At 76.0% G+C, this 57,671-nt stretch carries 19 protein-coding genes and 2 pseudogenes; 4 read left to right on the forward strand and 17 right to left on the reverse strand.

Annotated features, from left to right (window positions below):
• The 15 genes and pseudogenes from LPA42_RS18340 to eccD form a co-directional block, all read right to left on the reverse strand.
• Nucleotides 1-533: pseudogene (locus LPA42_RS18340) on the reverse strand (AAA family ATPase); the annotation flags it as partial.
• A gap of 111 nt (nt 534-644) precedes the next feature.
• Nucleotides 645-3,086: pseudogene (locus LPA42_RS18345) on the reverse strand (right-handed parallel beta-helix repeat-containing protein); the annotation flags it as partial.
• A 15-nt stretch (nt 3,087-3,101) separates the two neighbouring features.
• Complete coding sequence (locus LPA42_RS18350) at nt 3,102-5,600, reverse strand: hypothetical protein (protein WP_096761631.1); 2,499 nt, start codon at nt 5,598-5,600, stop codon at nt 3,102-3,104.
• 6 nt (nt 5,601-5,606) lie between these two features.
• Nucleotides 5,607-6,653: a hypothetical protein gene (locus tag LPA42_RS18355; RefSeq protein ID WP_077937316.1), complete on the reverse strand. Its 1,047-nt coding sequence runs from the start codon at nt 6,651-6,653 to the stop codon at nt 5,607-5,609.
• Nucleotides 6,650-7,741: a hypothetical protein gene (locus LPA42_RS18360; protein WP_077937315.1), complete on the reverse strand. Its 1,092-nt coding sequence runs from the start codon at nt 7,739-7,741 to the stop codon at nt 6,650-6,652. The genes LPA42_RS18355 and LPA42_RS18360 overlap by 4 nt, the downstream gene beginning before the upstream one ends.
• Before the next feature lie 31 nt (nt 7,742-7,772).
• On the reverse strand, nt 7,773-36,710 hold the full coding sequence (locus LPA42_RS18365; RefSeq protein ID WP_228986712.1) for a hypothetical protein: 28,938 nt from the start codon (nt 36,708-36,710) through the stop codon (nt 7,773-7,775).
• 81 nt (nt 36,711-36,791) lie between these two features.
• Nucleotides 36,792-37,124, reverse strand: coding sequence for a hypothetical protein (locus tag LPA42_RS18370; protein ID WP_077937314.1), 333 nt, complete (start codon nt 37,122-37,124; stop codon nt 36,792-36,794).
• Complete coding sequence (locus LPA42_RS18375; RefSeq protein WP_077937313.1) at nt 37,124-37,570, reverse strand: YbaB/EbfC family nucleoid-associated protein; 447 nt, start codon at nt 37,568-37,570, stop codon at nt 37,124-37,126. The genes LPA42_RS18370 and LPA42_RS18375 overlap by 1 nt, the downstream gene beginning before the upstream one ends.
• A 54-nt stretch (nt 37,571-37,624) precedes the next feature.
• The gene (locus tag LPA42_RS18380) at nt 37,625-39,652 is read right to left on the reverse strand and encodes a hypothetical protein (RefSeq protein ID WP_228986713.1); all 2,028 of its coding nucleotides are present in this window, start codon (nt 39,650-39,652) and stop codon (nt 37,625-37,627) included.
• A gap of 24 nt (nt 39,653-39,676) precedes the next feature.
• Nucleotides 39,677-41,758 (reverse strand): hypothetical protein, encoded by a 2,082-nt coding sequence (locus LPA42_RS18385; RefSeq protein ID WP_096761629.1) that lies wholly within the window; start codon nt 41,756-41,758, stop codon nt 39,677-39,679.
• A gap of 4 nt (nt 41,759-41,762) precedes the next feature.
• A complete protein-coding gene (locus LPA42_RS18390) occupies nt 41,763-42,158 on the reverse strand; it encodes a hypothetical protein (protein WP_077937311.1) in 396 nt (131 codons plus the stop codon).
• Nucleotides 42,159-42,219: 61 nt separating this feature from the next.
• Nucleotides 42,220-42,516, reverse strand: a complete 297-nt coding sequence (locus tag LPA42_RS18395) for a WXG100 family type VII secretion target (RefSeq protein ID WP_077937310.1) — start codon at nt 42,514-42,516, stop codon at nt 42,220-42,222.
• A gap of 30 nt (nt 42,517-42,546) precedes the next feature.
• Nucleotides 42,547-42,843, reverse strand: a complete 297-nt coding sequence (locus tag LPA42_RS18400; RefSeq protein WP_043962984.1) for a WXG100 family type VII secretion target — start codon at nt 42,841-42,843, stop codon at nt 42,547-42,549.
• A gap of 67 nt (nt 42,844-42,910) precedes the next feature.
• A complete protein-coding gene (eccB, locus tag LPA42_RS18405; protein ID WP_077937309.1) occupies nt 42,911-44,305 on the reverse strand; it encodes a type VII secretion protein EccB in 1,395 nt (464 codons plus the stop codon).
• 4 nt (nt 44,306-44,309) lie between these two features.
• Nucleotides 44,310-45,698 carry a type VII secretion integral membrane protein EccD gene (gene eccD, locus LPA42_RS18410; RefSeq protein ID WP_158229404.1) on the reverse strand — a complete coding sequence of 463 codons (1,389 nt, stop codon included), beginning with the start codon at nt 45,696-45,698 and terminating at the stop codon, nt 44,310-44,312.
• A 202-nt stretch (nt 45,699-45,900) separates the two neighbouring features.
• Here eccD and eccCa point away from each other — a divergent pair, with 202 nt between their 5' ends.
• Nucleotides 45,901-49,881 (forward strand): type VII secretion protein EccCa, encoded by a 3,981-nt coding sequence (eccCa, locus tag LPA42_RS18415; RefSeq protein ID WP_077937307.1) that lies wholly within the window; start codon nt 45,901-45,903, stop codon nt 49,879-49,881.
• An 87-nt stretch (nt 49,882-49,968) separates the two neighbouring features.
• Here the strand turns inward: eccCa and LPA42_RS34505 are convergent, their stop codons facing one another.
• Nucleotides 49,969-51,450, reverse strand: a complete 1,482-nt coding sequence (locus tag LPA42_RS34505) for a S8 family serine peptidase (RefSeq protein ID WP_096761628.1) — start codon at nt 51,448-51,450, stop codon at nt 49,969-49,971.
• A gap of 216 nt (nt 51,451-51,666) precedes the next feature.
• Here LPA42_RS34505 and LPA42_RS18425 point away from each other — a divergent pair, with 216 nt between their 5' ends.
• The 3 genes from LPA42_RS18425 (at nt 51,667) to LPA42_RS18435 (ending at nt 55,779) form a co-directional block, all read left to right on the forward strand.
• Nucleotides 51,667-53,046, forward strand: a complete 1,380-nt coding sequence (locus tag LPA42_RS18425) for a hypothetical protein (RefSeq protein ID WP_228986714.1) — start codon at nt 51,667-51,669, stop codon at nt 53,044-53,046.
• A 70-nt stretch (nt 53,047-53,116) separates the two neighbouring features.
• Entirely contained in the window at nt 53,117-54,577 is a 1,461-nt protein-coding gene (locus LPA42_RS18430) for a S8 family serine peptidase (protein WP_077937304.1), read from the forward strand.
• The gene (locus LPA42_RS18435; protein ID WP_198956521.1) at nt 54,574-55,779 is read left to right on the forward strand and encodes a S8 family serine peptidase; all 1,206 of its coding nucleotides are present in this window, start codon (nt 54,574-54,576) and stop codon (nt 55,777-55,779) included. Before LPA42_RS18430 ends, LPA42_RS18435 begins: the two co-directional genes overlap by 4 nt.
• An 82-nt stretch (nt 55,780-55,861) precedes the next feature.
• Here the strand turns inward: LPA42_RS18435 and LPA42_RS18440 are convergent, their stop codons facing one another.
• Nucleotides 55,862-57,352 (reverse strand): endo-1,4-beta-xylanase, encoded by a 1,491-nt coding sequence (locus LPA42_RS18440; RefSeq protein WP_228986715.1) that lies wholly within the window; start codon nt 57,350-57,352, stop codon nt 55,862-55,864.
• Nucleotides 57,353-57,671 lie beyond the last annotated feature (319 nt).

Below are 57,671 nucleotides of genomic sequence, written 5' to 3' on the forward strand. Positions count from 1 at the left end.
AAGTGGATCCGCCGCGAGAAGCGGGACGCCAGTCCGGCGTTCGCGGCGAGGAACTGCTCGATCTCCGCCTCGTACCCGGCGACGATCACCACCACCTCGTCGCGGTGGTCCTCCATCAGCTTGACCAGCGTGTCGATCGCCTCCCGGCCGAAGTCGTTGCGGGCGTCCGGCGGGGCCAGCGTGTACGCCTCGTCGATGAACAGCACCCCGCCCCGGGCCCGCTCGAACGCCTCCCGGGTGCGCTGCGCGGTGTGTCCGACGTACTCGCCGACCAGGTCGGCGCGGGCCACCTCGACCAGCTGCCCGCCGCGCAGCACGCCCAGCGCGGTCAGCAGCTGCCCGTAGAGGCGGGCCACCGTGGTCTTGCCCGTGCCCGGCGGCCCGGAGAAGACCAGGTGCCGGGAGACCGACGGGGCCGGCAGGCCGGCCCGGACCCGGGTCCGGACGGCGGCCAGCAGGTCGATCAGCTCGGCCACCTCCTGCTTCACCGCGTCCAGGCCGACCATGGCGTGCAGCCTGGCCAGCAGGGCGTCCACGGCGGCGGCGGGCGGCTCGTCGTCCACCGGGCCGGTGCCCACCTCGCCGAGATCCTGCGGCAGCAGCTGCGCCAGCTCCACCCCGGACGCGGCGCCGCTGCCCGACAGCCGGAACGCCTGCCGGCTGACCATCTCCTCGAAGGTCTGCCGGGCCACCCGGGCGTTGCCGAACGAACCGGTGCGCGGCATCGCCTCGAACAACGTCTCCAGGGCGAGGCGGGTGTCGTACTCCAGGGCGTAGTGGTGGCTGCTGCACAGGCGCTCGACGATCTGCACCAGCTCCGGGGTGCTGTAGCTCTCGAACTCGACGGTCTTGGAGAACCGGGAGGCCAGCCCCGGGTTCGCCGCCAGGAACGTGCGCATCTGCGCCGAGTACCCGGCGACGATCACCACCACCTCGTCGCGGTGGTCCTCCATCAGCTTGACCAACGTGTCGATCGCCTCCCGGCCGAAGTCGTGCCCCGAGCCGCCGCCGTCGACCGGGGCCAGGGTGTACGCCTCGTCGACGAAGAGCACGCCGCCGATGGCCTCCCGGAACCGCTCGGTGGTCTTCACGGCCGTGCCGCCGATGTGTTCGGCGACCAGGTCGGCGCGGGCCACCTCGACGAGTTGCCCGCCGGGCAGCACGCCGAGGGCGGCCAGGATCTGGCCGTAGAGCCGGGCGACGGTCGTCTTCCCGGTGCCCGGCGCGCCCGCGAAGATCATGTGCCGGGACATGGGCGGCGCGGGCAGCCCGGCCGCCGCCCGGCGCTGGCTGATCCGGTGCAGCCCGACCAGGGTCGCCACCTCCCGTTTCACCCCGGCGAGGCCGACCAGCGCGTCCAGCTGGGTCAGCAGCGGCGCGACCGGGTCGTCCGCGGCGGGCGGCCCCGCGGGCCCCGACGGCGGGGGCGGTGCCGCCACCGCGCCGGAGGACGCCGGTGCCGGCGGGTCGTCGCGTACGGGCGGCTGCGGCGACCGTTCCCGACCCGGACCGGCCCCGTCGGCGGGTCCGGCCGGGTCGACCGGCGGCGTGCCGCCGTCGCCGCCGACGACCTCGACGGCGGCGTCGGCGACCGTGGTACACACCGGCCCTCCCTCGTTGCCGCGCAGCTCCGTACGGACCAGCCGCACCGGCTGGCGCGTCTGGACCAGCACCCCGGCCCCGGCGTTGCCGAACACCTCGCACCCGGTCAGCTCGCCCTGCGAGTCCCCGGCGAACCGCACCCCCGGCCCGCCGCTGCCCCGCACCCGGCTGCGCCGCAGGTGCACGGCCGCCCCGCGCTGCGCGGTGAGCCCGGCCCCCCGGCTGCCGAGCACGTCCACGCCGGCCGCCCGCAGCCGCCCGGCCGCCACGACCAGCCCGCTCGCGCAGTCGCGCAGCGTCACGCCGTCCAGGACCAGTTCGCCGCCGGTGACCGCCGCGCCGGCCGCGCCGGCCCCCGCCACCTCGCCCTGCCGGACGCTGACCCGGGCCTCCTCGGCGACCCGCAGCCCGTCCTCGGCCGGCCCGGTGACGGTGAGGTCCTCGACCTCGGGCCGGGAGTTGCCCCGGGCCAGGAGCCCGGAGCGGGCCCCGGCGACCGTCACCCCGTGGACGCTGCCGGTCGCCGCCCCGGCGAAGAGGAGACCCGCCCCGTCGGTGGCGGTCAGCGTGCCACCCTCGATCCGGGGGGCCGCCGTGCCGGTGGCCACCAGGGCCGCGCCGGTCGTCACCTCGACGCGGAGCCCGCGATAGGTGCCGGTGGCGGTGGCCTGGACGCTGATGCCGTGCCCGCTGCCGACGGCCACGACACAGTCGCGCAGCGTCGGGTCGGCGTGCCCGTCGACCAGCACCGCCGGGCCGGTCGCCGCGTGGATCTCGCAGCCGGTCAGCTCCGGGCTGCCCCCGGTCACCAGCACCGGGTAGCCGGCGGTGTCCGCGATCCGGGTGCCGACCAGGCGTACCGCGCCGTCCTCGACGACCAGCCCCGGGCCGTCGACGGCGCTGATCACGCACTGTTCCAGCAGCCCCCGTCCCCCGGCGGTGCACAGCACCCCGCTGCCGCGGACGTCGGTGAGGGTGCACTCGCGCAGGACCGGGTCGCCGCCGGTGATGGCGACGGCCACCGTGCCGATCCCGGCGATCGCGGTCCGGGTGACCTGTCCCGTGCCGGCGCGTTCGAAGAGGAGACCGGCGCCGCCGGGGTTGCCGACCCGACCGTCCCGCATGGCCAGTTCGCCGCCGGGCACGTGCACCGCGACGATGCCGCCGGCCCGTACGGCGCACCGGGTGAGCTCCAGCCGCCCGCCGCGGACCTGGACCGTCGGGAGCTGCCCCGCGCCGCCGACCAGTTCGATCCCGTGCAGCGTCACCGACCCCCCGCCGACGAAGAGCGCGACGCCCTCGCCGCCGTCGATGGTCACCGTGCCCGGCCCCTCCTCGGCGATCAGCGTGACGTCGCCGCCGAGCTGGATCTGCTCGCGGTAGCGGCCCGGCTGCACGACGACGGTGGCGCCGGCCGGTGCGACGGCCAACGCGCCCGCGATCGTCGGTTGGCAGCCCGGCTCCGTCTGGGAGACCGCCAGCATGGTGCTGTTCACTCCTCACCGTCCTCTCGTCTGGTCGGTAGCGCCCGCCCCGGCCGGTCGCCGCCCCGCGGCGGTGGCCCCGGCTCGGTGCGGCCGGTCCGCCCCGACCGGCGGGGTGCCCCGGTCCGTCCCGACGGGCAGGGCGAACAGCCGCCCGGCCGCGTCGACACCGGGTGCCACGGCCAGCGGTGGCGTGGGGCCGTTCGTGGCGATCCCGGCCGGGGCCGCTGCCCGGAGCCGGTCCAGGGTCTGTTCGCCGCCCGGGGTCGGCCGGCCGGCCGGCAACTCCCGGAGGAAGATCCGCTGCGGGGCACCGGGGCCGGCGGGCTCCACGGCGAGCACCTCGAAGCAGGTGCCGGCGGGGAAGACCGCCGGGCCGGACGCGCCGTCGGCGCGGGATGCGGTCCGTGTGCCGGCCGGGCCACCGCGCGGGGCGGCGGCGTGCACGGCGAGGCCGCCCAGCCGGCGGGCCCCCGTGGACCAGATCACGAACTCGGCCCCGGCGTCCGGGACCGTGGGTGCCCCCGCCGCCGGGGCCGTGGCGGGCACCGGGTCGACGTCGAGGAAGGCCGGCTCGACCAGGACCGTGCCCGGTCGGTAGCCGGGCCCGGGCGGTGCGGTCGCGGCACGGAAGACCGGGCCGAAGACCGCCGGCAGGCGGCGCAGTCCGTAGGCGACCCAGCGGGCCAGCACCGCCGGGTCGGCATCCGGCTCCGGGTCGGGGGCGTCGCGCAGGATCGCGTTCACCGTGTCCCGCTCGCCCACGCAGTAGGCGCGGACCGCGACCAGGCCGGCCGGCAGGTCGAGGGCGCTCACCGCCGCCACCCGCAGCCCCGGTTCCTCCGCCAGGGTCCGGGTCACCACCTGGACGTACGAGTCGTAACGCCCGGCGAGGATCCGGCGCAGCGCCACCCGGTCCTCGGCGGCGAGCGCACGCCCATCGGGCCGTAGCAGGACCGGTACCCGGGCAGGGCCGGCCGGCGGGGCGACCGGCTGCCCCGAGGTGGGCGCGCTGTTGCCGGCCGGCGGCGCGGTAGCGGCTGCCGCTCCGGACGGGGCCGGCGGTCCCGCCACGGGCGGCTCCGCCAGGGGGGTCGACGCAGGCCCGGGCGGACCCTCCGGCGTCGGGTCGATCCGCAGCAGATCGAGGCCCGGGGCCCGAAGCCCCTGCCACCGTCGCGCGACGTCCGACGGCACGAGCGCCGCGTCGACGGCCGACGCGGACCGGTCGGCCGCGAGCAGCGACACGACCGTGGGCGTGGGGTCCGCCGCGACGGCGGCCGGTGCGGGTGGCCCGGGGTCGGCCGGGCTCAGGGGGGACGGCGTGGGCTCCGGCGCAGGCCGGGCGGACGGCGTGGGGTCGGCCGGGGACGGCGTGGCGGACTGCGCGGTGCGGGCGCGAGGGGGCAGGACGGGGCCGAGGTCGGTCACCAACCGGGCGGCACCGGCAGGGTCCCGGGGGTGCCACCGGCGAAAGGCGCCCGGGGTGGTGAGCAGCCCCGTCGCGGTGGCCTCGGCCCGGGCGTCGCTGGCGACCACCGGACGACCGAGCACATCGGCGAGGGCCCCGAACAGCATTCCGGCCACGGCCGGGTACGGCGCGCTGCCGCGAAGCACCAGGGGCCGCCCGTCGAGCCACACGGCGGCCAGGTGGCCGGCGAGCACCCCGGGCGGCACCGGACGCCCGTCGACGCGGAAACCGCCGGCCCCGATCTCCACCTCGACGAGGAACGCGTCGAGGGGTGCCGGGTCGGGCTGACCAGGCGTCTCCGCGTCCAGGAAGGACCAGCCGCCCGGGATCGCCCGGCCCGGCGGCGGCCCGGCGGCGGCCGGCGGGAGTGGTGGCCTGTGGGTCGCGGCCCCCGCAGCGGGCAGGGGCGGCCCGGGGCGGTTGGGCTCCGGGCCGGACGCCGATGGGACCGGTAGCCAGGTGTAACCGTCGCCGATCCGGGTCACCTGCCAGCCCTCGGGCGTCCCCGGCCGGGCCTGATCCGAGTCGTCGGCCGGCCGGGCCTGCCCCGGGTCGTCGCCTCGCTCGGGTGGACCGGAGCCGTCGACCGGCTGGGACTGGTCCGGCAGCGGCGCGCACCACGCCGCGGGCGGGCTCTCCGGCCGGATCGGCCCGCCGTCGACGACGATCCAGCGCAACGCCGCCGGGACCGCCCGGGTGGACACCGCCGGGGCGTCCAGCGGCACCGACCCGTCGATCCCGAGGTCCGTGGCGAGCCCCGCCGCCAGGTCGGGTACCGCGTCGGGGTCGGCGTAACGGCCGAGCGGGACCAGCCGGAACCCGACCGCCGAACCGCCGAGATGCACGGGCAGCAGGTCGACGAGGAGACCGAACAGGTCCGGTCGTTCCGAGACCGCCGACGAGCAGAGCACCGGGGTGCGGTCCGGGTCGACCGGCAGGCGGGCGGCCACCCCGGCGAGGGCGGCGAACGGCTCGGCCTCGCCGTGCAGGAGGAGCACGTCGCCGACGAGAGCCGCGCGGACGGTCGCGGACGGGTCGCCCATCGCCGGCTACCCCGCCGCCCGCTCGCCGGGGCGCTCCGGGCCGCCCGGTCCACCGATGGCCTCGACGAGCGCCGCCCGGGCGCGGTGCACCGCCACCGCGTCCACGTCGGGCACGGTGTAGTCGGCCGCCCGGATCGCGGCCAGCAACCCCGGGTCAGGGGCGATGCGGTACCGGGTCAGGTAGTGCCCCGCGGCGGCCGACCACACCCAGCGGCCGTCGCCGCGCAGGTCCGTCGGCACCTCCCGGGCCGGCTCCATGACGTCGGGCACCCGGACCGGGCTGGTGACCAGGCAGAACCCGGCGGCCAGATACCCGGCGACCCGGTCCGCCTCGGCCGCCGACAGCCGGGGCCGGTCGGCGCCGAACGCCGGGATCCCGGCGGCGTCGAGGGCGTCGAAGGTCGCCGCGATCCGGACCGGCTCGGCCGGCCGGGCGGCCCAGAGCAGGACGGCCCGGTCGAGCGCGTGGCGCTGGTAGGACGGCAGGTCGACGGCGTCCGCGAAGACCTCGACCAGCGGGTCGTGTTCGCCGGCCGCCACCAGCGCGGCCTGGATCCGCGCGGCGAGCGCGACCGCGCCGGCGCGGGCCTGCGCCAGGTAGACGCGCCTGGCCGGCGGGTGCGGCGTCGCCGTGGCCGGGTGCCGCCAGACCCGCCACAGCCCGACGGGTTCGGCGCTGCCGTCGGCACCCGCGACGGCGGCGACGGCGGCCCGGTCGGCCGGGTCCGGCCCGGCTTCGCCGACCGGGTCCGCGCGCCCGCCGGCGGGACGCGCCGGGGTCAGGGCGTAGGGCGGCGGGTCGTCCCGCTCGCACCGGGGCACGTCGGCGAGCAGGTCGGCCGGGAAACCGGTGGCGGCGAGCGCGCCGGTGAGCAGCCGCGCGTCGGCGTCGGTCAGGCGGACCTGCCGGGCCAGGGCGGCGAAGGCCACCGCCCGGGCCACCTCGGTCACCTCGCCCGCGGCCAGCCACCGGCGGGCGGCGGCGAGCAGCGGCCCGGGGGCGTGCCCGGCGACCCGCAGCAGCAGCCGGTGCAACGCCGACGGCACGATCATGCCCCCACAACGTGGGGCTCGCCGGAGTGGTTCACCCCGATCTGCTCGGCGTCGCACATCGCGGCGAACAGAAACGACAGCGAACGGTGCACCGCCACGGCGTCGACCACCGGCGCGGCGTGGTCGGCGGCCCGGATCGCCGCGAGCAGGTCCGGCTCGGGGGCGAGACCGTAGTGGTCGGTGTAGTAGGCGACCGCCTCCGACCACAGCCACCGCCCGTCGCCCCGGATGCCCGTCGGCACCGCGTCGGCGTGGTGTTCCGGGTCGAAGACGTCCGCCGCCCGCTCCGGGCTGGCCAGCAGCGGCACGCCCGCGCCCAGGTACGCGGCGACCCGCTCCGCCTCGTCGTCGGTGAGCGTCGCGGGCGGGGCGGCGGGGTCCGGCGCGGCGGCCATCCGCAGCGGCTCCGCGGGGCGGGCCGCCCAGAGCAGCGCCGAGTAGGCCAACGCCCGCCGCTGGTACTGCGGCAACTCCCCCGGGTCGGCGAAGACCTCGACCAGCGGATGCCGCTCACCGGCCGCCTCCAGGGCGGACCCGACCCGGGCGGCGAGGGCGACCGGTTCCCCGCCCTGCACGAGGTAGAGCCGCTTCGGGGGCGGGTGCCGCGCGTCGAGGGCCGGGTAGCGCCAGGCCCGCCAGAGTCCCACCGGCCCGGGTTCGGCGGCCACCGCGGCCACGGCGACCCGGTCGAGGTCGTCGGGCCCGCCCGGGCCGTCTCCGCCGACGGTCAGGTCCAGGCTGTACGGCACCCGGATGCCGGGTTCGGCCAGCACCTGCGGGCCGACCGGGGCCATCCCGTACGCCACCGGCGGGCCCCCCGCGCCTTGATGCAGCCCGGTCAGGACACCGACGTCCTCCCCGGCGTCGCTGAGGATCCCGGCGAGCAGGTTCGCCTCCGCCCCGGTGACCGGGAGGTGCCCGGTCAGGCAGGTGAACGCCAGCGCCTGGGCCACCTCCGTCAGTTGCCCCGCCGCCAGCCACTGCCGGGCCTCGCCGACCAGCTCGTCCGGCACCTGCCCGGCGAGGCGCTGCAGGAGGCGGTGCAGAGCGGTCCCCCGGTCGGTGGCCGGCTCGGTCGTCGCGGTCATGCCCCCACAACGGGCACCGGTGCGGTTCGGTTCATCCCCGGTCCGCCGCCGGTCGTGGCGTTCGGTTCCGCCGTCGGGGCGGCACGCCGGGGCGGTCCGGCACCGGGGCCGGCGGGGCCGGCTGCGCGTCGGCCGGGTACACCGGCAATGCCGGATCGCCGATCACCAGGACGTCGCCGAGGGACGCCACGACGACGGTGTGCGGCAGGAGGACGCGGGGTCGGTGCCGGGCGTTCGGCTCGTCCGTCGGCAGCATCCGGCTGGCCTCGTCGACCGGGACGACCGGGGTGTCGGCGGCGGCGAGCGCGTCCAGGCCACGCACCCCACCGTCGCCCGCCACCGCGTCCGGGTCGGTCGCGTAGCTGGCCAGCGAGCCGGGTTCGGCCCGGTCGACCAGGGCGGCGAAGTCGCGGGCCGGGAAGACGTACACCTGCGCGTCGTCCGGGGCGGTGAACGCGTCGGCGTCGACCACGAACTGACGTACCACCGGGCCGTCGCCGGAGGGCAGGCCCACCTGCGCGACGTGGTCGGCCATCCCCCGGGCCACGCCGTGCGCGGTCTCCGGCCGCGCGAACACGGCAACCGGGGCGTACGGGTCACCGACCCGCACCCGGAGCTGGCCGGTGTCCGGATCCTGATGCAGGTCGGTCGACACGGCCCCCGCCGTTCCGTCGGGCGCCTCGACGACGAGGTGCAGCCGGACCTGGCCGGGGCCGGGCGGCACCGGCCCTGGTCCGGCCTCCCCCGCACCCGGGCGGGCCGGGGCGAGCGGGCGGGCCGGGGCGAGCGGTGCGTCGAGGACCCGGTTCGACACGTCGCGCGGGTCGCCGCCGGGGGCGTCCCGGTTGACCAACCGGGTGAAGTCGGCCCGCCCGGCCACGATGCCGTCGCGGACCTGTTGGGCGAGGCCGTGCATCGCGCGCAGGCGGGGCAGGTCCGGCACCCCGCTGCCCCAGAGGACGGTCATCCGCTGGAGGGTGCGCAGCAGCGTCATCCAGTCGGCAAGCGGACCCGGCGCGCCGGGGATCCCGGCGAGGCCGCCGCGGCCGGGGTCACGGCTGATCCGGAACGCGTCCAGGGCGAGGCTTGCCGCGCCGAGCAGCCCGTCGAGCATCGCCTCCCGGGTGTCCAGGGTGAGCCGGTCGAGCTGCACGTCGGTGCGCAGACCCACCACCGCCAGCGCGTCGTCGAGCTTGGCGAGGTTGCGGTCGATCGCCGCCTGGTCGAGGCTGGGGCGCAGCCGGTCGGCCAGCACCCCGACGGCCGCGGCGGCCCGGTCGAACGCCGCGAGATCGGGGCTGCCGTCGCCGAGCCCGCCGACCACCTCGTGGTACGCGTCGAGCGCCGCGCCGACGGCCCCGAGGACGCGCCCGTCGGCGATCGGGCCGGGGCCCTCGGTCACGCCGAACCACAGCGCCCCGAGCGCCTGGGTGAGCAGTTGCCAGCCGTACACCTGCATGATCGGCTCGTCCAGCGCGATCTCGCTGGCGCCCCGCAGCCGGGTCAGCTCGGCGCGGAACCGGGCCAGCGCCGCGACGTGGTCGGCGTCGTCCGGCTGGTGGCCGTCGACCAGCGGCGTCAGGTCGAGGTCCCGATGGGCGGCCGGGGCCAGGTCGATCAGCGGCACCAGCTCGACGATCGCGTCGAGCGCACCGGTGGCGCGCGCCACGAGGGCGGCGACGGCGACGTCCCCGGTGCGCCACTGCCGCGCCCACTGGCCCACCAGCCAGTGGAAGTCGTCGAGCACGCCGCCCACCTGCGCCGCACGGGCCGTGAACGGGGCGGCCAGGGTCGGCGTGGCAAGCACCGGCAGCAGCCGGACCAGGACGCCGCCGAGCTGGTGGACGACGACCGCCGCGGCGGTCTCCGGCTCCCCGGCGGACAACCCGGCGACGACCTGCCGCGCCTCGGTGATCCGCAGCGACATGTCGCCCCGAAGGTCCCGACCGTCGTACACGCCTCCGATCACGCTGTCGGAGGTCGGATCGTCGCCGTGCGCCGGGCCGGGGAGCACCCGGCGCAGGGACAGCTCGACCTGCATCCGGGCCTGCGGAAGGGCCCGGTCGAAGGCGGTGACCCCGGCGAGGACCCGCACCGGAAGGACCCCGACGGGCAGCTGCGCGTCGAGCTGGAAGCGGAGGAAGTCGGCGGCGGTGTCGGCCAGGAGGCGGGCCACCGCGTCTTCCCGGGCCACGCTGAGCACGCCCGGGGTCACCCGCAGCACCAGGCTGAACTCCAGCGTCGTGCCGTACGCCACCGGCTGCGGTGAGCCGGCCAGCCAGGACGTGACCAGCGCAGCCCGCTGGGCGAGCTCCTGGCGGGCCGGTCCGGTCAACATGGCCCAGTCGACGACCGGTTCGGGCGGGGTGAGCCGCTGGTGGTCCTCGGCGGCCGCCGGCGGCACGGAGTCGCCGAGAAGTTCCAGGTCCCACGGTCGCCGGACCAGGCCTACCAGATCGGGCACCGTCTGGAGGCCGTGCTCCGCAGGGATCCGGATCGGGAACTCGAAAGCGACGCGCTCGGTCCCGGTCCGCCACGCCCCCTCCAGCTCCGCCGCCGTGATCGGCGGCACCGTCGGGTCGGCTGCCGGAGGCTGCTGCCCCGCCTGGCCCGTCGTGGTCTGCGGTGCGAAGGGCGCGACACCGATCGGTTGGACGACCTTGTCCGCACCCCAGTACGCCCCGTCTGCGTCCGGTTCCCCGATCAGCGCCGCCAGCAGGTGGAGGTGACGCGGTCGCAGCCCGGCCCACCGCATCCCCCGCAGCTGGGCCTCCTCCTCGTCGGACAACGCCGCCCGCTCCTCGTCGGTCAGGGCATCGCCGGGAAGTCCCGCGAGGTCACCGAGGAGGCTGCCGGGCACGTTCGGACGGTGCGGTGCGGTGTCGTCGCGGTACTCCTCGCGCAGGCCGAGCTGGTGGGCGAACTCGTGCACCAGCTCCTCCTCCAGGGCGTCGTGACGCCAGTGGAACTGGTCGGTCGGCCCTTCGTCGATCACCTGCACCCGGAGGTGGGCGTCCTGCGGGGAGGCGGCCCGGGCCACGGTCACGTGCAGCAGGTCGCCGAACCGGTTGGGCAGCCGGTACGCGTTCTCGTCGGCGTAACCGTCGCTGTTGAACACCCGGTGCACCCCGCGCCGGAGGGTGGCGAGCATCTCTCCGGCGGGGTCGTCGTCGAGCCACACCCGCACGGTCAGGTCGGTCACCGAATGGCCGCCGTACCGGAACCCGCGGACCTCGAACCGCGACACGACCTCGTACCGGTCGTCCGGGTCGGGTCCGGGTCGGCTCACCGGGTCGACCCAGTGGTGCTCGCGGACCGCGACCTGCGCCATCGCGCGCCGCACCGTCCACTCCACCGGCTCGTCCTCCTGGCGCAGCACCGCCCCGGTGTCGGTGTGGAGCCGAACCCACTCGGTGGCGCCGGCCCGCCGGCCCGTCGGGTCCGTCCGGTCGGCGTCACCCGCCGGGCCTGACTGCGCCGCCGGCATTGTCGGAGAGGTGATCATCGCGCGTAGGCCGGCGGGGACGACGCTCGTGCGGCCCGTCTGCTCCGGCCGGAACACCCGCCATCCACCGAGCTCGTCGTCGCCGCTGGTGGGCACCGCCCTGATCGCACCGGTGCGCGTCGAGACCTCGATGTCCGCCCCGTGGGTCAGGACCACCGGTGTGACGAGGAGCCTCGGCTGCTCGGTGACCGTCTGGCCGAGCAGGTCGACCAGGGCCTGCGCCGCCGCGTACGGCCGCGGGTGCCCGATCAGGAGGACGCCCTCGACCGGTGTCGACTGGGCGATGATCGCCCGGACGACGGCCGTCGCCCAGCCGGGCACGTACGTGGGCGCGTCGGGGCCGGCGAAGACCACCTGGTAGCCGCGGGGCGCCTGGATCAGCGGCACGAGGTCGAGGACGGCCGGGTCCCCGGTGCCGACGACGGAGGGCAGGGTGTGCTCCACGTCCGGCGGGAACAGGTTCAGTTGCACCGTCACCGGCGGCACCAGCTCGGTGCTGTCACTCAGCCGCATGAGCCGACCCCCGGGGCCGGCCCCCCACCAGCGGGTCAGATCGGCGCCGGCCTCGTACGCCGCCGGCAGGAACTCCAGCCACGGCCGGATACCGTCGGGCCAGTCGACCCGCACATCGCCCAGCTCCGGATCCCACCTCGCCGTCGCCTCCTCGGCCAACGCGTAGACGGGCCGACCGGTGAGGTCCGCGAGGCGTTGCAGGGGGATGACCTTTTCCGAGAGGCTCACCCGCTGGACGACGCGGATGGCGGCCACCTCGTCGGGAACCGGCAACAGGGGTCGCAGCGACCAGTCCGGCTCGTCCAGGGGCAGCTCCACGGTGAGCAGCCCCGGCGGGCCCGCGTGGCGCCACATCGGCCAGAGCCGCCGGTCGGACGGCAACGCCAACTGCACGCCACCCGGCCGGGTCACCGCCGTGCCGGTGACCCGCAGCGCCTCGTCGAAGGCCGCCCCGGCCGCCCGCCGCAGCGACTCCGCCTCCCCCTGTGCGGCGACGCCGTCGACGTGCTGCGCGCCGAAGTAGCGGACCTCCAGCACCATCAGCGGCAGCGCGCCGTTGGACTTGTCGAGGCCACTGAGCACGGTCATCCCGCCGTATCCGAGGTGCTGCCGCACTTCTGCGCGGAGGTAGTCGATGATCGACTGCTCCTTGCCGTCGTTCTCCTTGTCGACGAAGGCGGGGCTGGAAAAGAAGTCACTGGTCAGCTCGACGCCGGTCTCCCTCTGGAAACGCGCCTCGATGTCCGGGACCCGAGTCGTGAACATCCGGCGGAAGAGCTGCTCCATCCTGTTGAGGTTCGCCGTGAAATGGTCCTGTGCCGCCGGTGACAGCTGGTCGAGCAGCATCCGCATGTCCTGCCGGGACAGCGCCGCGACGTTCTCCTTGACCAGGCCCTCGTGGATCCACCACCCCGTGACGCCTGCGGTGTTGGAGTAGAGCACGGTCGCGAAGCCGCGCAGCTCCGCGACGTCCCGGGCGCTGCCCCCCTGGCTGGCGAAGTGATCGGCCACGATGTCGGCGAAGCGCAGCGCGTCCTGCAGGTGCGGGCGGGCATGGGAGGGGGACACGCTCGTCGGGCTGCGCCAGGTGCGCTGGGCGACGTAGCTCAGGAACGAGTGCGCTCCGGCGAGCGGGACGCCGATGCTGTGGTGCACCCGGGCACCCGGCTCGCTGTCCGGCGGGCGCGGCCCGATCTTGACCTTCGTCCCGAGCGGTGTCAGCACCACCTGGGAGAGGTGGCCGGCGGCCTTGACCTTGGCCAGGAGGTGGGCGAACGGGACGGGCCGGGTCAGCGCCGACAGGGCGTTGCCCAACGCGGTCATCGACGGGAACAACGACTCGTCGCCGCGATGCGCGTCCAGCTCGGCGTCGGTGTCGGGCACGACGCCGACGATGACCTCCAGGATGGCCACCGTCTCCGGGGTCCGCTCCGGCGTCGGCGAGCCCTGGCCGTCCGCGCCGTCGACCGTCTCCGGATCCTGTTCCGGCACCGGCTGACGGTAGAGCCTGCCGTCGCGGCTGTCGCGGAAGTAGGTCTTGGTCTCGACCTCGATGACGATCGTTCCTGTGGGATCTGCGGCGAGAGCGCTCGTCCGGGCCCGGGTGGGGACGGTCTCGACGGTGGCGTCCTTGAACATGTCGACGGCCGCGCTGAGGTCGAGCATCTCGAAGAACTCGAACTCCGCGCCGTGCCCCAGGAAGGTCCGGTTCACCGGCGCGTCCACGATCGCCCGCGCCACCGAATCCGAGGCGACAGGCGCGAACGCCCCGCCGTCGACCAGGGCCGCCGAGTCCACCGTACCGTCGGGATCGACCAGGACCGCACGGGCCGCGACCTCCGGGCCCAACGCGTTCAGCCGCGGCAGCTGGTTGTCGGCCGCGACCTGCGGCAACACCACCGCACCCCGCTCACCACCGAACTGCACCCACCGCACCGGATCCGTGGCGCGATCCAACCGGTAACCGGCGAAGGCATGCCCCGGCGCACGACCAGGCCGCTCCAACAGGACGAACGCCGCCGTGCCGGGCGCGGCGGCGACCAGCGCCGCCTCGACCCGCGCCCAGGAATCCACCACCGCCCAGTCGGACCGGTCACCGGCGAAGTCACCGGCCCAGCGGATGCCGATCGCGGCATCGTCCCGGGTCCGACCGACCCGCAACCCCGACCGGGTGAACCCGTCGACACCGGGGTGCAGGACGGCCGCGAACCTGCGGGCCAGAGCCAGACACGACAACGGATCCTCAGGCGGGTTCCAGGACGCCGCAGAGGCGGCCGGATCGGCCGGCCGGACGGCAGCCTGCGCGTCCAGGGTCGCCTGCACGGCGGTCTCCAACCCGGCCGGGGTCAACGGGTGCCGGATCCGGTCAACCCGCCGGGACACCTCGATCCGCTCGCTCCCGGCTTCACCGGCCGCCACGTCCCCGGACTCGGTGTCAACCGCCGGAAGCGGCTGACCCGCCTGGTCGATCGCGGTCTGCGGCGCGCGGGGCGCGACACCGATCCGCTCGGAGGTGGGGCCCGTCCCCCGGTACGCCCCGTCGGCGTCCGGCTCCCCGATCAGCGCCGCCAGCAGCTGCAGGTGGCGGGGCCGCAGCCCGGCCCACTGCATCCCCCGCAACTGGATCTCCTCCTCGTCGGACAGCTGCGCCAGCTCGTCGGAGGTCAGTGCGTCGCTGGCGACACCGGTGAGGTCACCGAGGAGGCTGCCGGGCACGTCCGGACGGTGCGACGAGGTGCTGTCCCGGTACTCGTCGCGCAGGCCGAGCTGGTGGGCGAACTCGTGCAGTCGTTGCTCCGGTGTGGCGTCGTGTCGCCAGTGGAACTGATCGGTCGGGCCTTCGTCGACCAGCTGCACCGCCAGGTGGGCGTCGTCCGCGGAGGTGGCCCGCGCCACGGTGACGTGCAGTCGGTCGCCGTGGCCGTTGGGCAGCACGTAGGCGTCCTCGCCGGCGTGGCTGTCGCCGTTCAGCATCAGGTGCACCATGTCCCGGAGGTCGGCGAGCACCTCGCCGGCAGGGTCGCCGTCGATCCAGACCCGCACGGTCAGGTCGGTCACCGGCTGGCCGTCGTACTCGAAGCGGCGGATCTCGAAGCGCGACTCGACCACATACCGGTCGTGCTGGCCGGGCCCCGGCAGGCTCACCGGGTCCACCCAGCGGTGCTGGCGGACCGCCACCGGCGCCGCCGCCCGCCGCGCTGCCCACCCCGGCGGCTCGTCCGGGTCGCGCAGCGCCGCCCCGGTGTCGGTGTGCAGCCGGACCCACCCGGCGTCGCCGGCCCCCGGGCCGGCCGGGCCCGCCGCCGTCGCCGGCGAGGTGATCGCGGCACGCACGGCGTCGGGGACGGCGGTCGTCCCGCCCCGGGCGAACGGCCGGAACACCCGCCAGCCGTCCAGCTCGTCGTGGCCGGTGACCGGCACCGTCCTGACCTCACCGGTCCGCGTCGAGACCTCGATGTCGGCCCCGTGGGTCACGACGACCGACGCGATGCCCGCTCCCTGCGCGTCGGCCACCCGGCCGAACTCGTCGGCCAGGGTCTGCGCCGCCAGGTGCGGCAGCGGATGCCCGACCAGGAGGATCGCCTCAGCCGACACGGAATGCGTGGTGGCCGCCTCGACGACGTCCGCCGCCCAGCGATGCACGTCGGTCGGCGCGTCGGGGCCGGCGACGACCGCCAGGTAGCCCGGGGGCACCTGGATCCGGGCCGCGGCAGCGCGCACCTCCGGATCGTGGGTGACGACGACGGGGGGCAGATGCTGGCCGGGCGTCGGGAGCAGCTCCCTCGGGTGGACGGTCAGGGCCGGCTCCGAGCCGTCGCCGCCGGTCAGCGGGGTGAGCTGGCCGCCGGCACCGATCCCCCACCGACGGGGCGGATCGGTGGTGACAGCCTCGTACGCCGCCGGCAGGAACTCCAGCCAGGGACGGACGTCGTCAGGCCCGTCGACCCGCACGTCCCGCAGGTCCGGGTCCCAGACCGCCGCCGTGTCGTCGGCCAGCGCGTAGACCGGTCGGCCGGTGAAGTCAGCCAGGCGTTGCAAAGCGACGAAGTGCTCGGGGAGGTCGACGTGTTGGACGACCCGGATCGCCGTCACGTCGGCGGGCATCGGCAGCAGGGGACGCAGCGACCAGCCCTGCTCGTTGAGAGGAAGCTCGACAGTGAGCAGCCCGGGTCGGCCGGTGCGACGCGACAGTGACCAGAGCCTCTGGTCGGGCGGCAGCGTGACGGCGCCTGACCGGAGCACCACCGTGCCGGTGACGCGCAACGCCTCGCTGAAGGCCGCCCTGGCCGCCTCCCGCAGCGCCTCGGCCTCGGCCTGGGCCGCAGCCCCGACAACGTGCTGCGCGCCGAAGTAGCGGACCTCCAGCACCACCAGCGGCAGCGCGGCGTTGACGTCGTCGAGCGCCGGGAGCACGGTCATCCCGCCGAACGCCGTCCGCTGGGACACCCGTCCGGCGAGGTAATCGACGACCGTCGGCGTCTGCCCACCGGGCAGTTGGAAGAAGTCACCGGGCAGTTCTTCGCCGTGCCTGTCCCTGAAGCGGTCCGCGAGATCCGGGAAGCGGGCCGTGAACTGGGCACGGAACAACCCTTCGACCTCGGTGAACCCCTCCGTGAAGAAGGTTCTGGCCGCCGCCGGGAGCTGCTCGATCAGCACCGCCATGTCGTGTCGGGACGCCGCCCCGAGGTTCTCCTTGGCGCCGCCGCGGTAGATGAAGCGGTTCGCGTACCCGGCCGCATTCACATACAGCATGGCGGCGAAGCCGCGCAGCTCCGCGACGTCCCGGGCCGATGCACCGGTGGCGGCGAACCGGGCCGCCAGCGCGTCGGCGAACCGCAGCGCGTCGTCCAGGTGGGGCCGGGCGTGGGACGGCGCCACGCTCGTCGGGCTGCGCCAGGTGTGCGCGGCGACGTAGGCCAGGAAGGAGTACGCCCCGGCGAGCGGGACGCCGATGCTGTGGTGCACCCGGGCACCGGGGTCACTGTCCGGCGGGCGCGGCCCGATCAGCGCCCGCTCTCCCACGGGCGTCAGCCGCAGCTCGGTGAGGTGGCCGGTGGCCTGGAAATCAGCCAGGAGATCCGCGAACCGGACGGGACCGGTCAGGGCGGACAGGGCGTTCTCGAACGCCGCGATCGACGGGAACAGTGACTCGTCGGCGAGATGCGTGCCCACCTCCGCGTCGGTGTCGGGCACGACTCCCGCGACGACCTCCACGATGGCGACCGTCTCCCGGGTCCGCGTCGGCGCCGGCCGGCGGTAAAGCCGGCCATCCTGGCTGTCGCGGTAGTAGTCCTTCTTCTCGACCTCGATGCTGATCGTTCCGGCGTCGTCGGCGGCGAGGGGGTACGTCTGGGCGGCGAGGGGCAGGGTCTCGACGGTGGCGCCCTCGATCAGGTCGATCGCCGCGCTGAGGTCGAGCATCTCGAAGAACTCGAACTCCGCGCCGTGGCCCAGGACGGTCCGGTTCACCGGCGCGTCCACGATCGACCGCGCCACCGAATCCGACGCGACAAGCGCGGGCGCCGCCACGTCGACCAGGGCCGCCGGATCCACCGTACCGTCGGGATCGACCAGGACCGCACGGGCCGCGACCTCCGGGCCCAACGCGTTCAGCCGCGGCAGCTGGTTGTCGGCCGCGACCTGCGGCAACACCACCGCACCCCGCTCACCACCGAACTGCACCCACCGCACCGGATCCGTGGCGCGATCCAACCGGTAACCGGCGAAGGCATGCCCCGGCGCACGACCAGGCCGCTCCAACAGGACGAACGCCGCCGTGCCGGGCGCGGCGGCGACCAGCGCCGCCTCGACCCGCGCCCAGGAATCCACCACCGCCCAGTCGGACCGGTCACCGGCGAAGTCACCGGCCCAGCGGATGCCGATCGCGGCATCGTCCCGGGTCCGACCGACCCGCAAACCCGGCCGGGTGAACCCGTCGACGCCGGGGTGCAGGACGGCCGCGAACCTGCGGGCCAGGGCGAGACACGACTGCGGGTCCTCGGGCGGGTTCCAGTCCGTCGCCGAGGCGGTCGGATCGGCCGCTCGGACGGCGGCCGCTGCGTCGACGGTCGCCCGTACGGCCGTCTCCAACCCGGCCGGGGTCAGCGGATGCCGGATCCGGCCGGGCGGCCGGGGCGCGCCGGCATCGCTGTCCGGATGGCCGAGGACGGCGCCGTCGGACCCGGCATCGCTCTCGGCATCACTGAACACGGCGTCGCTCTCCGCGTCGCCGTGCCCGGGATCGCTCTCGATCGTCGCGGGTCGGCGGGTGGCCGGGGCGGTGTCGTCGCGCCAGAGGCCGGCCGCCGGGCGGGGCAGCGTGATCGCCTCCTCCCGGGCCTGGGCCAGATCGAGCACGTCCGCCTCCGGCAGCCAGGCCCGATAGTGGCCGTTCGCCAGGTAGAGCAGCACCGGTCCCTCGCTGATCCGGGCCTCGGCGCCGTCGAAGCGCGGGTTGTAGACCGTCCGGACCGACCAGCCGCCGACGGTCGCCTGGGCGCCGTCGTCGGCCCGAACGTCATCACCCGCCCGAGCGTCGTCGTCGGCCCGAGCGTCGTCACCCGCCCGAGCGCCGTCGTTGGCCTGGGCCCCGCCGGTCGCGCGGCCAGCCGGACGGGCCGTCGGGACGGGGGTGGCCAGCACCACGGGCCGGCGCAGCGCCGCCCCGACCAACAGGACGAGGTAGTCGCCGGCGTCGGCCGCCCAGTCCGCCTGCCACCTGCTGACGGTCTGCACGAGTTGGGCGTGCAACCGCCGCTGCGCCCGGACGCCCTGGCCCAGCAGTCCATCGCCGGCGATCGCCCGTTCCACCTCGGCGAGCCGGCCGTCGACGAGCAGGGCATGGATCTGGGCACGCAGGCCGTCGGCGACCCGCAGGACCAGCGGGCGCAGGCGGGAGGGCAGGGTCACGTCGACGGGCTCCCGGGCGTCCCGCCATGCCTGGATCTCGTCGAGGTGCCCGCGGTACCCGTCGGGCAGCAGGCCGCGCACCTCGGGCAGCGCGCTGACGACCACGGATTCGAGCAGGCAGAGGCCGTTGCGGTTGACATCGACGATCTCCCCGGCGGTGGGGGGAGGGAGGGCGGTGAACTGGTTGTCGGCGACCGCGCGAACCGTCGCCGGTGGCGGTGGCGGTGGCGGTGTCGGCCCGGCCGGGGCCACCGCTGCGATCGACTCGGCCGGCTCACGGTCGGCGACGGCGGGCTCGGCCGGCTCACGGTCGGCGACGACCGGCTCGGCCGGGTCAGGCCGCCCGGCCGCCGTCGGGGCGGGCTGTCCACCGGGCGGCGTCGGATCGGTGCCGTCGGTCGGGGGCAGCAGGACCGGCTCGGCGACCGGGTCTGCTGCGGAGCCGCGGCCGAGGTGGCCGGCGGCCAGAGCCACCAGCCGTTCGACCTCGGCGCGCGCCTCCCACCACCGGCGGCGGGCGGACGCCTCCGCCTCGGCCCGTTCCGCCGCGTTCGCGGCGGCGGCCCTGGCGACCGTGTCGGCGGCGGTGCCGGCGTCGCCCGGGAACTCGGCGACCAGGGCGATCCGTTCCAGCTCCCGCCAGGACTTCAGCGCCTTCTGCGCCTGCTGCGCGGCGTGGACCGCCTGCTCCAGGAGTCCGGCCACGACCACCCGGTCGACGTCGGCGCTGCCGGGGACATCACCGGCCAGCAGGTGGTCCAGGGCTTCGGCCTGGTCGACCAGCACCGGCTGCGAGTCGGGCATGGTCACCTGCACGGCGGTGCGGCGGGTGCCGGTGAGGTCGGTGTGCTCGGCGACGACGACCGTCTCGGTGGTCCACCACACCTTCGCCCGCGCGCCCTCGTCATCCGGCCCCAGCCGCATCACGTCGGTCCGGTGCCCGGTGGCCTCCTGCTGGCTGGAGCTGCCCGGCACGGAGACGCCGAGCGCCGGCACGACCCCGACCGAGGTGCCGAGGGTGTCCGGCAGGGCGGCGTCGGCGCGGGCCACCAGCCGGGCGTCGCCGTGCCGGCCGGCCCCGCCGACACCGGAGGCTCCCTCGGCGGGCACGAGCACGCTGTCCAGCCGCACCGAGGTGACCCGGGTGTGCAGGACGAGGCGGTACCCGTCGGCGAGGGTGATCTCGTAGGGGCCGGCCATCCGGTGTGGGGTGGCGGCCCACAGGTGGGTCCGTCCCAGCAGGGTCATCAGCTGGTAGTTGAGGGTCGACCCGGGCATCCCCACCGTCGGTCCGGACCCGACGATCCGCAGCGCCCGCAGCGCGGCGGCCTGGAGGGCGGCGGCCCCGTTGAAGCCGAGCGCCGCGTACCGGCCGGGCACCGGCACGGCGGCGTCCCGCCAGGCCAGCCAGTTGTCGGCCGGGATCGGCACCAGCCGCAGCGGCCCGTCCGTCCCGCCGACGGTCAGCGGGGCGTCGGTCACCGCGGCCGGGTCGGGCAGCACGGTGGCCGGGCCGGACGGCCGGTAGGTCAGGTTGAGGTGTTCGGCGGCGGTCTCGGTGCGCAGCGGCACGGTGATCTCGTGCCGGCCGATCTCCTGCCGGCGACGGTAAGCGGTGAAGACCAGGCGCTGCGGGCCGTAGTCGACCGGCAGCCACGGGCCGGGGGTCTCGACGGCGGTGACCGCCCGGCTGACGGCGACGTCGCTGGACCGGCCGGCGGCGGCACGCCCGAGCACCCCGAGCGCGTTGAGCGCCGCCCGTTCCCCGACGTGCGCCACCGGGACCACCTCGTCGGTGACGGCCTCGCCGGACTGGCGTCCGCCGCCGACCTCGCTGACGGCGCTCAACTCCAGGTTGCTGGCGCCCGCCCGCAGCTCGCCCACCTGCGGAGGGTCGGCGGCGGGTACGGCCCGGACGATGATCTGCACGGCCGGGCGGCTGAGCAGTCCCGGGTAGCGCAGCACGAAGCTCAGGCCGCCGTCGAAGAGGTCGCCCAGGTGCGCGGCGACGGTCACCGGGTCGGTGTGGTGCAGGACGGTGCTGATGTTCATGCCCGCGTTGCGGTCCTGGCCGACCAGCTCCATCCCCTCGTCGCCGCCGAGGCGCAGCGAACGCAGCCAGCTCAGCATGGCCTGACCGATGGCCGGGGCGTCCACCAGCCGGCTGGTCTGGTGCATCACCTGCGCCGCCGGCGGGGTGACCTGGCGCGGCAGCCGCCAGCCGCCGGGGGTCAGGCCGAGGGCCTGCCGGTACTCCTCGGCCGACATCTGACCCAGCAGGGACACGTCGCCCACCTGCTGGTAGCGGGTGAAGGCCCGGTCGGGCAGCACCCACTTCGGTTCGGTGAGCACCACGGCGAGGTGCACCCGCAGCCGACCGTGCACGCCCAGCAGGACCGTCCGGGACTCGGAGTGCTTGATGTTCCGTTCGACCTCGGCGGCGGCGAGGACCGTCTCGCCGCTGGTCCACTCGATCTGCCGCCGGCCGAACAGCCGCAGCGCCAGGGTCGCGGGTGGCTGGGTGGGGGTGCGGGCGGCCGGCTGGGTGGGGTTCGGGGCGGGCGGCTGGCCGCCCGGCGTCGCCCCGCCCGCGTCACCGGGCTGGCCGGCGGGCGCGGCGGGCTCGGCCGCCCGCCACGCCGCGCCACCCCCACCGACCTCCAGCCGGAACTGCCCGCCCCGTTCGGCGGCCGAACGGCGCACCGCGAACCCGGCCACCGCGCTCTCGTACCCGTCGCCGGTGAGCGCGCCGGCCGGTGTCTGGTCGTGCCCGATCACCTCGGCGAAGACGAACACCGTGGCAGGCACGTCGTCGCCGAGGACCACGCTGGGGGCGTGCACCGGCTGGGGTTGCTGGGTCGCCGGTGCCAGCAGCGCCGCCAGGTGGCCCTGGTCGACGAAGGCGTTGAGCCACTGGTGCAGGGGGGTGCCGGGGATGTCGCCGCTGAACGCCGTGCCCCGCCGGCGACCGCCCGCGCCGGACGGCAGGTGCCCGGCGTCCATGTAGTCCGTGGTGGCGCCCCGCAACGCGTCCAGCAGTTGTTCGCGCAGCTCGGGCATGCCGTGGACGTGGTGGGTGACGGTGTGCTGGGCCAGGGCCGCCCCGAGATTCCGCAGCCGTTGCCGCTGCGGGTTCACCGTCGGGGGCAGCAGCTCGCCGAGCGCCTCGCGCAGCACGATGCCCGCGCTCGGCGCACCGGTCGGCGTCGGCAGCACGACCGGCTGCGGCTGCCCGGCCGCGATGGTCTGGGTGAACGGCACCGAGAAGCCGAGTTCGAGGTCGATGGTGGAGTCCCCGGCGAAGCGCAGTGGCTGCGCCTGCACGGGTTGGTCGGCCAGCCACCGCCAGGCGTCGGCGAGGAACCCGCGGTACTCGACGATGACCGACGCCGACAGCTCCAACTGGACGTCGTCGGCGAACACGGCGACCGCGCCGCCGCCGACGCCGACGACGCCGGCCTGGCTGCCCTGGGTCACCTCGATGACGTCCCGCCAGACGCCCTGGAGTCGCACCCCGATCCCGGCGGCTCCGCCGATCGCGTCGCTGCCCACCGACGCGCCGGCCTGCACGCCCGACGCGACGCTGCGTACCGCCCGGTTCGTCGCCGCCTGCGCCCGGCCCTGGCTGGTGCGCAGCTTCACCGTCGGCTCGTCGTCCTCCGACTCACTCGTCTCGCTGTCGCTGGGCTCGGGGATGTCGGCGGTGACCGGGTCCGGGTGGGTGCCCCGCCGGCCGAGGTACCGGGGTGCCGTGTCCGGGTGGCGACGCCGCACCCCGATCCGCACCTCCAGCGTCCGACCGGACAGGATGTCCCGCACCCGCAGCTCGATCAGCAGCTCCCCGTCGGCGGTGCCCAACAGGCGGGCCGAGTAGCGGCTCGGGCTGTTCTGCGCCGAAAGGCGTTCCTCGTTGCCCAGTCGGTCCAGGGCCCGCCGGATCCGGGCGGTCTGCACCTGTGGGTCGTCCCAGTCGGGCAGGTACTGCCGGTGCACCGCGTTGCGGTCGTCGTCGAGCAGTTGCCGCAGCCGGTCGGCGACCAGGCCGGCGACCAGTTCCCCGCCGTGCAGGAAACCGCGTCCGATCCGCAGCCGGTCGCCCTGCCACAGGTAGTCGGGCAGGGTACGCGGGTCGTCGGGGTCTTCCTCGACGGTGCGGGCCAGCAGGGCGACCAGGTCGCGGTCGGGCCGGGCCGTCGAGGGGACCCGGGGGAGCTCCGCCACGTGCCGCTGCGGCACGACCAGCAGCGTCCGCACCGTCACCGGCTGCGCCCCGCGCCGCAGCCCCCGGTGCGCCAGCGACCGGGTGACCGACCGGTGCATGCTCCACTGCAACGTGCCGGTGTATTCCGCCAGGTAGAGCCCCAGGGCATGGTCGCCCGTCTCCTGTCCGGCGGTGGTCTCGACCTGCGGTGCGATGGCCTGCGCACGCCGGTCGACGACCGAGACGCTCGGCCCGGCGGAGAGCCGGAACAGGCCGAACGCCCGGCCGATCAGCACCGCGAGGAAGCCGCCCCGGTCCGAGGCGGACTGCACCGACTGACCCGTGGTGGCCGAGGCCGCCGCGCGCAGCAGCGCCGACTCGGGCAGCTCTCCGATCGGGGTCAGCCGGGTCAGCCGCAGGGCGGGCCGGACCCCCTGGGCGTAGGCGGGCCGGCGCAGCCACGACGAGCTGGTCGCGGTCAGACCGGTCGCGCCGGGCTGCACCGCGTCGAGGGCCCGATGGCCGCCCCAGAGCCGCCAGACCCTGAGGTTGCTCCCCCGGCGGACCACGTCGGGAATGCCGGAGAGCACGGTGGTCGCCAGGGCGCCGTCGTCGACGACCTCCACCGAGTAGCTCGCGTCCCGCAGGAACGCCGCCCCGGCGCGACTCACCGTCAGCGCGGTGCCGTCGCTGATCGGCCGCATGGTGGCAAGCACCTCGGGGGTACGGAACCAGAAGCGGTCGCCGTCGCCGGGCACCCAGGCGGCCGGGACGTCGGCCCAGGCCGGCGGGGCGGGCCGCTCGGTGATCTCGACCTGGACGTACACCGCGCTGCGGGTGAGGAACGAGTCGGGCACCCCGATCATCATCCCGTTGTCCCCGGTGGTGAGGGACTGCCCGATCGTGCGGACCGCCCGGCTGCTCAGCACACCGCCCAGGACGGTCACCCCGACGCCTCCGGCGGGGATCGGCACCACGATCCGGGCGGTGGTGGTCTGTGGCTGGGCCCACGTCGACGCCGACACGGCCGTGCTGCGGCGGTCCTCGATGCCGCCCAGCCCGGGGGCGAGCCGCACCTCGTCGGCGTCGCTCGGACGGGGCACGAGCCGTACCCAGGCGAACCGCTTGCTCCGGCCCACCCGGACCGGGTGGCCGGAGCCGTGGTGCAGGAACTCGGTGGGGTCGGTGGCCAGCGCGTGCAGCAGGGGCCGGGCGGTGGGCATGGTCACGCCCAGCGCGGCCAACCGCCGGGTCACCCGGGCGCCGAGCCCGTCGCCCCACACCGGGTGGTCGGTGTGCGGCACCCCGATCAGCAGCGGCTGCGCGGTGATCGCGGTGCGGACCGCGGTGACCTGCTCCGCGGTGGGTTCCCGGCCCGGCACCTGGCGGGCCGCGCCGGTCGGGTCGAGCAGCAGCACCTGCGCCCGGCCGGTGGACAGCTCCCGGGTCAGGTCGGCGTCGCTGAGGTCGGCGGCGTCGACCCCGACGACCGTGAGCTGGGCGGGCACCGTCGCCACCCCGGGCTCGACGACGAACATGAGCAACCGGCCGGGTTCCTCGGCCCGGGGCAGGTACGCCAGCGCCAACGAGCCCGGCGCGGCGCGGAGGGCGGTGACGGTCGCCTCGACGTCGTGCAGGGGTTCGAACTGCCCGCCCAGCGCGGCGGCCAGGGTGCCGGGGATCGTCTCCGGGGTCACCGTCAGTTGCGCGCCGAGCGTGCGGGGGGTCCGCCCGAAGTAGCCGTCGACCAGCCGCACCATGGCCTGGACCAGGTCGGTGGCGTCGGCCACGACCAGCGCCGGGTCACCGGCGGCCCGGGTGAGCCCGGCCGTCGACGGGGTCAGGAAGTCGGCCAGGTCCATCGCGTCGCCCCGGGCGTCCACCGCCAGCGCGGTGGTGCCGGCGCGGGTCAGCGCCGCGGCGGTGACCGGGTCGTCGACGGCGGACCGGGCGAACACACCGGACCGGCCGGGATCGACCACCCGGGGCACCACGGCGCCGTCCCGGTCGTCGGCGACCAGCCAGAACACCCGGGCGGGCGCGTCCGGCGGCCGTTCGTGGACCAGGATCATCGCCCCCGGTCGGCGGGTCAGCGCCTGGACCAGCGAGCCGGGGTGGCCGGCGTCGAGCGGTGCCGGTCGCCCGCCCAGCGCCTGATGGAGCCCGTCCAGGGTCAGTGCGGTCACCGCCGTGTCGCTCACCGGGAGGTCGCCGATCCGCCCGTGCAGGGCGAGGTAGGCGCTGACCGCCCGGACCCGGAAGCTGTCCCCGGTGGCGTCGGCCTCGTCGACCTGCACCGCGTCGACCCACTCGGCGAGCCGGGGCAGGGACGGCCGGCCCCGGCGGACCTGCCGGCCGGCCGCGAGGCGGGCCGGCGGCAGCAGGCGCAGCGCCTCCCCGACGGCGTGCAGCGCCGCCGGGGATGGCCCGGCCGCGGCGGGTGCGGTCTCCTGCGCCGAGCCGGTCGACACGGACGCGGTGTCGACCGAGCCGGTCTCCGGCACCGCCTCGCCGGTCGACGCGGAGTCCGGGTCCCGGTCCGACGGCGGGTCCTGGTCGGGGTCCCGGTCCGAGGACGGGTCCTGGTCGGGGTCCCGGTCCGAGGACGGGTCCTGGTCCTGGTCCTGGTCCGGGTCCTGGTCCGAGGGCAGGTCCGGGTCCTGGTCCGCCGGCCGCTCCTGCACGGGGTACGGGGGTGGGTCGGATACGACCTGGCCGCCGAGCACCCGATGGCCGCTCGCGACGCGCACCGCCACCAGCCGTCCGCGCGCCAGCAGCATCCACGGCAGTTCGGTCAGCTCGTCCGGGTCGAGCGGGGTCAGCCGGTCGGCTGGCTCGGCATCCGGCCGCACCAGCGTCAGCGCGCCGCCGGGGGCCCGGTGGACGAGGACTATGGCGTCGCCCAGCCAGACCAGGGCGACCGAGTTGGCCGGCAGCAGCCCCAGGGCCGTGACCGGCACCGGGGCGAACTGCAGCGCGTGCAGCCGCCGGGCCAGCAACGCCGGGTGCTGCCCCGCCGCTCCGGGCAGACCGAGCCGGGTGAGCACGCGCCCCACCGACTGCTCGCCGGAGGGCCCGTCGACGGCGGCCCGCAGCCGGTCCATCCCGAACAGGGCCGAGGCGAGCCGAGCGGCCCGGTCCGCCGGGGTGCCGGCGGGCAGCCCGGACAGCCGGCCCCACAGGTTGACGCCGTCGCGCGAGATGTTCCCGCCCCACTCCTGGCCCAGGGCGTTGACCGCGCCGGCCAGGTCGGCCAGGTCGGCGGTGACCGCCGTGACGGCCTGGTTGACCAGCTGGAACGCCTGGGGTCCCGGCGTGACGTCGGCGGTGCCGGTGCTCGGCCGGGGATGGTGGGCCCGCCACTGCCCGTCATCGGTCCGGACCAGCACCACGGCCGCCAACACGGCGAGCGCCCCGGCGAACGCCTCCGCCGCCGGGCCGGTGTCGAGCAGCACGACGACGGGGAGGCCGGCGGCGGTGTCCGGCAGGATCGCCCGGTAATCGCGGGCGGGCAGCGCGCCGCGCCCGTCGGGCCGCCCGGTGGTCACCCCGTCACCGGTCACCACACCGGGCTCGACGAGGACGCCCCGTTCGCCCAGCAGCGGGCCCAGCCCCCACGCCCAGACCTGGTCGGGCAGGACGCGCAGCAGCGGCCCGTCCCGGTAGGGGACCGCCATCAGCTGCGGCGGCGGCACGTCGTCGGACGGCTGCCCGGTGTCGGTGGCCGGAGGCATCACCTCCCACGCCAGCACCCGTCGGGCGGTGAGCCGGCCGGAGGGGGTCGACGTGATCTCGGTGACCGACACGCCCGCGCCGACCCACCAGGCCGGTCCGACCGGTGCGCCGACCGGCACCGTCCAGTCGGGTACGAGCGTGCGGTCGACCGGGCGGATGCCGTGCTGGCGCAGCGGATTGTCGGTGACGGGATGTCCGACGCCGACGAGACGGGCCAGTTCGAGCAGCGCGAGCCGCCGCTCGTAGGGCAGGTCTTCGGCGAGTTGGGTCGGCAGGATCACGGCGAGCGGCCCGTCGTCCTCGGCCAGGAGGTCGTGCCCGGACTCCTCCAGGATCTCCCCGTCGATGAACCAGCCCTGCAGGACCGGTTCCCCGTCCGGCCCGGGTGCCATGACCCGCTGCACCGAACCCTCCGGTAGCGAGAACAGGTGGTCGTCGGCGCTGATCTCGTCGACAGCGACGAAGGCGACGTCGGTGACGGGGACGACGTCGTCCTCCTGGCCGGCCGCCGTATCGGCCAGGAACCGCACGGCCGACTGCGGCAGCGCCAGTACCGGCGGCGCCGGTTGGTTCTGTTGCCTCAGCACCGGGTCGGTGGCGACCATGGCGGCGACGACGTACGCGAGGTCCGCACCGCTCAGCACCCCGATCCGTTGTTCCTCGTCGGACCACGCGTACGCCGTCCACCTCCCGGGGTCACCGATCGTGGAGCGGGTGACCACCGCGTACACCGCGCCGAAGATCTCAGGGATCTCCCCGATCGCGTCGACCTCGCCGGGCACCACGATGACCCGGGTCCCCGGGGGCAGCCGGTCGGTCAGGGCCGCGACGGCGTCGGCCGCGTCGTAACCCGCCCGGGCACCGTCGATGATGTCGTCGATCTCGGACAGCGGGACCACGGCCAGCCGGGACACCGCACGCAGGGCGGCCGGCAGGCCGGAGCGACCGGGCGACCAGAGCACCACGCCGTCGGCGTACCGGTCGGCGGTGGGCACGGCCGACGCCGACATGCCCGCGACGAGCACGGACGTGCCGCCGCCGACCGGAAACTCCACAGCGACCATCCCGTCGCCCAGCCACACCAGCGACTGGGCGTCGTCGGCCGCACTGCGGTCCACCGCCCAACCCCGGCTGCGCCACGACGGGTGTTCGCGGGTCGTCCGGATCAGGTCGTCGATGTGGTCGGGCGAAATCGGTAGGCCGCCCAGACCGACGTGGTCCGCGTAGGGCCGGCCCACGTTCGCCCCCTGCGCCGCCCGGCCCAGGTCGGGTGTCCAGCGGACGACCGGCCCGGTCGCGATCCGGTCGCGGAGGAAGTCGGTGACCGGGGCGACCGTGACCAGGTCCACCGTGACCAGGTAAAGCTCCTCGCCGGACCAGCGCTGGAACACCCGGACCTGGTCGGCTGCGACCCGCAGCGTCAGGTCGTGCTGGTGCTGGCGCTGGTTGGAGTCGCCGAGGAGCAGCAGCCCGTCGTGGCCGGTGTCCTCCGCGAACGCCTCGGCCGAGGCCCACCGGTCCAGGTGGAAGTGGACCTGGCCGTCGACGACGTCCTGCCCGTACGGCCGGCCGAGCACGTCGAAGACCGCGCGGATCAGCGCGGTCTGCGTCGGGGTCCGGCGTCGGGCCGTGGCCGCGCCGAGGACCACGGCGTCGAACTCGTGCCGGAGCTCGCGCAGCAGGTCCGCGCTGTCCGGGCCGGTCAACTCCAACTGCCAGCCGGGGAGTTGATAGACGGCGGTCCAACCGGCCAGGTCGGCGTTGGGTGCGAGCACGCCGACGCCCCGCTCCAGCAACTGCTCGACGAACGGGCTCCCCTCCGGTGGCGACCGGTCGAACAGCACGACCCGGGGATGCGCCCGCAGCGCCTCGCTCTCGACCACCTCGTCGACGGTCACCTCCCAGCCGTCGCCGATCAGCCGGTCGCCGTCGAGTTGACCGACGGCGACGACCAGGCCCCGGCCCTGCACGTCCTCACGCTGGGGGATGGTGACCGCTGCCCGGGCCGGGGACGGCCTCGGGACGAAGTAGACCACCGGATATTCGACGATTCCCCGGGCGGTCTCCTCGACCAGCAGCATCGCCTGGGTCGGCGAGTCGAGGGAGCGGGTCCAGATCACCCCGTCCCGGGCGGACTGGCCGGCGGACATCTCCCGCACCTGCGCCAGTGCGGTGGCCGACACCGGGGCGAAGCGGTGCCCGGCCCCCGGCCAGGCGCCGGGGGTCTCGTCGACGAGCCGCGCCACCCGGTCCCGGTGCGCCAGGGCCAGCAGGTACGGGTCCCAGGGATAGACCCGCTCCGGCTCGACGACCGCCAGCCAGGACCGAAAGCGCGACCAGGGCTCGGCCACCACCCGCCAGGTGTCGGGGTGTTCGGCGGCGTACCTGCCGTCGAGGAGGTACTGCGGCATCAGCGTCCCGCCCCGCTCGGCGTGGAAGGACTGCACCAACTCCGGCCGGGGATCGGTGATCTCGATCATCACGTGGTGCCTCGGCAGCACGGCCGGGTCGATCAGCAGGACCTCGGCCTCCCGCAGCTCCGCGCGGAGGGCCTCGACGTTGGTCCCTCCCGGCCATTCGAGCAGGAGCCGCACGGGTGCGGCCGGCGCAGCCAGCAGCCCGGTGTCGAAGACCTCGGTGAGCCAGTCGTCGTCCTCATGGATCCGCAGGTCGGGATCGGCGAGCAGCACCTCGGCCAGCTGGCGACCCTCGACCGGGTCGGCGGCGTGCAGGGTGGCCCGGGCGAGCGCCTCGTCGAGCTGGGTGACGAGCAGATTCACCTCGATGCCGGTGACGGCGCTGGTGCCCAGGACGACCCACTGGACGTCGACGGGCAGCAGCGTCGGCAGGACGACGATGGCGGAGGCCCGTACCGCCCGGATGAAGCCGGACTCCGCCGCCGCGGCGTGGTCGAGGTTCGGGAAGAACAGCACCCGGGCGCCCTCGACAACAGGCAGCCGGGCCAGGTAGTCGGCTGCGGTGTAGCGGACACCGTCTGGGGTGACCAGCGTGTCGGACGACCCGGCGTCCAGTGCGCCGGGCTGGATGACGATGCGGTGCGCGCCCCGCCAGCGGTGCCGGTTGGCAAAGGACGCCAGCTCCCCGGCCAGCAGCCGCCACGGGTACCGCACGATCAGCTCGCGGATCTGTTCGTTGTTCCAGTAGTCGACCACGGGCACGTCGTTGGGCATCGCGGCGAGCGCGGCCAGTCCGACGGCGTACGCCGGGGTGTCCCCGAACGTCTCCCAGAGGAGTTCCCGGACCACGCTGAAGACGCGGTTGCGCAGCATCCGGCGCTCGACCACGGTGAGCGGGCTGTCGTCGTGCTGGTCGGGCCGCTCGGCCCGGACCGTGGCGGTCTCGGTCTGCTCCGTGTCCTCGATCAGATAACGCCAGGCCCGCAGGATCATCTCGGGCGGATCCACGATCGGCTGGGCCACCGGGCCGTCGACGAAGTCGTTGCGCCACAACGGCACCACGGTGACCAGGCGCGGATCGACGTCGAGCGTCACCCCCGGTGGCGGCTCCACCAGCGCGTCCACCTCCAGCGCCGGCTGGTCCTCGAACGCGGGCAACGACAACCGGACCAACCGGGCGGTGTCGGCCGGGGCCGCCACGGTCAGCTCCACCGGGGCCGCCCCGGTGGTGTCGGCCGTCGCCACCGGCCATCCGCCGTGCAGCAGCCAGCCCCGGTGCCCGCCAAGGCCGTCGGCCAGGCCGGTGTCCGCGACGGTCACCCGCCGCACCGGGCCGGGCGGGGTGACCTCCGGGCCGCGTGACGCCGCCGCCGGCCGCGACTCGTCCTGCCGTACCCGGTTCGTGGGACGCTGCTCCCGGGGCGACCGCTCGTACGTCGGGGCCTGGTCGCCGGCCGTGTAGTCGGGTGGCGCGACGTACGCCTGCCGGAACCGGTCGGGCAGACCGGCCAGCTGGGCCCGGGAGAGCTGCCCGGCGGGGGGTACGGGGAGCCGGAAGCGGAGCCGGGGCGTCCGGACCGGCTCGGCGGGCACCCAGAGCCGCTCCATGGGCACCACACTCAGGTGGGTCGGCACGGCGAGGCCCTCGTCCAGGCGGCGGCGCAGTTCACGCTCGACGGAACGGCCGAACGCCACGGCGTGCGCGTCGTCGTCGGTGACCACGGTGAGCACCATCGGCGCCCGCCGGTCGACGACCACGGTCGGCGTCCACGCGGTACCGGCCCGCCCCTCAACGAATGCGGCGTCCAGCATCGCTCCGGGCAGCATGCGCTCGCCGAGGACCAGGGCACGCTCGGAGTCGGCGAGCATGACGAGCAGATGCTGGCCGGGCAGGTCCACCGCGTCGGCCTGCCGCACGAGCGTGGTCGCCGTGGTCGCCAGTTCCTCGCCCTCCCAGGGCCACAGCACGGCCCGCTGTTTCGGGGTGCGCAGCACACCCGTCCAGTCGGGCCCCTTGTCGCTGTCACCGGTGTCGTCGACCCGGCGGTTGTCGCCGATGTCGCCGGTCACGGCGTCCGGGGTGCCCGGGTCGTCCAGGGTGACCAGGGCGTCAGGAACCCAGGCGTCGTAGTGGTCCCGCCCGTTGTAGATCAACCGCACCGGCGTCCCGTCGCCGTCCGGCCAGAGCACCGTCACCGACGGCGGGTCGAGCCGCCCCTGCCACACCGGCCGGCCGAGCGCCGCGCCGATCACCAGGGGCAGCACGTCACCGACCCGGCCGCCGTTCTCCGTGTCGTCCTGGCCGGGCAGCAGCCGCTGCCAGTCCCAGGTGTCGACCGCGTCGAGCAGGGTGGTCTGCACGTCCTCCCCCACCGGGAACAGCCAGGTCGTGGCCACCTGGTCGAACAGCCCGACCATCGCCGGGGAGGGGTCGGCCACCCGCCGCAGGATCTCGTCCCGCAGCGCCGCGTCGATGTCGGTCAGGTCGGTGTCGTGGACGCCCGCGCGGCGTACCCGCAGCAGCCGCTCCACCGAATCCGCCGGCATGCCCGCGATGCCGGCCATCGCCTCGGGCACCGCGACGGCGACCGCGCTGAGCAGGCAGAGCCCGTCGCCGATGATGCGGACCCGGTCCCACCCGGTCGGCGGCAGCGGGGCGTTGGTCAGCCGTACGCCGCCCGGGTCGGCGGCGCCGGCCCGGCTGGCGTACCCGGCGAAGGGCACCGCGACCGGCGGGTCCGGCTGGCCAGGGTCGACGATCTCGTCGTTGACCACGTCCCACGCCCCGGTGCCGTCGGGCACGAACAGCGCCCACGGCCGGCCGTCGACCGACAGCGGCAGGTGCCCCGCCGGCCCGGCCCCCACCACCAGGTCGCCCTCGGGCGCGAACACGTCGGTGTCGCGCAGGTCGGCCAATCGCTGCACGGACCGCGTGCCGATCCGGCCCGCCGCGCAGGAGAGCAACGCCAGTCGCCGGCCGTCCCGCTCGGGCGATTCCAGCAGGGTGTGCAGCTCGTCGACGGTCAGCGTCACCTCGCTGGTGCGGCCGTCGGCGTGGCGCAGCGGCACCCGGAACCGGTCGCCGGCCGCGTGCACCAGCACCGTCACGTTGTCGGTCGCGGCGGGCAGCCGCGGATTCCGGGCCAGCCGGCGCCACTCCCGGTCGGACAGCAGGGCGATGCTCCCCGGTCGGCCGGGGACGTCGTGGGTCACCACCTGGCCGCTGCCGACCCGCCAGGTCCCGTCCGGGTCCTGCCGCAGCCGGCCCGGGGCGGACCGGCCTGCCCGACCGGCCGCGGCGGGGTTACGCAACCGTCGCCGCTCCCGGCCGGCACGGTCCCGCCCGGCACGGTCCTGGCCGGCACGGTCCTGGCCGGCACGGTCCTGGCCGGCACGGTCGGCGGGCGCGGGCCCTCGGCGGCGGAGCCGGCCGGCGTAGGCGGGCCCCGGCTCGGTCCAGAGCACCGCCCGGCGGCGCTGCTGCGGCGTCGCCGGGCGCTGCGCGCCGGGGCTCTTCGACCGGCCGGCGCCCCGGCTGGTCTGGTCGACCCGGACCATCCGCGGCGGAATCCCCTCGGTCTTCAGTCGCGCCGCCACCATCGTGCCGACCAGCTCCGCCAGCGAGGCGGCCCGTCGCCGGCCGGTGCGGTCGGCCCGCAGCCGCAGCCGACCCGAGCCGTTGCCGCCGCCCTCGATCCGGACCCGCACCACCCGGGGGCGCTCGGTCCCCCACGCGCGGCGGGCCTGCGCGACGACCTGGTCGACGAACAGGTCCAGCTCGGGCCACTGCCCGGCCTCGGCCGCCCGCTGGCCGGGGGCGAAGTCGACGGTGACGGTGGCCGGCGGGTCGGCGTCGTCGGCACTGTGCCGGACGGGGGTGACGTCCTGGTCGAACCGGCCGCCGACCGCCGCCGCGACGGTGCCCAGCCAGCCCTGGATCTCGTCGGGGGTCGCGGCCGGACGTGTCGCGCCCATGTACTGCGCCGAGCGGTCGTCGACCTGCCACCGCCGGGCCGACTCGTTCCACGTCAGCTCGCCGCCGATCCGCGCGTGCCGCTCGATGGCCCGGCCCCGCGCGTCGAAGCCGACCGCGAGGCCCGCGTGGCCATGCCCGCCGAGCTGTTCCCGCAGCCGCTCGGCGGTCAGCTCCGGATCGTACTGCCGCATCCCCGCCAGCAGGGCGCGGAAGTCCCGTTGCCGCATCGCCGTGGCGGCGTCGGCTGCGCCGAGGTAGACCTCGCCGTCCTCGGCCACCACGTAGCGCCAGGTGCGGGCCCGCGCCGGGTCGAGCAGGTGGGCCGGGAAGTCGGCCAGCCGGTACCAGAGCGGATTGAGGCGTACGTCCCCGGCGTCGTCGCGTTCCCCCGGCGTGATGCGGGCCGCCCGCACCGCCGGCCCGTACGCGCCGTCGAGATCCGCGCCGGCCGACGACTCGTCGAGTGTGTCGGCGGCATCCGGGGCGGCTGGCGGCTCGGGGGTGTCCCGGGCGACCGGGATGTCGGGGGCGGCCGGGATGTCGGGGGCGGCCGGGGTGGTCGGGGTGTCTGGGGCGGCCGGGCTGCTCGGCTCGGCGGACGAGGCGTCGAAGTGGTCGCGATCGTTGTGGTACACCGTCACCGCGGCGGCGTCCGCCGGCCCGTACACCGCGCGCTCCCGGCCGTCGGCACGGCTGCGCACGCTCAACGACACGTCGAGCGCGTGCGCCAGCAGCGGCAGCAGGGCCAGGCCGACCGGTTCCGACCAGGATCGGGACCAGTCGTGCACGGCGGCCAGGAGCACGTCGAACTCCTGGTCGGTCAGCGGCCCGGCATGGAAGGCGTACCAGTCGAGGTAGGTGGTGAGCAGCTCGTCGTCGGTCAGCTCCGGCAGCCCCGTGTACCCGTGCCGCTCCAGCAGGGCGAGCCGGTCGGCGCGGGAGACCAGGCCGGGGTCGGTCCGTTCCCGGTCGGCCAGCGCCTGACGAATCTCGGGGAGCACCGCCGGCAGGGCGTCCCGGTGGGTGGTCAGATATCCGGCGACGAGGCCGATCAGGGCGTCGGCGGTGCGGTTCAGTGGCGCGTCGTCGGGCACGGACGTCGCGCCGATGGAGAGCTGCTCGGCGTGCCAGCTCACCGCCGCGCGGACATCGTCGGCCTCCGCCAGCCAGCGATCCACCTGCGGCGTCAGCAGCCCGGCGTCCGCCAACCGGCTCGACACCACGCCCGGCGCGGACGTCAGGACCGCGTAGGGCAGGCACCGCCCGTTCGCCGGCACCCGCACCAGGTCCGGCGGCAGCCCCTCCGCGGTCCGGGTGACCTGCTCGACCGTCGGCACGGGCACCGGGTCGACGGACGGGCTGGTCGTGGCGGGCTCCGGGTGCGTCGGGTCCGGCCGGGACATGCCGTACCGGCTGGTGGTGGCGGGGTCCACCAGGGCCCGCACGGTCGCCGTGTCGCCCGGCGTCACCGGCACCGGGAAGCCCTGCCCGTCCAGCACGATGACCCGCGCGCCCACCGGCGGCTCCGGCGGATTCCCGACCGGCCGGACCCGTCGGCCCGACGCCGCCTGGGTCTCCACCCAGAACAGCTCGCCCCCGTCGTTGACCAGGGCGAAGGCGTGGCGCGGGGCGTTCGGCGGCTCCACCAGCACCGCCGCCAACGCGTTCGGGCCGGCCTCGCTGACCCGGCCGACGATCTGCGCCCAGTCGGCGACCGGCTGCCACTCGACGCCGAGCTGCGCGGCGAGTTCCGACTCCGGGCGCACCGGGTCGATCGCGGCGTCGTCCCGGGTCACCCGGGGCGGCCGGGGTGCTGGCGAGAACTCGCCGACCACGGCCGCCAGCCGGATCACGCAGTCCAGCGCCGTGCCGTCGTACGGCGGCAGCACCCCGGTCAGGCGCTGCTCCAGGGTGGCCCCACGGCCCTCGACCGGGGTCCCGAGAGCGGCGGTCACCGCACCCACCGACACCGGCTGCGGACCCACCGGCGGCGTCCCAGGTCCCGACCCGCCCGCCGGCGGTGCGCCGACCGGCTGTGGCCCGCCCGTCCAGGAGCCGACGGTCGGCCGTCCCGGGGCGGCGGGGTCGGCTCCGGACGCGCGCCCGCCGCCCGCCGGCCCGCCGGCTCCGGCCTCCGGCGCGGCACCCGGGACCGGCGCGGACCCGCCGGTCCGGGCACCCGAGGGCGCGCCGCCGGCCGCACCGCCCGGTTGGCCGGCGGCCGTTCCGGACGACGCGGGCAGGCCGGAGGCCGAAGGCGCGTCCGCCGACGCAGGCACCCCGGGCGTGGAGGACAGGTCGGACGTGGCGGACAGGTCGGACGTCGTGGACAGGTCGTGCGTGGTCAACAGGTCCGAGAGGTCGGTGCTGCCACCGGCGGTGAGACCGCTCGGGTCCACCCGCTCCGGCCCGGCCGGCTCGCCGGGCTCCGTCGACTCGCCGTCGGCTCGCCGGAGCCGCCCCGCCGCGTCGGCGTCGGCCTCGGCGGAGCCGCCCCCGGCACCCGTCCGGGCCGCCGGTCCGGTTCCACCGGCCCCGGTGCCCGCCGCACCACCCCGGCCCGCGCCGCCCGGCGTCGTGCCACCCGCGCCGGTCGGGGCGGCACCCACCCCGGGCACGGCGGCCACCGCCTCGGCGTACGACGGTGGGCCGTCGTAGGCCGGCAGGCGGACCGGGTCGTACGCGGGCAGCGGCTCGTCGACAGTCGGATCGGCGGACGCCGGCGGCTCCTGCTCGGCAAGCGCCGACGACTTCGACGTCCGGTCCCGGTCACCGCCGGTGGCCTTGTTGAGCTGCTGCCCGATCGCGGTGCCGGCGACGCTCGCCAGCCCCGACATCGCGCCCGCGACGACGGCCGCCCCGTCGGCGTCCCACTCGCCGGTCGTGATGCCGTTGTAGAGGAACTCGGTCAGCCACTCGCTGACGCCCTCGTTGAGGACCTCCTGGGCCGCCTCGCCGGGCCGGAACCCGTGCGGGTCGGGGGTGTTCGACGATGCCGACAGCCCGACCCGCCGGCCCACGTTCGTCGACCGGGCCAGCCGCTCCAGACCCTGCATGAGCCCACCCAGGCCGAGGCCGACCGCGCCGCCCAGCGAGCCGACCTCGGCGGCGGCGCGGGTCAGCTCGTCGTTCCAGCCGTCCCGGGTGTGGTTGCGGATCTGGTAGAGCTGCACCAGCCGGTCCATCACCGTCTGGAGGCCGATCCCGACGGCCTGCGCCATGGCGACCTGGAACAGGACCCGGGTGGTGACGTTCTGGAAGATGACCCGCATGATCACCCGGCCGACCGCCAGTCGGGCCAGCGCGGCGCCCGGGTTGATCCAGGCGATCGCCAGCGCCGTCAGCAGCTCCACCATCAGGGCGAGCAGCGAGGCGATGATCATCAGCTTGGCGTACTGCACCTCGGTCGCGGTGCCCCGGTAGCTGTCGCCCATCCGGTTGGTGTACTTCGACACCAGGCCGAGGTAACCCGGGCTGTGCAGGACGTAGCGCTCCATCGTGTCGACGAAGGAGTCCTCCGCCTGCCCGTTCACCCCGGCCCGGTACGCCCGCACCCCGTCGCCGAACGTCTCGCTCGACGCGGCCACCTGCTCGGCGGCCCGTCGCAGCTCCTCGGCGGTGGCGAAGAGGTTGGTCTCGTCGGCCCTGGGAAACTTCTCGCCGATCAGGAAGCGCAGGAAGTTGGCCAGCTCGGCCGAAACCTCAATCGCCACCGGAGACCACCCCTCGTCGTCGTACCGTCGTCACGCGTCACGGAACCGCTGCCCGCCTGCGGCGGGAACCACTGCCAGCCGCTAGGAGTGCCGGCCGTTGTTGACCCCGCCGGCCATGTCGGCGTTGGTCGCCTCCACGTTGGCCAGGATCTGCCCCAGCTTCCGCAGGTCGTCCTGGTAGCCCTGCGGCACCGCGCCCAGGAGCTGGATGAGATCCGCGCCGAGCGACGCCTTCGGCAGGTTCGCCACGATCTCGTCGATGTCGGCGTACGGCTCGCCGACGAGTCCGGGATGGTCCGTGTCGCTGCGCCGCAGCGCCCGCTGGACCCGGTCCAGCTCCTCGGTGAACGGGTCGAAGTTCGGGTTCGTCAGCCGGCCGGTGTCGGCGCCGATCGGCCCGGTCGCCGGGGCCATCAGCGGGCACCCGTCGCGGGCGGCGGCACCGGGGCGTCGTCCGGCTCGGCGACGCGGAACACCTCGGCGAGCAGCCGCTCCATCGGCAGCGGGCCGCGTTCGGGGTCGACCTCGCCGGTCAACAGGTCGATCATGGGCAGCCCGGCGGGGAGCAGCGACTCGAACGCGGCGACGGTGCGGGCCAGCGCCTCGTCCCGGGCCGACCCGATCGTGTCGACCAGCAGCTCGCCCAGCTCCGGGCCGGCCATCGACCGGTACGCCGAGGTCGGGAACTTGATCGCCGTGACCGTTCCCCGGCTGTCCACGGTGACCGCGACCGCCCGGTTCTTCGCGGTCACCGTGCTGTACGCGCTGTGCAGGTCGCCCTGGATCTCGTCGATCGCGGCCTTCTGCCGTTCCAGTTCGGCGAGCGCCTGCTCGACCTGGTTGGACAACGGACTCGACATGTCCTCACCTCCTGGTTCACGTGGTTCGTCTCTGTCTCGTGGGGGCACCGGGTGTCAGCCCTGGCCGCGCGCGTGCTCCCGACCGTGGACCACCGGGCCGACGGCCGGTGCCTGCGCCATGTCGACCGGCGCCGCCACCGGTTGCCGCTTCGGCGGATCGGTCCGGCCGACCACGGCCGCCGTGCACGTCGGGTCGGCCCCCCATGCCTCGTCGTCCTCGGTCAACCGGGTGTTGCGCCGCGCGTCGTCGCCGCCCGCCCGGCTCACCGGCGCGCCGATCGCCGGCAGGAGCGGAGGCCCGGCGGGTCGGCCGGGACCGAGCGGTCCGGGTGCCCCGGCACCGCCGCCCGCCGCGCCGGGCGACCCCGCGCCCCCGCCGCCGCCGGAGAACCCCGTACCACCGGGCGAACCCGCGCCGCCGACGCCGCCGGGCGGACCGGCGAGCAGGGCGGCGAGTTCCCGGCCCACGGCGGATCCGCCGACCGCCGCGCCGGCCGGACGCGTGAGCGGCGCGTCGGCCAGGTCGCCGATGTCGACGCCGCCGTCGGCCCAGTTCCCCAGCGCGCCGCCGGAGCGGCGGTCGGCGTCCGCAACGCCGCCGCCGGCCCGTCCGCCGATCACCGGGCCGACGCCGCCGGCCAGGCCCCCCACCCCGGCCAGCGCCCCGCCACCCCACCCGCCGACACCGGTACGCCCGACAGCGCCGAACGCGCCGACGCCGTCGCCGGCCACGCCCGAGGTGTCGAGGCCGCCGGAGCCGCCGGCCAGGCTCGCCGCGCCGAGGGCAGACCCGATGCCCGCCCCGCCGAAACCGCCGCCGCCCAGCGGGCCGACCGCGCCGATCGCCGCCGACCCGCCGGCCAGGACGTTCCCCATCCCGCCGGCCCCCGAGGAGGAGGACGTCACATCCGGCCCGCCGCCCCCGGTGCCGTCGGGCCCGTCGAAGCCGGTGCCGCCGAACTGGGTGCTGGTGAACCGCACCTCGTCGCGGGGCGGGCCGTCGGTGGGGCCGTCCGAGGAACCCTCCGGGGGCGGCGGGGACTGCCCGCCGCCGGAGGGCCCGGTGAACCGGTTGACGATCCCGCTGGTCTGGCGCAACGCGGCGACGAGCTGGCCCAGCGCGGTCCGCATCGCCAGGTCGAGCTGGACGAGCTGCCGCAGCCAGGCGGTGCGGAGCAGCACGTCGAGACCGGTCCAGCCGGCTGCGGTGGTCAGGTCGAACGTGCCGCTGACCGGGCCGGTGCCGTAGGTGTCCGGGACGGTGACCAGCACCGCGTTCAGGCTGCCCCGGTCGACCTGTTCGAGGATGCTGCGGACCGTGCTGAACAACGCGGTCGGGTGGTACGTGTTGTACCACTCGTGGGTGTGGTCGCTGAAGACCCGCCAGGCGTCGTTGATCCGCTCGCGGAACATCAGCAGGTCGTTCGACTGCTCGAAGACCCGGTCCGACCAGGCGTTGGTGTCGTTCGTCGCGTTCATGTCCCGGGTGAGCCGGTCGATGTCCGCGTGCAGGGTGTTCAGGGCCGCCACGAAGACCGCCGAGGCCGACCCGGCGAACCCGGAACCGGCCCCGCTGATCCCGTCACGCAGCACCCGCAGCTCGGCGGCGGTGGTGAGCAGCGTCTGCTCGACCCGCCAGAGCAGGTTGCCGGCGTCGGTGAAGCTGCGTTCGCTGAACCAGCCGTTGGTGCCGGCGTACAGCCGGGTGAGGGCGTTGACGCTGGCCCGGTAGAAGCTGTCGAACGCGCTGCTCGGCGGCGGTCCGCCGGCCCCCTCCCAGAAGGTGATGTGGCCCCGCACGATCTCCCAGAGATCCCGCTGCGGGTCGTCCAACCCGGGGCCGACCCGACGGTAGCCGATCAGCTCCCGGTCCCCCGGGTCCACGGTGGGGCGGGTGCCGCGGTCCAGCTCCTGGGTGCGCCGTTCGACGAACCGGACCCAGGTGACCCCGTGGCCGGCGACCAGGTTGCGGTCGATCAGCGTGCCGCTGAACTGGTCGGCGCCGTCGCGGCCCTCGTTGAGGACGTCCCGCAGCATCCGCTCCCAGGTCCAGCCGATGAACTCCGGGTTCGGGGCGGTCACCGCGCGGCCCGCCCGCGTCGACGGTCAGCCACGGCGACGTCCCGTCGCCCGGGTGGGGCCGAGCGGCCCACCGGGTCGGCGCGGCGCGGCCGGTGCCGTGGTGGCCGGCTCCTCGGAATGCTCGGCCCGGCCGATGACGGCCATCCCGCACTCCGGGTCGGTGCCCCAGACGTCCTCTTCCTCCTCCAGCCAGGTCTTGCGCTCACGGTCCTTCTCCCCCTGTTGGCCGCCCCCACCCATGCCGCCCATGCCACCCATCGGCGGCATCATCGGGAACCCGCCGGCCGCCGAGGTCGCGGAGTCCGCGCCGCGCGCCCCGGTGCCGGCGGGCCCGAGGCCGGCCGGTTCGCCGAGCAACGCGGCCAGTTCGCTGCCGAGGGCCATTCCGCCGGTCGTGGACTCGCCCGGCGAGCCGCCGCCCAGGTTGCCGACGTCGACGCCGTCCACGTCGGTCGGGAACTGCGCCGACGGGTTGGTCGTGTCGTCGCCGAGGCCACCCGCCCCGCCGCCCTTGCCACCGCTCAGGCCGCCCGATCCGCCGGAGCCGCCCAGGCCCGGGGGCAGGCCGGGGACGACACCGCCACCGATGCCCCCGCCGATCCCGCCGCCGAGGCCGCCGCCGCCCGAGCCGGACCCGGTGCCGCCGCCGGGCAGGTCGTTCCAGTCGGTGCCGCCGCCGATGCCGCCCAGCCCGCCGGTGCCGAGATCGCCGCCACCGAGGCCCAGGCCGCCCGATCCGCTTCCGCCGCCCAGCCCCAGGCCGGAGCCGCCCCCCAGGCCCAGATCGCCGCCGCCCAGGCCGAGGCCCGAGCCGCCGCCCAGGCCGAGGTCCCCACCGCCGCCCAGACCGAGATCACCGCCGCCACCGAGCCCGAGATCGCCACCGCCGCCCAGGCCGAGGTCACCGCCACCGCCGCCCAGACCGAGGTCGCCACCGCCACCGAGGCCGAGGTCGCCGCCGCCGTTCAGGTCCGGCCCGCCGATGTCGGGGGTGCCCCCCGGCGGCGGGGTGGTGCCGGTGTTGCCCCGGGTCGGTGGCGGCGAGATGACGCTCACCAGGTGGGTGACGGACCGCAGCCGGGTGGTCAGCCGCGCCAGCTCGGCACGCATCGTGGCGTCGAGCTCACGTAACTGGCCGAGCCAGGCACCCTTGACCAGGTTGTCGACGCTCTGCCAGCCGGCCTCGGTCATCAGGTTGAAGGTGCCGGTGTTGACCGTGCCGTTGCCGTACGCGTCCGGCAGGGTGACCGTGACCTGACTGAAGTTGCCCGTCCTGACCTCGGTGATGATCTTCTTCAGCGAGTCGATCAGCGTGGTCGGGTTGTAGCCGTTGAACCACTGGAACGTGTGGTCGCTGAACTCCCGGAACGAGCTGGCGATCTTGTTGCGGAAGGTGGTCATGTCGTCGACCACGTCGTCGACCTGGTCGGACCAGGCCCGGTCCGCGCTGTTGGCGTTCATGTCGACGGCGAGCCGGTGCACGTCCCGACGCAGGTTCGCCACCGTCCCGATGAACACCCCGGAGGCGTTGCCCTGGAACCCGGACGCGTCGTCGCCGACCCGGTCCAGGATGGTCTTCAGCTCCCGTTCGGTGCTGACCAGGTTGCTCTCCACGTCGTGCAGCATCTTGGCGGCGTCGGTGAAGCTCTTCCAGCTGAACACGGGGTTGGTGCCGCTGGTCAGCCGCTGCAACGCCCCCTCGCTGGACTTGTAGAAGGTCTCGAAGGCGCCGCGCGGGGAAGGCGCCCCCTCGGTCTGCGACTCACCGAAGACGATCTTCACCTGGATGAACTGGGTCCGGGTGGTGTAGTGCGGCCTCCCGTCCCGCAGCGAGCCGACCGTGCTGATCCGGTAGAGGAAGAACTCGTTGCCGTCGAGCGAGTCGATCCGGTTGGTGTAGTCGGAGTCGTCGGGCGGATCCGAGGACTCGGTCACCGCGTCGAGCTGGTCGACGAGGCGCAGCCACCGGACGTCCGGACCAGCCACCAGCCTGCGGTCCAGCAGGGTGCCGCTGGTGCCGTCCGGCCCGTCCTTGCCCTCACCCAGGACGTTCTGGAGCATCGATTCCCAGGTCCACTGGGACATGTCCTGGTACGGCGCGGTCACCGGGTCACGCCGTCGGGTTGGGGGTGCCGGTGTTGGGGGTGCCGGTGCCGGTGCCACCCGTGCTGGGCAGGAACTCCAGGAACCGCTCGGCGGTGATCGAGTTGAGCGACTCGACGTAGTCCGAGTTCGCGAGCAGCTCGGTCAGCCCGACCGCGAGGCTGTTCATCGTGGTCCGGTAGCCGGTCATCCGGGTCAGCAGCGTGTCGCCGGTCTTGTTGACCTGGTCGCGGATGGTCTTGCCCGGCTCGAAGTTGTTCGTGCCGGCCGAGACGGTCAGGTCGCGCAGCGTCTGCGACACGTACTGGCCCTGCCCGGAGGTGGCGGTGTCGACCGCGTCCCGCAGGCTGTTCAGCTTCGCGATGATCTGGTTGATGTACGGCTCGTCGATGACGATCGGCATCGGGTGCTCCTTTCCGCGAGATGGGGGGCGGGCGGCCCCGTGCCGCCCGCCGCATCGAAGGTCAGACGTTGCCCTGGAACAGCGCGGCGCCCCGCGCGTCGCCCAGCCGGTAGTTGTCGTGGATCTGGTCGAGCCGGGACGACGCGGCGGCGAGCGCCTGCCGCATCTCCTCGATCCCGGTGTTCCACTTGGCCTGCGCCGCGGTGAACGCCTCCCGCGTGTCACCGGAGTTGGCGCTGACGTACGTCTGCACGACGGTGTTGAGCTCGTCGATCGCGTTCTGGATGCTGCTGGTGACGCCCTGCAGCTCGGCCGAGCTGTCCAGCAGCCCGTTGGGGTTGAGTCCGTACGACGGCATGGTCGCCCTCCCTGATGGGTCGGTCGGTGGTCAGGTCCAGCTCGCGGAGAGGGCGTTGTCCTGCTCCACCTGCGCGCTGGTCTGGTAGTGGCTGGTCATCGCGACGTTCAGGTCGAGCAGGCCCTGCTTCACCTTGCTCAGCCCCTCCAGCCACTGCTGGATGGAGTTGGTGAAGACGGTCTTCGCCTCCCCGCGCCACTGGGTGTCCAGGAAGCTCGCGGTGTTGTCGACGGCGCGCTGCGCCGCGTCGCACTGCGCGTCGGTCTGGTTCATCGCGGAGATGGTGCTGCGGATGGTCTGCTCGTCGACTTCGTTGCCGAGTGGCATGTGCGTTCCTTTCCGGTTCGGGCGCTCGCGGCGGATCCGCGGCGCCGGCTCCCCTGCCGGGCCGGCCTCATCCGACGACCCCGCGCGGGTCGAGGGCGGGGCCGGTCGGCAGCAGGTCGATCAGGTCCGGCGAGACGACGGTCGCGTTCGCGGGCGGGTAGCCCAGCCGCTCCGCCACCGCACCGCCGGCGAGGGGGTACTTCACCCCGGCGTCGGTCACCAGGTAGTAGCCGGTGCCGGGCTCCCCGCCGCGGCCGGCGACCAGCAGCCCGCCGAGCCCGGGGGCGACCGCCACCGCGTCGGCGGTGCGCGCGGTCCGGGTCACCCCGACCCCGCCCCGGACGATCCCGGACGCCGTCACCGCCCGGGCCGCGACGACCCGGGGGCGGCCGTCGGCGCCGAACCGCAGGCACCAGGCGAGACCGGGGCCGCGGGACGCCGCCGCCGGCGCCACCTCCGGCAGCTCGTCGGCCAGCGGCGGCCGCGCCGCGACGGGCAGCCGGGCCAGCGCGGCCGGGCTGAGCGGGGTCGGGACCACCGCCCGGCCGTCGTAACCGGCGACGGTGGCCGGGTCGGCGGCCAGCAGCGCGTACGCCAGCGGGGTGAGCCGGACCAGCCCGTCGCGGCGCAGCAGGTAGTGGCGTTCCGAGCCCTCGGCGGTCCGGGCGGTGAAGAGCTGGCCGACGCGGGTCGGCTCCCCGTCCACCACCGGCCCGGCCTCGCCGCGCCCCGGCACGGCCACCGGCCCCAGGTCCGGCCCGGCCGGCAGCAGGTCCAGCCAGGCCGCCGGCACGGTGACCGCCGGCCCGTCGTGGCCGAGCACGGCCGGCAGCCACGGCGCGGTGAGGCGGAACCGGCGGCCGTTCCAGATCAGGTGGCCGGCGGCCGGGTCGCCCGCCGGCCGGGCCAGCACCGCCCGGTCGGCCGGCAGCGCCGTCCCGTCCGCCGTCGCCGCGACGGCCAGGGTGAGCGCGGTCGTCTCGGTGCCGGCCAGGTCCGTGGCGGCGGGCGCGCAGGCGGTCCAGTGGGCACCGGCCAGCCCGCCGGCCGGCAGCACGTCGGGGGCGCCCACGATGCCGACGGGCTGCCCGTGCGCCACCCCGCGCAGCGACTTCGCCGACACGGTGACGACGGCGAGGTCCTCGCCGAGCAGCAGCCGCGCCGAGGCGTAGTTGAGCACCGGGCGCAGCCGCCCGTCGAGAAAGAGGTAGCGCGACCCGGTCTCCTTCTCCACCACCAGCGCCCCGGCCCGCCGCCACGCGGTGGCCCCGCCGGGGGCGAAGAAGCCGTACAGGGTGAAGCCCCCGGCGACCAGCGCGGCGACCAGGATCCCGGCGAGCAGGCCGACGGTGGTGCGCCGGTGCGGCGTCTCCAGACCGTCCGGCTCGCCGGCCACCAGCGCGGCGCTGAGCCGGCCGAGCAGGTGGGACTGGGCCTGCACCTGGTCGCGTCGGGACTGCACGGCGTCAGCCCCCGATCGCCCGGAAGAAGCCGTACCCGCCGAGGACGGCGAGCAGGATCGGCAGCAGGGCCACGGCCGCCGCGGTCAACGTGAGATCGCCGACCCGCCCCCAGTACGGCGTCACCCGCCGCTCGCTCAGGCTCCGCGCGGCCATCAGCAGGGCCGGCACGGCCACCGGCAGCGCGCCGAGCGCCGCGATCCGGCCCACCGGCCCGAGGCCGGCCAGCGTGTCGACGGCCGCCGCGGTCAGCCCCACCAGCGCCGGTACGCCCTGCGCCAGCCGGTGCCAGGCGCTGGTCATCGGCCGGGCGTTCAGCGACCAGACCAGCGCGACCAGCGCCACCAGGGTCAGCTCGGCCCAGCCCGCCCGGTGCGCCACCACCAGCAGCGCCACGGCGGTCGCGGCGGCCGCACCGGCGTACAGGGCGGTCATCAGCCGGTCGACGGCCCGTGCCCGGTCCATCAGCGGGCCGGCGGGCTCGGGGGCGATGTCCTCCTGGAGGTGCTCGGGCCGGGTCGGCAACGGGGCCAGGCGCAGCCCGGCGAGGCGGAACGCGAGCAGCGGCACGGTCAGCACCAGGGCGGTCGCCGCCACCGCCACCACCGCGCCGGCCTGCGCCCCGGTGAGCCCGCCGGCGGTGGCGGCGGCCCCGCCGAGCACGCCCAGCAGCAGGGCGGTGGCCAGGGCGACGAAGACCGGGGTGGCCGCCCCGAGCAGCCCGGCGGCGAGGACGGCGACGGCCGCCGCGGTGGCGGTGCCGCCCAGCACCTGCGGCACGGCCAGCGGCCAGGCCGCGCCGGCGTCCCCGGGCAGCACGAGCCCGGCCGCCGCGGCGTAGCCGGTCGCGGCGACCGCGAGCAGCACCCCGAAGCCCCGCTCGCCGCCGGCCCGGACCAGGGCCGCCCCGGCGGCCAGCGCCAGCACCGCCACGGTCAGTGCCGCCGCCGCCCGCAGCGGGACCGGGCCGGGCATGAGCAGGGCCAGCAGGCCGACCGCGAGCAGCGGACCGGCCACGGCCAGCGCCACCGGCCGGTTCAGCTCGGGGCGCCACCGGCCGGGCCGGTCCCGCACCCCGGTCGCCATCCCGTCGACGAGGTCGTCGAAGTCGACCTCGGGCAGCTGGTCGGCGCGGGGACGCAGGTAGACCAGGTCGCCGTCGTGCAGGTCGAGCGCGGCGACGCTGCTCTCCTCGTCGAGCGGGGCCGCGCCGGCCCGCTGCAGGACCCAGCCGCCGTGGCCGAGGCCGGTGTCGGCCAGCCCGTCGCCGAGGTGGTGCAGCAGCGCCGGCAGCAGGTCGGCGACGACGACCCCGGCCGGGACGGCCACCTCGATCTGCCGGCTGGGTCCACGCACGACCAGCCGGCACATCTGCTCGGTCACGGTGCCAGTCATGGCCCCTTCAACGGAGCCGTCGGCGGACGGTTCAACGGCGACCCGGATTTTCTTTCCGGCCGACGACCGGCCCGGCCCGCGCCGCCGCCGGCCGCCTCCCCGGCGGGCCGCCCGCCCTGGCGGGCGAAAAAGCGATCGACCCGAAAGCGGCCCGGGTCCGTTGTGGGGGGCGGACCGATGCCGCATGTGGAGGGGGACGGGTATGGGGACGGTGCTGTTCCGGCGACCGGCGCGGCGCGGCGGGCCGGAGATGCCCACCGGCGAGTTGACCCTCCAGGAGCCGCCGGAGCTGAGCGAGCCGCAGCAGAACGGTGCCCGGCAGGCCATGATGGTGCTGCCGATGGCGCTCATGACCGGCGTGATGATGCTGATGTTCATGGGCCCGTCGCGCGGCCCGCTGACCTGGGTGATGGCCGGCATGATGGCGGTGGCCATGGGCGGGGTGATGATCGGCTCGGTCATCGCCAGCAGCGGGGAACGCAAGCAGCGGCACGGCGGCGACCGCCGCGACTACCTGCGCTACCTCGCCCAGCACCGACGGCGGGTCCGCCGGTTCGCGGTCGAGCAGCGCGCGTCCAGCCTCTGGCGGCACCCCGACCCGGCGTCGCTGTGGTCGCTGGCGATGACCACCCGACGCTGGGAGCGCCGCCCCACCCACCCGGACTTCCTGGAGATCCGCGTCGGCACCGGCGAGCAGCGGCTGGCGGTGCGGATCGCCCCGATGCAGACCAAGCCCGTCGAGGACCTCGAACCGGTGGCCGCCAAGGCGCTGCGCCGGTTCATCAGGGCGTACAGCACCCTGCCGGACCAGCCGGTGGCGCTGTTCCTGCCGGGCTTCGCCGAGATCCGGGTCACCGGCGAGCGGCCGCTGGCCCGGGCCCTGCTGCGGTCGCTGCTCGCCCAGCTCGGCACGCTGCACGCGCCCGAGGAGGTCCGGGTGGCGTTCTGCGTCGGGCCGGACGGGCTCGCGGCGTGGGAGTGGGCCAAGTGGCTGCCGCACGCCCAGCATCCCGCCGAGCAGGACGCCGCGGGCGGTCTGCGGCTCGCCGCCGACGGGATCGAGCGGCTCGAACGGCTCCTCGGCGCGGAGTTCACCGGCCGCCCCCGGTACGAGGCGGGGGCCACCGCCGACCGGGACGAGCCGTACGTGGTGGTGGTCCGCGACGGCGGCCGGGTGCCGGCCGGGCACCGGCTCACCGCCGGCGGCTACCGCAACGCCGTCTTCGTCGACCTGGACGACCCGCCGGTCGCCACCGGGAAGGGGATCCTCAACCTGGAGGTCACCGCCGACGCGCTGACCATGCTCGGCCGGGACCGGGTCGGCCAGGAGACCCGGCAGGTGCTCGCCGCCCCCGACCTGCTCGGCCCGGCGCGGGCCCGGACGGTCGCCCGGCTCCTGTCGCCCTACCGGCTGGCGGTCAGCACCGAGCTCGCCCCCGAGCCGATGAAGGCCGACTTCGACCTCGGCACGCTGCTGGGCATCCCCGACCTGGAACGGCTGGACCTGGCCGCGCTGCGCGGGCGGCGCGCCCCCGACGCGCGGCTGCGGGTGCCGATCGGGGTCGACGCCACGGGCGCCCCGGTGGAGCTGGACATCAAGGAGTCCGCGCTGGGCGGGATGGGGCCGCACGGCATGCTGATCGGCGCGACCGGCTCGGGCAAGAGCGAGCTGCTGCGCACCCTGGTCCTGGCGCTGGCCGTCACGCACTCCTCGGAGACGCTCAACCTCGTGCTGGTCGACTTCAAGGGCGGGGCCACGTTCCTCGGCCTGGACCGGTTGCCGCACACCTCCGCGGTCATCACCAACCTGGCCGACGAGGCGTCGCTGGTCGGCCGGATGCGCGACGCCCTGCACGGCGAACTGGTGCGCCGCCAGGAACTGCTGCGGGCGGCCGGCGGCTACAGCTCGGTGCTCGACTACGAGAAGGCCCGCGCCGGCGGCGCGCCGCTCGACCCGCTGCCCACCCTCTTCGTGGTCGTCGACGAGTTCTCCGAGCTGCTCGCCGCGCACCGCGACTTCATCGACCTGTTCGTCATGATCGGACGGCTCGGCCGGTCGCTCGCGGTGCACCTGCTGCTGGCCAGCCAGCGCGTCGACGACGGCCGGATCGGGCAGTTGGAGTCGCACCTGTCGTACCGGATCGGGTTGCGGACCTTCTCGGCGATGGAGTCGCGGTCGGTGATCGGGGTGCCCGACGCGTACGAGCTGCCGGCCGCACCGGGCAACGGGTACCTGCGGATGGACGTCTCCACCCTGATCAGGTTCAAGGCCGCCTACGTCTCCGGGGAGTACCGCCCGCGCCGCAGCCGGGCCCGGCAGGAGGTGGTCCAGCGGCAGGTGGTGCCCTACGGGCTGGAGCTCGTGCCGGTCGAGACGCCGGCACCGCCCCCGGACGAGCCGGAGACGCCGCAGGACGAACCGGCCCCGCCGCAGGACGAGCCGGAGACGCCCGCCGCGCGGGCCGTCTTCTCGATCGTCACCGACCAGCTCGTCGACTCCGGGCCGCCGGCCCACCAGGTCTGGCTGCCGCCGCTGGCCGACTCCCCCACCCTCGACAGTCTCCTGCCGGCCCTCGCGCCCGACCCCGACCTCGGGCTGGCCGCCACGGACTGGCCCGGCAACGGCCGGCTGGTCGTCCCGCTCGGCTTCATCGACAAGCCCTACGAGCAGCTGCGCGACCTGCTCACCGTGGACCTGTCCGGGGTGGGCGGACACATCGGCGTCGCCGGCGGCACGCGCAGCGGCAAGAGCACCCTGATCCGGACGCTGGTCTGCGCGCTCGCGCTGACCCACCGCCCCACCGACGTGCAGTTCTACTGCCTGGACTTCGGCGGCGGCACCCTGGGCACCGTCGCCGGGCTGCCCCACGTGGGCAGCGTCGCCGGCCGGCTCGACACCGACCGGGTCGGCCGGACTGTCACCGAGGTCACCGGCCTCATCACCCGACGGGAGCGGCGCTTCGCCGAGCAGGGCATCGACAGCATCCAGACCTACCGGCGGCTGCGGGCCGAGGGCAAGATCGCCGACGACCCGTACGGCGACGTGTTCCTGGTGGTCGACGGCTGGTTCACGCTGCGGCAGGAGTTCGAGCCGCTGGAGGTCTCGCTGCGCGAGATCGCGGCCCGGGGCCTCAACTTCGGGGTGCACCTGATCGTCAGCGCGGCCCGTTGGTCGGAGGTGCACCACAGCATGCGCGACCAGCTCGGCATCAAACTGGAGCTGCGCCTCGGCGACGCCGTCGACTCCGCCATCGACCTGCGGTTGGCCGCCACCGTGCCGCGCGCCCCGGGCCACGGGCTCACGCCGGAGAAGCTGCACTTCCTCGGGGCGTTGCCGCGTATCGACGGCAACCCGGACCCGGCGAGCTCGGCCGAGGGGGCGCGGGAGCTGGCCGCCACGGTCGCCGAGTTCTGGCCCGGGCCGCAGGCGCCGCCCGTGCGGACCCTGCCGGCGGTGCTGCCCGCCGCCGACCTCCCGCCCGCCGAGGGCGACCTGTGGGTGCCGCTCGGCCTGGACGAGACCGACCTGCAGCCGTACTGGCACGACTTCGCGGAGCTGCCGCACCTGACGGGGCTCGGCGACAGCCAGAGCGGCAAGACCAACCTGCTGCGGCACCTGGCCCGGATGATCGTCGGCCGGTTCACCCCGGCCGAGGCGCGGCTCCTCGTCGTCGACTACCGGCGGCAGCTGTTCGACACGATCCCGGACGACTACCGCCTCGGCTACTCGGTCTCGGCCGACGCCACCCGGGAGACCATCGCCGACGCGGTGGCCGGTCTCAAGGGACGCCTGCCTGGCAAGGAGATCAGCCCCGAGCAGCTGCGCCGCCGCGACTGGTGGACCGGACCCCGGCTGTTCGTGCTGGTCGACGACTTCGAGATGCTCGCCGGGCAGGACAACCCGCTGCAACCGCTGATCCCGTACGTGCCGCACGGCACCGACATCGGCCTGCACATGGTGGTGGTGCGGGGCACCGCGAACCTCATGCGGATGTCGATGGATCCGCTGCTGCGCCGACTCCAGGAGGCCAACAGCCCGGACCTCGCCCTGTCCTGCCCGCCGACGGAGGGGCCGCTGCTCGGCGGGGTGAAGGGTCGGCACCTGCCGCCCGGCCGGGCCATGGTGCTGACCCGGCGCGGGCACCGGATGATCCAGACCGCGTACGTCGATCCCGCGCCCTGACCACTGGGCGCGGCACCCGCGCGGCGCGCAACGGGGCCGGGGCAGCGGCGGTCAGGGACGGCGGGGTGCGGCCGGATGCGGCGGCGGTCAGGGGCGGCGGCGCAGGCGCAGGCCGACGGCGAGGGCGGCGAGCGCGAGGATCGCCACCAGCGCGGCGATCGCGCCGGCCGGGCTCCGCCGCTCGACGGTGGCGGTGACGCCGGCCGGCTTGGCGTTCACCGCCGCCGCGGGGTTGATCATGCCCCAGCCGTACTCCCGGTCGCGCTGGCTGCGGACACCCGCCGCCGCCCCGTCGGCCGTGGCCGTGACCCGGGCCGCCGCCTCGGCCGCGCCGAGCCGTGGCTCGCTGGAGCGCACCAGCGCCACCAGCCCGGCGACGAACGGGACGGCGTAGTCGGTGCCGCTGCCCTCCACCTCGCCCGAGCCGATCCCGAGGCTCACCACGTCCACGCCGGGCGCCACCACGTCGACCTCGCCCGGCCGGTACACCTCGGTCAGCCGGTCGTCGGGGCCCACCGCGCCGACCCGCAGCACCCCCTCGGGCAGGGCCGCGCCCTTCGCCGCCGTCGCCGCCGGGGCGGCCACCACCACGGTGGTTCCCCGGTCGACCGCCGCACGCAGGGCCGCCACCACCCGCTTGTCGGTCGTGTCCACCGACGCGCCGACCATGGCGACCCCGGCCCGCTGCGCCGTCACCACCCGCAGCGCGGTCACCAGGTCCGCCGAGTCCGCCACCCCGCCGCTCACCCCGATCTTCACCGGCACGATGGTGGCCTCCGGGGCGACGCCGACGAAGTCGGTGCCCCGTTGCGCGGCGGCGGCGACGATGCCGGCCATCGCGGTGCCGTGTCCCGTGCAGTCCCGGTCCCCCCGCGAGCCCTCGCCGGTGCCGGCGGCGGCGTCCGCACCGGGGCGCACCCGGCCACCCAGTGCCGGCAGCGTGCCGTCCACACCGGAGTCGATGACCGCGACCGAGACCCCCGCCCCCTTGCCGCGCGTCCACGCGACCTCCGGGGTCAACCGCAGCTGCGCCCACGGCACCCCGGTGACCCGCCGCTTCGACGCCACCGTGCAGACCACCTCGCTGTTCGGCGCGGCGGTCGGGCGGGACCCCTTCGACGGCGTCGGGCTCGCCGGGGTGAACGCCGGCAGCGGACCGTAACCCACCTCGGCGCCGACGGCGTCCCACGGCAGCACCAGGATCCACCCCGGGCGCAGCACGCCGGGGTCGGTGACGGGGATGCCGTCCGGTTGGACCCGCCCCTTGTTCAGGGCGAAGATCTCCAGGTAGCGCTGGGCGTCGCCGAGGACCCGCAGCGCGATCTCCCAGAGGTGGTCGACCCGCCCCTGCTCGGCGCGGACCACCACGTACTTCACGAACCCGCCGGGTGCGACGTCGCGGCCCGGCGGGGCCGGCGCGCTCGGCGCGGCGCTGCCGGCGCTGGACGCGGGCGCGGGCGTGGCCGCCGCCGGCGCCGCCACGACCACGGTCGGTGCGACGACGCCGAGACAGCACAGCAGGAGGCCGGGCAGGAGACGGGCCCGCCGGGCCCGCCGGCGCCTCGTCACCGGAAGCGGGCGGGACAGCGCTACCTCCCAGGCGATGATCGCGATCCCGCCCAGGCTACGGCGTCCAACCGGGACGCCCGATGCCGCCCCGATTGCGATTCGGCAAACCGGCAGGCGGTTCGCGGCGGGCCGCGCTGAACGGATCGCCGGCCGCCGCCGTTGTAGGCCCGCAGGCCCACGACGGGCTCCGCTCGGCCCGGATGGAGGAAGGTGCGCGTGCTTTTCCCGACCGCTGCCGGCGGCAGCCGGCCACCGGAGGACCCAGCCACCCGGCGCGGTGCCGACCGGCGCCCCCTGCGGCGCGGCGCCCTCGTCGCGGCGGTGGCGCTCCTGGCCGCGCTCGTGCCGCCACCCGCCCCGGCCGGGGCCGCGCCGTCTCCCGGCGCGGCGGCGAGCGGGAGGTACTACGTGGTGGGCCCACCGGTGGCCGGTCAGCGGGAGTACCTCTACCAGATCGCGGCGCGCACCCTCGGCAGCGGCGACCGGTACCGGGAGATCTTCGACCTGAACCGGGACCGGCCCCAGCCCGACGGCGGACGCCTGACCGACCCCGCCGAGCTGCGTCCCGGCTGGGTGTTGGAGCTGCCGGCCGACGCCCGGGGGCCGGGCGTGCGCACCGGCGCGGTCCCGACCGTCGCCGCCACGGCCACCCCGGCACGACCGGACCCGGCCCCGCCGCGCCGGCCTGGCCGCCTCGCCGGGGGCACCGGAATCGCCGCCGTCGCCCTGCTCTTCGCGGCCCTGCTCCTCGCCACCCGGGCACGCCGGGCCACCCGGGCACGCCGACGGGTCCGCCGCCCCGACGCCCTGACCGCCCGCCCGCCCCGGCTCGCGCTCACCGCGGCCCCGGCGGCGGACGACGCCGACGCGGCCGAGCCGCCCACGGCGGACGACGCCGACACGGCCGAGCCGCCCACGGCGGAGGTCACCGACCTGGCCCAGCTACCGGCGGCGCCCCGACCCACCACGACGGAACCCCCGCCGGCCACGGACGGCGACCTGCGCACCGAGGTGACCTCGGCCGCCGGCACCCTGACGGTCCGGGTCAGCGGCGCGGCCCCGGGCGCCGGGCAGACCCGCTACGCCTGGTACGCCCCGGAGCGCACCCGGCCGGCGATGCGACTCCCGGTGCGGCTGGGCGACCGGCAGGGCTGGGCGCTCTGGGTCGACCTGGCCGGCGTCCCGGACGTGTTCACCGTGACCGGCCCGCCCGGCGCCGTCAGCCGGCATGCCCGGGAGCTGGCCGAGCAGGTGCACGCCGCCGGGCACACGGTCACCGTCGTCGGCGACCTGTTCGGCGCCGACCTGCCCGACGGTTGCGTACACCGGCCGGACTTCCCCACCGACGAGGCGGGCCTGCCCGAGGGGGTCGGGGTGGTGCTCAGCGGCGGCCTGTCCGGCCCCGAGCTGGCCTTCGCCCGCCAGGTCGCCGCCCTGACCGGGCACCGCCTGGTGCCGGTCGTCGTCGGCCGGGCGCTGCGGGCCCGCTGGTCGGTGACGACCCGCGACGCCGCCGCCGGCGAGGTCGACGGCTCCCCCGGCCGCCCCGGCGGCGGGCCCGTCGGCGAACTTTTCGCCGCCGGCGGTGAACCGTGACCGGCGGCGGACCGTTGTCGGCCCGAGGCGCCCCGCCGGCCGGCGCCCGTCCGCGGTGAGGAGGCGGTGGATGATCCGGGTGCTGGTGTCCTGGGCAGGGTTCTCGTGGGCGCGCGCGCTGGGCTGTCTCGTGGCGGCCGGCGCACTGGTCGTCGCCCCCGTCACCCCGGTCGCGGCGGCACCGCCCCCGGCGTACGTGAAGTACTACGCGGTGACCGCCGGGCCCCGGGGCACGGCGGAGGACCTGACCGGCCTCGCCACCCGGTTCCTGGCCGATCCCGACCGGGCCGACGAGATCTACCGGCTCAACGAGGGACGTCGGCAGCCGGACGGCCGGACCCTCACCGCCGTCGGGCAGCGGCTGGCCGCGGGCTGGGTCCTGGTGCTGCCCTGGGACGCCGTCGGCGACGGGGTCCGCTACGGCCTGCTGCCGGCGGGTGCCCCGAACGGCTCGCCGGCCCGGTCCACGGCGGGTGCCTCGACCTGCGTCGTCGCCGCCTCCGCCGGCACCGGGTCCGACTGGGCCGACGCGGCGCTCTCCCCCTCGCGGGCCTGGCCGCGCAGCAGGGGGGCCGGGACGCTGGTGGCGGTGGTGGACTCCGGTGTCGACGGCGGCCTGCCCGCCCTGGCCGGCCGGGTCGCCCCCGGTGCCGACCTCACCACCGGCAAGGCCCGCGCCGACACCGACTGCCTGGGCACCGGCACCGCGATGGCGAGCGTGATCGCGGCGGACACCGGCACCGGTCCGGGCCGGCCGGTGGTGGGCGTCGCCCCCGGGGCGCGCATCCTGCCGGTCCGGATCGTCTCCGCCACCGTCGACCCCGAACCGGAACGGACCGCCCTCGGTATCGAGGTCGCCGTCTCGGCCGGCGCGCGCGTCATCGCCCTGGGCGGGCACGCGAAGCTCACCGATCCCGCCGTGGCGCGGGCCGTGCGCTCCGCCGTGGCGCACGACGTGGTGGTGGTCGCCCCCGCCGCCACCGCCGACGGCACCGCCGCGCAGGCGCAGGACGGGCTGCTCCGGGTCGGCGGGGTCGGCCCCGACCTGCGGCCCGTCGCGGCGTACCCGGCCGGCGGGGTCGACGTCACCGCGCCCGGCCTCGACGTGCCGACGCTCGGCGTCGGTGCCACCGGGACGCGTCCGCGCAGCGGCACCGAGTACGCCGTCGCCTACGTCGCCGGCACCGTCGCCCTGGTGCGCGCCGCGCTGCCCGAGTCGGATGCCGCCCAGGTGGCCAGCCGGATCAAGGCCACCGCCGACCCGGGGGGCCGGTCGAGCCCGAGCCCCGAGAACGGCTGGGGCATGATCGACCCGATGGCGGCGGTCGGCCCGGACCCGGCCGGGTCGGCAGCACCGGCTCCCGCCGGGGCTGGCGGCCCCCACCCGCTGGCGCTCACCGGCCTCGGTCTCCTCCTGCTGGCCGCGGTGGGGGCGCTCGCCTGGCGGGCCCGTCGATTCGCCCGGCAGACGCCGGACCCCGCCACGCCCGCCCGACCCGGGGCGACGCCGGAACCGGCGCCGCTGCCGTGAGCGCTCCGGCCCGCCGGGCCCGCGCGGGTGCCGTCGGGACGCTGATCGCCGTCGCGGTTCTCGCCGCCCCGCCGGCCCGGGCCGCCGAGGCCGACCAGCCGCCGCCGCTGCCCCACGCGACGGGCACCTGCGTCGGGCCGTCCCCGGTGACGGCGCGGGAGACCCCGTGGGCGCTGCGCCGCCTCGCCCCGCAGGCCGCCTGGCCGCTGACCCGGGGCGCGGGGGTGGTGGTCGCCGTCGTGGACACCGGCGTGAGCGCCGCCGCGCCCGCCCTGGCCGGCTCGGTGCGCGCGGGTGCCGACGTCACCGGCGGCCGGGCGGACAGCGACTGCGCCGGCCGGGGTACGGCGTTGGCCGGCATCGTCGCGGCCCGTCCGACGGGCGACGCCGGCCCCACCGGCCTCGCCCCGGACGCCGAGATCCTGCCGGTCCGGGTCACCGACGCGAACCGTCGGATCAGCCCCGCCCGCCTCGCCGCCGGCATCCGGCTCGCCACCGCCGCCGGGGCGGACGTGATCCTCGTCGCCACCGGGGTCACCACCGACAGCGGCGAGCTGGCCCGCGCCGTGCAGGCCGCCGCCGACCGGGACGCCCTGGTCGTCGCCGCCGTCAACGGCCAGGGGCGGGGCGACGGCGCGGACCCTCCGGTCGGCTATCCCGCCGGGTATCCGACGGTGTTGGCGGTGAACGCGGTCGGCGTCGACGGGGTCCCCGGCCCGGTGGGGGCCGACGCCGGTGTCGACCTCGCCGCCCCGGGCGCCGGCCTCGGGATCGCCCCGCGCGGCTCTGGCCACTACACCGTCGGCGGGGCGGCCGTGGCGGCGGCCTACGTGGCCGGGGTGGCCGCCCTGGTCCGCTCCTACCATCCCGGCCTGTCCCAGGCCGAGGTCCGCGCCCGCCTCGAACGGACCGCGCTGCCCGCGCCGGGCGGCGGGCGCGAGGGCCCAGGCGGGGCCGGCGTCCTCGACGCGTACGCCGCTGTCGCCGCCCTCGACCCCCGCCAGGCCGGCCCGCCGGTGCCGGTCGCCGCCGGCCCGGTCGCCGTGCCCGTCCGCCCCGGCCCGTCCCGGGCGGTACGCGTGGCCGGCCTCACCCTCCTCGGCGCGCTCGTGGTGACCGTGCTCGTCGCCGCCGCCGCGCTCGGCCGGCGGGGCGCCCGTGGCCCCCGGCCCGCCCAACGTCCACCGGCCGGCCCCGGGTGAGTTCCCGTGGCCGGCCGGTGGCCGGATCATCGTGTCGTCCGTCCCGGGTGGACGCGGTGCGCCCGCCCGGGACGGGTGGTGCTCAGGAGGCGGTGCACACCGGGGTCAGGCCGGTGGCGCTCCCGGTGCCCTGGAAGCCGAACTCGGTGTACTGGCCGGCGTTCACCGCGCCGTTGTAGCTGACGTTGCTGAACTGCACGGTGCCGCTGGAGCCGCTGGCGGTGGCGCTCCAGGCGTTGGTGACCGCCGTCCCGGCCGGCAGGGTGAGCGCGACGGTCCACCCCCTGATCGGCGAGGTGCCGGCGGTGACCCGCACGGTGGCGACGAAGCCCCCGGTCCAGGAGTTCAGCGAGACCGTGGCCGAGCAGCCGGTGGCCGGCGGCGGGGTGGTCGGCGGCGGCGTGGTGGGCGGGGGCGTGGTCGGCGGCGGGGTGGTCGGCGGGGGCGTCGTCGGCGGCGGCGTCGTGGGGGGCGGCGTGGTCGTCGGCGGGGTGGTGGTGCGTCCCTTGTTCAGCTCGTCGAGGACCGCGTGGTAGGCGGCCTTCTTCTGGTAGCTGCCGTTGCCGCCGGTGAACAGCAGGCCCCGCTCGGAGGAGCGCCACGACTCGCTGTCGGAGATGCCCCAGACGGTGATGCCGGTGCACTTGGAGACGTTCAGGCAGGCCCGCACGACCTTGCGGTAGTTCTCCGCCTGGCCCGCGCCGATGTCGTTGTTGCTCAGGTCGTCGTCGATGTCCACCTCGGAGAGGTGCACCTCGACGCCGAGGTCGGCGAAGCGCTGGATGTTGGCCTGGAGGTCGTTGGTGATGATGCTGTTCGGGTTGTCGTTGAAGTGCGACTGGAACCCGACGCAGTCGATGTACTGCCGGTAGGTGCGGACGATGTCGTACAGGGCGTTGGCCTTGCGGTTCGGGCCACCACCCTGGACCGTCAGGCCCTCGACGTCGTAGTCGTTGATGCAGAGCTTGGTCGAGTACCCGCCGGCCTGCACGACCTGCTTGGCCCGGATGAACGAGTCCCGGATGACGTCGGTGTCGCCGGCGTCGAAGTAGTCACCGTCGCCGTTGGCGTCCCGGTTCATGGTGTGCGGCCACTGGTTGCGGCGCCGGCCGGTGTTGTTGTCCTCCAGGGCCTCGTTGACGACGTCCCAGTAGGCGATCTTGCTGCCCCAGCGGTTGATGGCGTTGCCGATGAAGGTGTTCAGCGTCGCCTGGCTGGCGCCCTGCAGCGCGCCGGCCTGCGAGTGCCACACCAGCGTGTGCCCCCGGACCAGCATGTTGTTGCTCTGGGCGTGGTTGACCAGGGTGTCCGCGCCGCCGGTGTTCTGCAGCCCGCCGCTCGACGTGGCGATCCGGTCCGGCTTCATGTCGTTCTCGGGGGTCAGTTGGTTGAATTCCTGACCGACGATCGGGTAGAGCCGGTTGGGTGAGGCGGCGACGCCGAAGAACAGCCCCGCCTTGGCCGCCGCGGCCCGCAGCGTGGTCTCGGCTGCGGCGGCGGGGGCGGTGGACTGGACCGCCACCGCGCCGCTCACCAGCAACAACACCGCCGCCGGCAGGGCGGCTCTCGTCATTCTCTTCCGCCGTCTCAGGCTGCCGTTCACAGGCCCTCCTTGAGGCACGCCACCAATAATCGAAGTTCATGCATCCTTATCGGAGGGTCAGTATCGATACCGGCCAGCGACAGTGTCAACAACTTCCGGAAATGTTTCGGAAACCTCGCCGGGTGCCCGACGGGCCGCCGACAGCACGTCGGCGCAGGCAGGCGAGCGGGACCACCGGTGCCGCAGACTCGGGCGGGAGTGCGCCGCCCGGCCGCCGCCCCTCGGCCACGCGGCCGGTACCGAAACATTCGGAATCCCGGCCCCCTGGTGCGCCGCGGCCCGCCGCCCG

This window comes from Micromonospora sp. DH13, from assembly GCF_020873825.1.
Taxonomy (GTDB): domain Bacteria; phylum Actinomycetota; class Actinomycetes; order Mycobacteriales; family Micromonosporaceae; genus Micromonospora; species Micromonospora haikouensis.

Coding starts and splice junctions, on each gene's coding strand:
- LPA42_RS18375 (WP_077937313.1), bottom strand. CDS start 37,570: ATGTCGAGTCCGTTGTCCAACCAGGTCGAGCAGGCGCTCGCCGAACTG.
- eccCa (WP_077937307.1), top strand. CDS start 45,901: ATGGGGACGGTGCTGTTCCGGCGACCGGCGCGGCGCGGCGGGCCGGAG.
- LPA42_RS18440 (WP_228986715.1), bottom strand. CDS start 57,352: ATGACGAGAGCCGCCCTGCCGGCGGCGGTGTTGTTGCTGGTGAGCGGC.
- LPA42_RS18395 (WP_077937310.1), bottom strand. CDS start 42,516: ATGCCGTCGTACGGACTCAACCCCAACGGGCTGCTGGACAGCTCGGCC.
- LPA42_RS18430 (WP_077937304.1), top strand. CDS start 53,117: ATGATCCGGGTGCTGGTGTCCTGGGCAGGGTTCTCGTGGGCGCGCGCG.
- LPA42_RS18370 (WP_077937314.1), bottom strand. CDS start 37,124: ATGGCCCCGGCGACCGGGCCGATCGGCGCCGACACCGGCCGGCTGACG.
- LPA42_RS18350 (WP_096761631.1), bottom strand. CDS start 5,600: ATGGGCGACCCGTCCGCGACCGTCCGCGCGGCTCTCGTCGGCGACGTG.
- LPA42_RS18355 (WP_077937316.1), bottom strand. CDS start 6,653: ATGATCGTGCCGTCGGCGTTGCACCGGCTGCTGCTGCGGGTCGCCGGG.
- LPA42_RS18400 (WP_043962984.1), bottom strand. CDS start 42,843: ATGCCACTCGGCAACGAAGTCGACGAGCAGACCATCCGCAGCACCATC.
- eccD (WP_158229404.1), bottom strand. CDS start 45,698: ATGACTGGCACCGTGACCGAGCAGATGTGCCGGCTGGTCGTGCGTGGA.
- LPA42_RS18360 (WP_077937315.1), bottom strand. CDS start 7,741: ATGACCGCGACGACCGAGCCGGCCACCGACCGGGGGACCGCTCTGCAC.
- LPA42_RS18390 (WP_077937311.1), bottom strand. CDS start 42,158: ATGCCGATCGTCATCGACGAGCCGTACATCAACCAGATCATCGCGAAG.